Here is a 56,833-nt window from a genome sequence, read left to right as displayed (position 1 = left end):
CCGCGCTCCGCGACACCGAGGACCGCCGTGAAGAACCCGTTGCCGTCGCCGTCCGGTTCGTGCAGGTCGTAGACCCAGTTGCGGCCGTCGGGGTCGGTGGCGGTCAGGGTGCGGTGGTCCTGGCCCGCGTCGAAGCGGCGCAGGGACGGGTCGGGAGTGCCGGCCGTCTCCCACGGCGGGCGGCTGAACGCGGGGCGCAGGTCGGCGTTGCCCGCCGCGTCGTCCTGCTCCCCGCCGCCCTTCTTGTCGCCGTCCTTGTCGGTGGTCTTCTTCCCCGCGTCCTTCTTTTCGGCGTCCTTCTTCTCCGCGTCCTTGTCGTCGGCCTTCTTCTCCGTCGCCGGTGCCGCCGGGGCCCGGAAGACGACCTCGTCCGGTTCCGGAGTGGTGCCGAGCTGCGCGCGTCCCGCCGGTGTCGCCGCGAGCTGATGCCAGCGGGTCAGGCGATCGGCGGCTTCCCGGACGCGTGCGTATTCGTCGGCGAGCGCCTCGGCGAAGGCGCGTCGTTCGCCCAACTTGGCTGTGAAGGCGTTCAGTTGGTCGCGTGCGGTGTCGCGGGCCGCGCGGGCCGCGGTGACCTCGGCGTCGGCCGCCCGCAGCAGGGCGATCACGCGGTCATGCGCGGCGTCGCGTTCGGCGTCGTAGAGTTCCGCCCAGCCGTCGTGGGCGGGTTCCGCACCCTCGTTCTCCTGTTCCAGGCGGGCGAGTTCGCCGCGTGCGGCGATCACCTGGGGCAGGGTCTCGACATCGCGGGCGGTGAGGGCGCTCAGTAGGTTCTCCGCGTCCGTGAGGGCGGTCTCGCGGCGCGGGCCCTCCTCCCGGCGCAGCTCCCAGTACTTCTTGTCGGCGGCCGTCCACTCCTTGTCGGCCCGGGTGACCGCGTCCCACGCCCGCGCCGCCACCGGCGGGAATCCGTCGTCCTCGATGAGGCCCAGTTCCCGGGCGACGTCCTCGCGGACCCAGGCGAGGACGGTGGTATCGGTCTCGCGTGCCTGCGGGGCGCGCTGCGGGTTGCCGAACGGGCTGCGCATCGCCCGCACCGGCGCGGAGTCCTTGACGTGGTGGTGGACCGCGGCGACGCTCAGCCAGGTCGTGGGGATGGCGAACAGGAACGTACGGGTGGTGTTCGGCTTGACGTTCACCGACGCGAGGCGGTCGCCGCCCGAGGCGAGGGTGTCGGACTCGGTCGCGACGTCGCCCGGTCCCGAGGCGCCCATCTGGTTGGTGCCGGTGGCGGCGGTCGACGTGGCGGGACCGCCGCCGAGCGCCGACTCGGCCTGCCCCACGCGCCCGGCGCTCGCGCCACCGCCCTGCACATGGCGCTTGGGAGCCTCGTGCTTCATGCCGTCGGTGACGGCGAGCAGCCGGGCCTGCCGGAACTGCGGCCTCGAGTACAGCCGCAGGTCGGCGTCCGCGCCGCCGAAGAAGCCGCGTTCGCTCAGGCCGGCCACCTCGTAGCCGCCGGGCTCCAGGGTGCGGTCGTAGAAGGCGCTGAGGGCGTTGTTGCCGGTGCCGTCCTCCAGGTTCTGGGCGGGCCCGGTGCCGGCGCGGGTGAGCGGGGTGTCCTGGGCGCGGGCGATCAGGTCGTCGTCGACCGCGCCGGTGAGCGGGAAGGACGTGTCGTAGGCGGAGGCCAGGACAAGGGAGTTGGCGGTGTGGAGCTGGTCGACGCCGACGATCCGGCGGACCTTGAAGCCGTCCGGGGGCATCGTGAACGGCTTCATGCTGTCGTCGGGGTGGAGTGTGTCGAGCCAGCCGCCGGGGCCCGTCGTGGCGGGCGGCGCGACGCGGCGGGAGGGTCCGGGGGCGTCGAGCGCGGGCGGGGCCAGCGGGTCGTCCCGTTCAGCGGCGGGGTCGGCGGGGTCGGGGCGCATGAGGCTGAGCGGGTAGTGCTCGACGAGTTCCCCGACGTCGCCCTCGGAGCGGATACTCAGCAAGCGCCGGCCGGAGACACCGCGCCAGGTGCGGTGCGCGGCCCGCTTCACCCAGGCGGGGGCGCCGGTGCCGGTCTTCGGTTCACGAGTGTCGGTGACCTCCAGCGTGAGCCGCATCCGGTAGCGGGTGACGTACTCGGCGTGGGCCTGGGTCGTCGTCGCGGTGGCGATCCGCACGCTGCCCTCGGACCGGTTCTGGGCGGCGGTCTGCTGGGTGGAGCCGACCTCCGCGTATGTCGGTCCGGCCATCCGTACGGTGTCGTTGCCGGTGTGTGCGCCCTGGGAGACGGTGGTGCCGACGCTGGCGCCGGAGGCGCGGCCGCGGCCCTCCTGCGTGGTCTCCGCGGCGCTGCGGTGCTCCTCGAACTCCACGCTGTGCCCGAGGCCGCCGAAGCCGCTGCCGTCCGGAGCGGGTCTGCCTACGGGCACTTTCACGGGGATCAGCTCGGCGCGCGCCCTCACCTTGCGGCTGCCGACCCACAGGTTGGCGGTGGACGAGCCCCAACGGCCCACCCGGGCGGGCACGGAGGAACTGCCGCCGGTCATCTCCTTGCCCAGCGCCCGCACGACGCGTTCCGACATCAGCCGGTGCACCGTGTCCCGGTCGCTTCCCGTCAGTCCCAGCGGCCTCAACTGCCGGTCGAAGTCGTCGAGTACGGTCGCGGTGTCGAGCGCGGTGAGCGGGAAACTGCCGAACGGGTTGTCCAGGAGCCAGGGTTGGGGCGACCATCGGCGCCGGGTGTAGAGCGGTACGTCGCCCCAGCGGTCCCGCAGCAGTCCCATCCGGTAGGCGCTCTTCTCCGGGAGGTGCCCCACCCAGCCATCGTTGATGAGGACCCGCCGCCCGGACGCGCCGGCCAGCCAGCGGGGCAACCGCCGTATGCCCGTGGCGCGTTGACCGACGAGGGTGGAGGTGGCGGCGATCTCGTGGTCGACATCGGCGGTGACGAGGACCTGGCGGCCCTGGTCCTTGCGGTTGATCTCGGCGAGCGCGGTCCGGGAGACGGCCCGGAAGCGGGACGTGTCGAGGCGGTAGGGGCTGGCGACGAGGCCGTAGTTGCCGGTGGTCCCGGTTCCGGTGTCGTGCGAGTGGAGGTAGACGAGCTGGCCGCCGAAGAACAGCGTGCTGGTGCTGGTGTGGCGTCCCGAGGCCTGGGTGGCGCCGCCGATGGTCGTCTCGGCCTCGATCGGGATGGCGCCCGTCACGGCGGTGAGGCTCCCGGGGCGCAGCCGGCTGCGGTGGGCGAGTACCGAGGAGCGGTCCAGGTAGGGGGCCTTCGCCCACAGCCCGGAGGCGCGCCAGCCGGTCGGGGCGGACGACTGGTCGAAGTTCGCGGTCAGGAACTGGCTCTGGAACACGCGCAGCGCCGCGTCGTGGACGGGGGCACCCTGATGGGTCAGCATCCAGGAGTTGCCCGACGACTCCCTCAGGACGTCCTCGGCAGCCCGGCCCAGCGCGGGGTCCGCGACGACCGCGAGGGTCAGGTACGGGTGGCGCCGGTACTCCTCACGGCCACGGCGGCCGGCCCGCTCGAACAGGCCGCGCCTGGCGAGCGCCAGGTCCCGCGCGGCCTGCCCGGTGGTCGCGAGGGGCACGCCGTGCAGGGGGTGGTGCGGGCGTGACATGTCGCGGGCGGGCGTGTGCTCGACGGGCACGCCGAGCAGCACACGCCCCACGGAGGGCCGCTTGATGTCCGGCCCGGAGCCGGCCGGGCCGATGAGGTTCTTCTCGCGCTCGCTGAAGACGAACGGCCGTGTGCCGAGCAGGTTGAGGAAGAGGACACCGCGCAGCAGCCCGCGGAACCGGCGGAAGCCGCCGCGCCGCGCGGTGAGGGTGACCTCGTAGCTGTACAGGTGGGTGCCCTTGGTGCCGATCGACATGGCCTCGTGCGTGGCGGCGGCCCCGTAACCGCTCTCCGCATCGCTACGGCCACCCCAGCGCACGCCGAGGGAACCGGTGCCCGCGTGCAGCGGGCCACCAGCCTCGTCGGTCGCCGCGTCCCGCAGCGACAGCAGCCCCTCCGCGCCGACGTGCGCGCCGCGCGCGCTGTTCTGCCGCCCGCCGAGGTTCTCGCTGCCGGGTGCGCTGAACCGCAGCCGCAGGTCCTTCTGCGTCCCCTCGAAACGCCGGTCGTTCAGAGCGGCGTCGATCCACACGTAACGCTGGGCACGGGTGGCGCGGCGGGAGTCGACCAGGGAGATCCGCAGCCCCGAGGTCATCATCGTCTCCAGGTTGCCCGCCATGCTGTGGAAGGCGAGGGTGTTGAGCACCTCCAGGGTGTTGGAGACCACCATCTGGAAGTGGTCGGCGCCCCGCCAGCGGGGATTGGCGGGATCGAGTTCGGACAGCGGCGCGACGAGGTCGGGGTAGGCGCGCGCGACCTCTTCGAGGACCTGGTCGCTGAAGTGGTCGAGGAACGTGCGGTCCTCGCCGTCGATGTCCCGTACGTAGGAGCCGTCGGCGAACGTGAACTCCTCGACCCTGCTCATGCCGAGGGTGGGCGGCGCGTCCTGGGTGAGGTACGGCGGCACCCTGGGCGGGGTGCCGGGCGCGGGGCTCGCCTCCCCGGCGAGGCGGCGGGCCTCGGTGCGGGTGAGCCGTTCCACGGCCCAGGTCTGGAACGTCTGGGTGCGCGGTGCCTCGCTCCAGGTCCGCGGCGGGTTCTTGCGCAGCTTGCCGGGTGTCGAACTCGCCTCGTCGCGCCGGCGGTTCGGCAGCGGTGCCTTGGTGTCGGGCGGTGCGGTGACCGTGACGGTCTTCTGGACCAGGTAGAGGCCCGTGGGGTCGCCCTTCGCCTGCCCGGCCGACTTGACGGCGCCGGTTCCGCCGGTGACGGAGGCGCGGTTGCGGGAGGAGCCGTAGCGGAAGTTGAGACCGGCGAGCAGGCGCAGGTCGAACGTGCCCCGGTCGATGCCGAGAAGCTGGAAGGCGGGCCCGAGGGCACCGCCGACGTCGACGCCCGAGGACCTGCCCGTGGTCCGCTCGTTGCGGACCGTCGTCTGGGAGATGTCCCGGAGTTCGGCGGCGGTGGTCTCGCTGATGAGGACGGCCTCGCCGGGCTCCACCCGGACCGAGAAGACACCGAGCGGTTCGCGCCCCGCGTCGTCCTTGAACAGCGGCGGCGACGTGACCGTCCCGGCCGCCATGACCCGGCTCATGCGGTGGAACCCGTCGGTGGAGAAGAACGAGTTGATCTGCTTGCCGGCCATGCTGTCCGTGTCGGTGTCGATCTGCTGGAGCGCCCAGTCCCGGATGTGGGTGACGGGACCGAAGCTCTCCGTGTTCATCATGCGGTAGTTCGAACCGCGGTCGAGGCGCATCCGCGGCGGCAGCCGGTCGGCGGGCGGCTTGGGGTGGGTGAGGCTGTCGGCGATGCGCACGAACAGCCCGTCCCTGACGGCGAATCCGAAGGCGACCTGAGCACGCGTGCCGGACCTGGGCCCGATCGCTTTGCCGGTCCGGTCCACGGGGCGTCCGGCCGGATCGGTGACCTTGAACTCGTACCAGACGTCGTCGAGATGGGCGTGCGAGCCATCGGTCGTACGGGTCTCGTTCTGGTTCACGACGAGGTTCTGCATGTTGTACTCGACCCGCTTGGTCCACGAGAACTGCGCGAACACCCGTCCCCAGGGCGCGAACAGCGTCTTCACCGGTCCGAGCGGCGCGGTGGGCGCGAGGGAGGTCGACGTGCTGTTGACGGCGACCCGGCCGGTGAGGGCGGTGTTGCGCTGCATCGTGTCGATCTTCACGGGGTTGGCGTAGCCGAAGGTGAACCTCTCCCACTGCCCGTACGGCCGGGCCGTGACCGTGAGAACCCGCGACTTGCCGTCCACCGTGCGGTAGTTGAACTGCTGCCCGTCGCCGAAGAAGCCGCTCGGGTTGTGGACGAGGGCGTGTCGTACGTCGTCCAGGAGCCCGTCACCGGCGCGGTTGCCGCCGGGGCGCGCGGGACGGGGGCGGACGCCGGGCGGCTGCCGGAGGTTGAGATCGAGCTGCTCGACGACGCGGTCGGCGCCGCGCAGGACGCGGTCCCCCTGGCCGAGGGTGTAGGAGCGGCGCAGCAGGTTGCGTGGCAGCCCGCGCAGCAACTCGCCGATGCCGCCCATGTAGACGGGCAGTTTGGCACCGTCGGTGAACGACGCGGGGCCGCCGCCGCTGTACGGCGCGGGCGGCAGATCGAGATCGACGCGCGGCGGCCGACGGGAGTCCAGGTCGTGCACCACCCAAGTCGGCCCCGGCGTGGCGGGCTTCTTGACCGGCGGTGCGGTGAACTCGGCCTCGGCGTCCTCGTCGATGGGTTCGAGCGGAGGGGTGCGGCGGTTCGGCGGGGCGCCCTTGCGGGGCGGGCGCTGCCGGCGGGGCTTCTCCGGCGGTTCGTCCGAGTCGCGCGGAGGCACCGAAGTCGACTTGTCGTCAGCGGACTTGACCACTTTGTCGACCGGCGCCTCAGTGACCGCGGTCGTCGCGTCGGTCGTCGAGTCGGTTGTGGTGGACGTCGTCGCGACGAGAGGTGTTCCGCCGCTCACGGTGACCACGGGCTGCGGAACGTCGGCGGACTCCTCGGGCTTGGGGGCACCGCCGCGCAGCCGCTGCGGCAGCCCGAGGCCCTTGCGGAGACGGTCGGCGAGCGCGGTCGCTTCCGCACGTGTCCCGCCCGCGGCCAGTACGTCGGCGACCTGACGTACCGCGCCTCGGTACGACTCGACCGCATGCCGCGAGTCCGCGAGCACGGGGTGCAGTTCCAGGGGCAGCACGAGCGCGGTGGCGGTGTCCCACCACTGGCGTGCGGTGTCCGGAGTCGGCCCGGGCGAGCTCAGCGCGAAGTCCGAGAACGCGTCGTCCCACAGCCGTCTGGTCGCCGTGGCGGCGGCGGTGTCGAGGTGCCCGGACCACGGACCGGGTTGCAGCATCAGTGCCTTGGCCTGCTGCAAGGGCGTGAGTCCAGACTCCAGCAGCGACAGTCTGCCGCTTCCCAGGGCTGCCTGGGTCTGCTGCTCGACGGTGAGGGCGGCTCCGGTGGAGGACAGGGCGGCGACGTCCACGTCGACATCGCCGGCCGGGAGACCGCCGGCGGAGAAATCGTGGGGCAGGTCGTCCTCGGTCAACTGCGAGGCGATCCAGTGCCGTTGGGCGTCGGAGCGGTCCACCACGGGGACGATGGCGGAGGACGGTGCCGACGAGTCGGAGCCGAGGTCCAGGGCGGCGTCGGCGTGGGACTGCGGCACCTCGCCCAGTTCGCCCAGCCGCGTCTCCGTCCGTACGAGGTCCGCCCGGGCCTGCCGCACCCTGTCGTCCGCGTTGTGCCACGCGGTGCCGTCGTGGCTCGCTCCCTCGCCGGTCTCGACTCGCACGCGGAGCCGTTCGGCGGTGTCGACCGCGTGCTGCAACGACCGCACGGCGTCGGCATGGGCGTCGTGGGCAGCACCGACGACCGGGGCGGGGTGGATAACGGTGCCGGGCTCTGGGTCTGTGGCGTCCGTTGCTGGCGGAGCCACGGCCTTTCCCTTGCCGGTGCCCGTGTCGTTGCTCGAACTCCCCTGCTCAGGAACGCCGTTGTGAGTGACCGCGGGAGGAACGGTGGTCCCGACAGTGGGCGTCACGGGCGTCGATGTCACCACGGGCGGCGGCAACCCCGTGGCGGGCGGGGCGACAACAGGGTCCTGGTGCAGGGTCGGGGGCGGGTCGACCCGAGTTGTTCCGACCGGCTCCACCTCGGCGGTGTTCAAGTCGTGGGTCTGCGGCGGGACTTCGGTGCGGTGGTCGTTGCCGTTGCCGCCGTGCGTGACGACGGGTGGCACTGAAGTGACACTGCCTCCGCTGATGGTCGGGACGGCCGGCGGGAGGGGTTGCACGGAGGTCCCAACCACTGGCGGAACAACCGGCGTTGAGGCCTTCGTCGACGTGTCGGCGTCCGTGTCGATGTGGATACCGGTGTCCGTGTCCGTGCCCTGGCCCGATTCCGGATCCGCGTCCACGGGCGTGTGCGGGCCGCTTCCCGCACCGGACTTGATACCGCCGTTCTTGCCCGAGCCCGGGTTCTGACCGCCGCCGGTACCGGCGTCTCCGGTGCCGATGTCGGAGACCGATGTGGAGATCGCCGGCGGGTTCCCCAAGTTCTTCAGCCAGTCGGCGCTGTTGGTGACCGCGTGCTCGGCTCCCGCCTCGAACCGCTCGCTCAGGCCCGACCCGACGAACGTCTGCCAACTCGGCGTGAAGTCACCGAAGAACGCGCCCATCACGAGGGACTCGGCCAGCGTCTCCGACGCGCCGTCCGCGACGAACTCACCGCTCTGGTCGAGCACCTTGGCGGAGAGGCTCTCGTCGCCGTGGGGTGTCGGCGTCACATGCGGGGTGACCGTGGGGGGCGTTTTGGGGACGTGGGTGCCGGGGCCCGGCGTGGGACCGGGCTTCGGCTTGTTCGTCAGGTTCAGGTCGGTGTCGTTCAGCTTCGGTGGCTTCGCTCCGCCCACGTTGATGTCGTCGAACTTCTTGCCCAGGTCACCGATGTTCTTGACGTTGTTGGTGAGGTTCTTCATCGTCTTGGTGAGGATCGGCGCGAGGAACCCCGCGACGGCGCCGAACGCGGCGCTGAGACCGATGTCGCCCCAGTCGATCGACTTCGGCCGTTGCCCCTTGGGAGCGCCCACCATCATGGCCAGCCGGACCGCGAGCGTCATGAAGGCCTCCTCGGCGGCCTCCAGGAAACTGGGCAACAGATGCGTGCGGCGCGAGAGTTCGAGCAGGACCTCCAGGATGAAGACGCGGCTGCGGGCACGTGCCACCGCCGCCTCGCCGGCGCTGGCGCCGCCGGTGAAGAAGGACATCACCGCGAGGATCGCGAGCTCGATGAACAGGCGGATCAGTTCGGCGATGATGTTCCACTTCGCCTCGCGGATCTGCATGGCGATGTTGACCTGGTTCTTGGTCACGTTGTCCAGGTCGGCCTCGAACTTGTCGAGATAGGGCAGGACTTGGTTGATCGCCCCGATGAACTGGTCGGCGGTTCCCTTGGGGAGGCCCTCCCCCACGGTCAATACGGCTTGTTGCGCCCGTGCCTTGAGCGCGCCGACGTGCTGGTGGAGCTGGTCGAAGGACCGGCTGGTGTCGTAGGCGTGGTCCTCGTTGGCCTCCAGGAACTTTTCCCCGATGAGGATGAAGAACAGCCAGTTGAGCTTGGGCGATACGACGATGGCCACGTTACGGTCGGCTCCCGGTCCGCCCTTGTTGCTCGTGGATGGCGTCGATGATCCCGCCCTGGTTGCTGCGGATCGCGCGGAGGTTGTCGAGCGTGCCGTCCCCCACGGCCGAGATGCCGGCGGCGATGGCGTCGATGGTGGCGAGGACGGAGTCGCGGGTCTGGACGAACTCCTTCCGCAGCTGTTTCCCGTAACTGTCGTCGCCGGTCCAGCTGACGTCGGCCAAGGCGGCGTGGGCCGACGCACCGACGTCGTTGGCGTAGCTGCCGAGGTCCTTGATCACGCGGGTGCCGCCCAGGATGGCCTCGGGGCTCGATGTGTAGGACGGGCCGGTCATCGGGTGCCTCCGCCCTCTTCGTCGTCGGCGATCTCGTCGTGCAGCCGGCTGCGTGCGGCGGACCTGGTGGAGTTGCTCCGGGCAGGGGCGGACGGGCCCACGAAACGCGCCCAGTCGATGTCGAGTCCGGCGAGTTCGGGCACCTGCGGGCCGGGGGTGTCGAGCGGCCGGAAGCGGCGGGCCGCCTCGCGCCGTGCCTGCGCGCGGCCCGCCTCGACCGCCTCGATGATCGCCGCGCCAAGTTCCGCGCTCGACATCTCGCGGAACTTGGACCCCAGGAACCGCAGGTCGCTCAGTTCGCCCCGGGGTCCGACGGTGACCTCGACGGAGCCGTCCTTGGAGACCGTGGCCGACGAGAAGTCACCCATGTCGGCTTCCGCGCGGGCCGCGTCCTGCTCGGCTGCCGCCAGTTCGGTTCTGGCCCGGGCTAAGCGTCGCTCCAGCTGTTCCGCGTAACCGTCCGGGCCGGACTCGGGCTCCTGGGTCATGCGGCCTCCATCTTCCTCGTACTCAACTCACCGGAGGTGAGCACGGCGGGGACCGACGCGAACGCCGGGCCGCCCGTACCGGCCGGGGGCCCGCGTCGGTGGCACGGACATGTACCGGCGGCAGTCACGTCGGCGCGCACCGGAGGTCCCGTCCGTACGCACCCGGGGGCCCGCTTCACCCGCCCTGGGACAGGACGCGCGCGGCTCGGGCCCGCAGACGTCCGATCATGGCCGGGCTGGTTGACGTCCGTCCCAACGGCACATGACGTGCAATGGATGAAGACCGCATCCGGATTAACTTCCCCTGCACCAGGGCGACTTGAAGCAGCGGCGCACCCGCGGCGGAAGGTCCGGCGACGGCCCGACCGCCGGAAGGCGATGGCCCGCTGTTCCTTGAGCGGGGTCCCCGTCCCTCACAGGTCCACGCGTACTCCCCAGCCCTGTTCGAGCGCCACGTCGTAGGCGACCCGGACCGCCGCGACGTCGAGGGCGGCGTGGCCGGTGGACTTGAAGACGGTGAGGGCGTCGGTGTCACCGCCGCGGCCCGGATGGCCGCCGTCGAGGACGGACCCGAGGAGGGTCACCGGCCGGCCGGGGGCGAGGTCCTGGAGTTCGTGGGCGCCTGCCGGTGGGGGCGCCGTGGCCGCGCCGGTCCACTCGGCGAACAGGGCCGCGTCCCGGACGGTGCCGGGGTCCAGTTCGGGTCCGTGGGAGCCGCCGACCGAGGAGACATGGACGCCGGGAGCGAGCCACTCGCGTCGGACGACGGGTGCGGTGGCGCCGGTGCAGCAGAACACGACATCGGCCTCGCGTACGGCCTCCTCGACTCCGGCGGCGACCCGCGCGCCGGGATGCAGCGCGGCCGCCGCGCCGGCCCGTTCCGGATCGCGGCCGGCCACCGTCACCTCGGCCTCCGGCAACACCGTCGCGATCAGCGCGAGTTGGGCGCGGGCCTGGGCGCCTGTTCCCACCACCGCCACCCGGCCGAGACCGGGGCGGACGGCCAGGGCCAGCGCGCTCCGCGTGGCGACCGCCGCCGTGCGGACCTCGGTCAGCGACTCACCGTCCACGAGCGCCAGCGCCCGCCCGTCGTGTTCGTCGAACAGGGCCACCAGCCCCCGATGGAATCCGCGTCCGGGGTGTCGTGGATCGGCGGTCACGGTCACCAGCTTCGCGGCCAGCCCGAGCCCGGGAACGTAACCGGGCATCGCGCCCAGCAGACCCATCGGGGTCAGGGCGGCGATCCGCGGCGGGACGGAGACCTCGTCGCGGGCGATGGAGACCAGGGCCCGGCCCACCGCGTCGAGGACGGCGTCGGGCCGCAGCGCGGCGGCCGTCTGCCGGCGGTCCAGCACGAGCAGGCCGCTCACCGGCCGGCCTCCGCCGTGCCGGCGGTCAGGGCCGTCCCCAACTCGTCCGTCGCCGCGCGCAACTCCCGCTCCACCAAGGCCAGTTCCGGCCCGTCGAACTCGGTGTCCGGTCCTACGACCGTCAGTGCGCACACCGGGGCGCCGGGGTCGGGCACCACCGCCCGGCTGACGGAGGCCACCAGCTTGTCGTTACGTCCGCGCTCTACGGCGACTCCGGTCCGTTCCGCCTCGGCCAACTCCCGTGCCACGTGCACGGCTTCATCGCCGAGTCCGTCCAACCACCTTGCCCTGGCGTCCGGTTCAAGGGCGGCGACCAGGGCAAGTGGCCCGGCGAACCGCCCCACCGGCAGCAGTTCGCCCCGCAAGTGGCTGATCATGGCGAGCCGTTCGGGCCTGACCACGTCGATGACCCTGGCGCCGCCCTCCTCCAGCACTTGGAGGTTGACCATCATCGAGGTCGCGGCGGACAGCCGTTCCAGCACCGGACGGGCCAGCGCGGTCAGCGAGTTGCCCGCCGCCGAGGCGGACATCCGGAGCACGGCGGCGCCGGGCAGATAGCGGTCACCGGCCCGCAGCACCCAGCCGCGCCGGACCAGGTCCAGCAGGATCCGGTAGGCGGTGGCGCGGTGCAGGCCCACCTCGGCGGCCAGATCGGTCAGCCGCACCGGGTGCGGTGCGCGCGAGACGGCCTCGACCAGGTCGAGCGCCTTGTCCACGGCCGACCTGGGCGGCGCCGGGGTACGGGGTGCGACGGGCATGGCGGCGGTTCATCCCTCTCGTCCGCGGTGCGACCACGGGGTACAGTATCCGCGTTTCATCAAACGATACAGTTGTTACAGAGAGCGTAACAACATGACGGCTTACGACCTCTCGTCCTGAAGGTGACCATGAGCGATCTGCCCCCGGGTGCCCCGACCCCCTGGGCCGCACCGCCCGCCGGAACCGTGACGGTCTACCGCGGCGCCACCCTCTTCGACGGCACCGGCGACCAACTCCGTACGGACACCACGATCGTCACGGACGGCGCCCGGATCCATGCCGTCGTCGGCGACGGCGACCCGTTGCCCCCGCTCGCGGCCGACGCGCCCCGCGTCGACCTCGACGGCAGGTTCGTGGTCCCCGGCCTGATCGACACCCACCAGCACCTGGCCACCCCGCCCGACCGGCCCGTCGCCGAAGGAGTGCTACGGCGCCTGGTGCACAGCGGGGTCACCGCCGTCCGTGACATGGCCGACGACCTGCGGCAGATCGGCGACCTGGCCCGGGCCACCCTGGTCGGCGAAATCCCCGGCCCCGACATCCGCTACGCGGCGCTCATGGCCGGCCCCTCCTTCTTCGACGACCCGCGCACCCACGAGGTCTCCCGGGGCGCCACGCCCGGCGCCGTCCCCTGGATGCAGGCCGTCACCCCCGACACCGACCTGACCATCGCCGTCGCCCTGGCCCGTGGCACCCACGCCGCCGCGATCAAGATCTACGCCGATCTGGACGTCGCGACCGTCGCCGCCATCACCGCCGAGGCGCACCGCCAGGGCATCGCCGTCTGGGCACACGCCACCGTCTTCCCTGCCGCGCCCGGCGAGGTCGTCGCCGCGGGCGTGGACAGCGTCTCCCACGTCACCCTGCTCGCCTTCGAGAACCCCGCCGAGCCGCTGAGCAGCTACAAGACCAAACCCCCGGTGGATTACGACCGTTTCGCCACGGGCGACGACCCTCAACTGGCCGCGCTCTTCGCCGAGATGAGCCGCCGCGGCACCGTCCTCGACGCGACCGCGTCCATGTGGACCAGCGACGAACTCCGCGGCGACACCACCGAGTCGGTCGAACGGGCCCGCCGCAACACCGAGTTGGCCGCCGCGGTCACCGCCCAGGCACACCGCGCCGGAGTCGGCGTCTGCACCGGCACGGATTTCGAGACCGGCCCCGACGACCCGTTCCCCGCCCTCTACGGCGAACTCGCCTTTCTCGTCGACCGTTGCGGCATCCCCGCCGCGGACGTCCTGCGCTCGGCGACCCTGGTCGGCGCCAGGGCCGCAGGCACCGAGGCGGACATGGGCAGTGTCGAAGCCGGAAAGCTCGCGAACTTCGCGGTCCTGGAGGAGGACCCGCTGCGGGACATCGCCAACCTGCGCACCATCACCCTCACCGTGAAGCGGGGCCGCCGCTTCGACCGCGCCGACTTCGAGAAGGACGCCAAGTGACCGCCGTCGCCCGCCCGATGATCGTCAACGCGCTGGGGCAGCTCGACAACCCCAACACCCCCGCCGCCAAGGCCGCCGCCACGCAGCTCAACCCCGCCAGCGCCCAACTCGCCGTCGACGCCCGCGCGATCGCCGAGGCCGGCGCCTCCGGCCTGACCGCCGTCAACATCACCCTCGGCTACACCATGGGCGACCTGCCGCCGTACGAGCACACGCTGGACGAGATCGCGGTCTGGGACGGAATCCTCGACGCACACCCGGCCGACCTGCTCAAGGTGCGTACGGCCGGCGACATTCGGCGCGCCCACCGCGAGCGGCGGATCGGTGTCATCTACGGCTTCCAGAACGCCGTCGCCGTCGGCGAGGACCTCGACCTCGTCGACAGCCGCGTCGCCGCGTTCGCGGAGGCCGGTGTGCGGGTCGTCCAGCTCACGTACAACCAGGCCAACCACCTCGGCGACGGCTCCATGGCCACCGCCAACCGGGGCCTGACCCCGTTCGGCCGCCGGGTCGTCGAGGCCCTCAACGACCACCACCTGATGGTCGACCTCTCCCACAGCGGGGAGAACACCTGCCTGGACGCGGCCCGGCACTCCCGGCAGCCCGTGTCGATCAACCACACCGGCTGCCGTGCCCTGACCGACCTCCCGCGCAACAAGACGGACGAGGAACTCCGCCTGGTCGCCGACCGGGGTGGCTTCGTCGGCATCTACTTCATGCCCTTCCTCAACCCGACCGGCCACGCCACCGCCGCCGACGTCGTCGACCACATCGTGCACGCGGTCGACGTCTGCGGCGAGGACCACGTCGGTATCGGCACCGACGGCAGCGTCACCGCCGTGGACGACCTCGACGCCTACCGTGCGGCTCTCGCCGACCACGTCGCCGCCCGCCGGGCGGCCGGGGTCGGCGCGGCGGGCGAACGGGCCGACACCTACCCCTTCGTCGTGGACCTGCGCGGCGTCGACCAGTTCCGCGACCTGATCCGCCTCCTGGAGAAGCGCGGCTACCGCTCCGGACGCATCGAGAAGATCCTCGGCCGCAACTTCCTCGACTACGCGGATCGCGTCTGGTCGTCCTGAGGGTCCGCTCGCCACCGGCGACCGTATGACATCGGCGAATTCCGGCGGGCCCACCACACCCCGCGCTCCCCTGCGGGGGAGTTCCGGCCCGACCGGCGGCGGCCTCCGCCTCGGCGGGGCACCCCGCTCGATCCTGATCGAGGCGTGAGCCGGAGCGCCTCCCCAACCTGGCGGCAATCGCCGTCGATACCCGCTGACATAGTGTCCGCATGCTTGAACGGATACGGACCGTCAGACGCCCGGCCCTCCTGGCGGCAGGTCTCGTCGCCGTCCTCGCCACCGTCTCGGTGCCCGCGGCGGCCGACGACTCCCACGAGGTCGCGCTTCAGCTCCACGCCCCGTCAACCTTCCACATGTACAACGCGGACGAAGGCGCCGAGGCCACGAACGACGACTTCGCCGTGCCCGTCGCCGTCACGGCCGGCGACGGCGGCCCGGCCCGCAACGTCAAGGTCGTCGTGGACACGTCGGGGCTGGCGGGCATCGCCCGGGCGGGGAAGGGCGGCTACGGGAACTGCACCGGCGACGGCCCGGTGTTCACCTGCGAGTACGGCGACGTGCAGAACGGCGACGGGGAGGCCAACGCCCCCTTCACCCTCCACGGCGAGAACGGCGTCGAGCCCGGCGACAGCGGGACAGTGACGTACACCGCCACGGCCGACAACGCGGCCCCGGTGACCGGCATCACCCGCATGACCGTGGGCGGTCCCACGCTGCACTCCCCCAAGGAGGAACAAGCGGTGAAGGGGCTGACGCCGGGGAAGTCCGTGCCGCTGACCCCCAGGTTCGCCAACCACAGCCGGTTCACCACTGAGCGGGGCGTCGCCCTGCACATCACCGCGCAGGACGGTCTGCTGGTGACCTCGCACCCCGACAACTGCTACTTCAATATCGCGTTCACCTCGGCATGGTGCACGTTCCCCACGAAGGCCGCACCGGGTACCGCGTACCGCACCAGTTCCCCGATCGGCTACACCGCCGCTCCGGGGAGGCTGACGGGCTCGCTGTCCTACAACTGGTCGTCCGAGCCCGAGAAGCCCGACGGTCTCTCCGTACGCGGCACGGGTGCCACCTTGACCCTGACCACGACAGCCGATCGCGGCCTCACCGGCGTGAGCAGCGGCGTCAGCGCCGAGACCACCGTGCAGGCCGACTACGAGCCGGTGACGGCAACCGTCCGCGGCCGGGTCGGCAGCACCGTGACGGTACGGCTCGGGCTGCGCGACCACGGCCCCGGCCGGTTGACCGGCTCCGAGGCACCGGGGGGCTTCGAGGTGGTCCCACCGGAGGGAACCACCGTCACCTCCATCCCGTTCGTCTTCGAGGACTCGGGCGGCAAGTGGGCGTGCGAGCGGCCGGAGAAGCCCGGCGGGGCATTCGTCTGCGACATCGGTACCGAGGACTTCAGCTATGTGCGGCACGAAGGGGGTACGACCGCCGTCGAGTTCCACATCCGCATCGACCGGCAGGTGCCCGGCGCGCGGGGCACCGTCCGGACGTACAACCCCTACGACCGCACCCCAGGGAACGACACCGCCGACATCCCGCTCGAAGCGTCGCCCGCCCTGCCTTTCAGCGGCCCTGCCCTGCCTTTCCAGAACCCCGGCCTCTGGGCCGCGGGAGCCGTGGTCGTCGCGGTTCTGGTGGCCCTGTTCCGGCGTCGGCGGCGCGCGTCCCAGGCGTCGTGAAGGTGCCGACAGTCCTTGATCCTCGCGGCACTGCGTGTCTCCGCCACCAGTAGGCGGTCCCTCAACGGATCACCACACCCTGTGCTGATCGCCCGCCTACGCCACCGCTCGCTTCGGGGCTCTTGGACCCAGGACCAGCCGTCGGAGCCTGGTCGTGTTCTCGGACGTAGACGGTGACTCGCGCTCCGCCGACCCGAGTTGTTCCGTCCTCGCGGAAGTGGCGCCGCAAGGTGCTTGCCTTCGCTTCGTCCCGCAGGTCGGCCGGCGAGTGCGCACCCGCCGGGTTGCGGACCGCGACGATCCGGTCGAATTCCAGGATGCGTGCCGCGATCTCGCGGGCGGGAAGCTCGACACCTGACAGCGTGTTCGACGAGACGGGGTCCTGTGCCAGGGCCAGATCTGTCAGGAAGCGGGTGTCCGCGGGGTCGGTCGCGGTCCAGGCCCGGTACTGGCCGGAGAAGTAGAGGAGCCCGTCGCCGGGACGGCCTTCCTTGCGTACGGCGGCGCCGACGGCGGTGGCGTCATTGCTCCGGCTCTGGGGCGTCCTCAGCGACAGGCTCGTCGGGACGAGCGCGGCCAGTACGGCGATTGCCGCGATCCACGCGTTGCGGGGAGACCGCTGCCGGCGGTGGAAGTAGTCCATCCAGGCGCCCAGCAGCAGAGCGATCCCGATATTGCTGTAGAGGACATACCGGTCGACGAAAAGGGGCTTGACCAGTGAGGCGATCAGCAGCAGAAGGCCCGGAAGCACAAGTATCGGCACAGCCAGCGCGGAAAGCCGCACGGGCCCCCTCACGCCCAGGGTCGCCCGGGCACACGCCACGCCCACGACCGCCACGATCAGGAAATAACGAAGCCGCACGGGTCCGCCGATCCAGGCCACCTGCCCCGACTGCCCCGCACTCCTGACCGCGAGCGGCAACAGCCCGGCCACAACGCCCGCGGCGGCCGTACTCCATGCCCTCAGCACCGGTCGCGGGACACGGGAGGCGACCAGGGTGACGCCGTGTGCGACCAGGGCGAGGACCGCGAACTCGTGGAGCAGACAAGCCAACAGCATCGTGGTGCCGTAGACCGCCCACCGCCACCGGGCGCGATGCGAGACGCCGGCCACGAGCATGTAGGTGGCCCAGGTGACGAGGGCACAGACCATGGCGTACGAGCGGCCTTCCTGCGCGTACTTCTGCACCTGGGGAAGGAGTGGAAACACCAGCCCGGCCAGCAGCCCGGCCCGGGGCCCCGCCAGGCGTAGCGCCAGAAGCCCGACTCCACTCGCCGCCACGGACATTGCCAGTACGGACGGCAGCCGCAACGTCAGCAGCCCGCCGCCGAAGAGACCGAAGATCTCATGCATCACGGCGTAGTAGAGGGCGTGGACCAGATCGACGTGCTGGGCGGTGAGCCATATCTGCGAAAGATCGCGGTGCGCGAGCTGATAGGTGACGGACTCGTCGCCCCACATGGTGTTCTCCCGGCGGATACCCCAGAGCCCCAGAGCGATCGTCAGCGACAAGGGCACGATCACGACAACGGCTTTGGCCGGGCCCGCTGTTTGTCGACGGGCGGTTACGGGGGAAACCGTCCTGGCCTCGGCGGGGGCACGTTCATCAAGGGACATCGGCGACAGGGCCTTTCAGCAGTGGCGAAGACGTTCCGCCAGCGTGCCGGGACCTCGTTGACCGGATGCTGACCCAACCTGACCGGCCGATCAGGAAGTCGGTCCGGCGCTGTGCGAGGCTGCACCGCATGCGCATCCTGGTGGTCGAAGACGAGGTGGACCTTGCCCACACCCTGCACACCGGTCTGACCGCCGAGGGCTACAGCGTCGACCTCGCCCATGACGGCCGCCAGGGTCTGTGGATGGCCAGGACCGGCGAATACGCCCTGGTCGTCCTGGACTTGATGCTGCCCGGACTCAACGGCTACAAGGTCTGCGCCCAGTTGCGCCGCGAGGGCAACGCGACCCCCATCCTGGTACTCACCGCCAAGGACGGGGACTGGGACCAGGCGGAGGCCCTGGACACCGGGGCCGACGACTACCTGGCCAAACCCTTCTCCTATCTGGTGCTCGTCGCACGACTGCGGGCCCTGGTCAGACGAGCCGCCGCGGTCGCCCCGCCCGTCCTCGCCGTGGGCGACCTCTCGTTGGATGTCGCCGGCCGGGTCTGCCGCCGGGCCGGGGCGCGGGTCGAACTCACGCCCAGGGAGTTCGCCGTGCTGGAGCTGCTGGCCCGCCGGGCGGGCCAGGCGGTCTCCAAATCGGATCTGCTCTATCACGCGTGGCCCGACGAGGCGCTGGATCCCAACCTGGTGGAGGCGCGCGTCAGCGCACTGCGCAAGAAGGTGGACGCCGCGTTCGGCCGGCAGTCCCTGCAGACCGTACGGGGTACCGGATACCGGCTGGTGGACGACCGTGAACGCGACTGAGCCACGGCGCCGCTGGTGGCCGCGTTCGGTACGAGCCCGCACGGCCCTGGCCGCCGCCTCGACCGCCGCCGTCATCCTGGTCGGCATCGGCTGGTGGATGCACCACGACGTCTACGGCCAGGGCAGGAGGATCGCCGAAGGACAGGCCGAGCAGCAGGTGTGGGCCCTCGTCGACCAGCTGAACGGGGGTGTGGTTCCCGCTAGCAGAGGCACCCTGCTGCCGTACGAGGTCGTCGCGACCGGCCGACGTACCGCTGTCACCTACGGCGGAGGCATGGAAGCCCTCGATCCCGGCACCCGCCATGTGCTGCCCACCCCAACGCAGACCAGGGCGCCCGGAAGCCTGACGATCCTCCCCCTCCGCATACCAGTGCGCGACTCCAACATCAGGGACAGATTCGACCTGGCGGGCAAGACCTACACGGTCATGTTCGCCGATGTCGGCGCTGATGGACTCGGCAGGGACAAGGCCGCCGCTCTGGGCGTCACCGCTGATGCCCACCTGCGGGTCTATGTGGTGGTGCTCCCGAGAACGGCCGAGGCGATCGCCAGGACCACCGACCTCCTGCTGCTGCGGGCCGGGCTCGTCGGCCTCGTCCTCATCGCCGCCACCACCTACTTCGCCGTCCGCATCGCGCTGCGGCCGGTCGAGGCCATCCGCGTCCTCACCGCCTCGGTCACCGCGAGCGACCCCCGTGAACGTGTCACCGTCCCCGCCACGGGACACGAGATCACCGCCCTGGCCACCACCATCAACGCCACCCTCCAACGCCTCGACGACGCCGCCGCCCGGCAACGCCGCTTCGTCGCGGACGCCGCCCACGAACTGCGCAGCCCCCTCACCACACTGCTGGCCAGCCTGGAAGTCGCGCTCGCCTACCCGGAGCGCACCGACTGGCCCGCCGCGGCCACCACCGCCGCACGACAGACCCGCCGCCTCCAAGCCCTCGCCGAAGACCTGCTCCTCCTCGCCCGCCTCGACACCCACACCCCCACGACCAGTCCCGAAACCGTCGACCTGACAGCCCTCGCCTCTCAGCTGACCGAGCAATACCCCCTCACCGAACGACCGTTGACCCTCACCTGCGACAGCACCGCCCCCGCACACGCACACGGAAACCCCGACGCATACGAACGGCTGCTGCGCAACCTCATCGACAACGCCGCCCGCCACGCCGTGCACCGCATCCAGATCACCATCCGAAACGAGGACGACTGGATCGTCCTCACCGTGCACGACGACGGACCGGGCGTGCCCACCGAGGACGCCGAGCGCATCTTCGAACGCTTCGTACGGCTCGACGACGCCCGCTCCCGCGACCACGGCGGAACCGGCCTGGGCCTCGCCATCGCCCGCGACCTGGCCCACCGCCACCGAGGCACCCTCACCCTCACCCCGCGGACGCTCGGCGCGTGCTTCCAGCTGCGCCTCCCCCGAGTCTCCACCCCGGCCGAGAAATGACGCGCTACACCGCGGCAGCCCTTCGAAGCCACAGCGGTCAGCAGGGGCGGCTCGGTGTGGGGATCACACCGGTCGAACCGCCGTCACAGCTGACGGGTTTCCCTTCAGGCGTCCCTGCTGGTCCCCGTTCGGGACGTCGTCGGCAACGGCTCCGACGGGGTTCTGGTCCGTGACGAAGTGATCAGTGCGGAGCTGCCGGTGTCACGGTCCGTGAAGCCTGCGAAGAGGGCGAGGCCGAGCCCGGCTGCGGCGAGCGTCGCCCCGACCAGTGCCGGTGAGGCCCAGCCCCAGCCGGCGGAAATGGCCAGACCGCCGAGCCAGGCTCCGCCCGCGTTGGCCAGGTTGAAGGCGGAGTGGTTGGAGGCCGCGGCCATCGTCGGGGCGTTCTTCGCCTTGGCCATGAGCAGCATCTGCACGGGGGTGGTGACCAGGGCGCCCATCGCGCCCATGAACACGAGGGTCACCAGGGCGGGGACGGTGCTGTGCACGGTGAAGTAGAACGCCAGGAGCGTCGAGCCGAGCAGGAAGAGGCCCCCGTACAACGTCGGGCGCAGGGCACGGTCGCTGAGCGGACCCGCGATCAGTGTGCCCAGCGTCATGCCGATGCCGTAGAGCGCGAGGACCCAGGTGGTGGAGGAGTCGGCGAGGCCGGTCACGTGGGTCAGGATCGGCACCAGGTAGCTGTAGACGGCGAAGAAGCCGCCGAATCCCACGACGGCGGTGGCCAGGCCGAGGGCGACCTGCCGGTTGCCCATCGCCCGCAGTTCGTGCCGGATGCCAGCCTGGTTGCCGCGCGGCTGATGGGGAACGAAGGCGGCCAGCGCCGCGAGCGCGACAAGGCCGATGACGGCGACGCCGCAGTAGGCGTACCGCCAGCCGAGGTGCTGCCCGAGGGCGGTGCCGGCCGGGACGCCGACGATGTTGGCGACGGTGAGCCCGAGGAACATCCTCGACACGGCCCGCCCGGCTCGTTCGGGGGCGACCAGCCGGGAAGCCACGACGGCCCCTACGCCGAACAGTGCTCCGTGGGGCAGGCCCGCCAGGAACCGTGCGGCGAACAGCAGGCCGAAGTTCGGAGCAAGAGCGGAGGCGACGTTGCCGATCACGAACATCGCGGAGAGCAGGAGCAGGAGCCGTTTGTGGGCGATGCGCGCGCCGATGCCGGTCAGGACGGGCGCCCCGACGACGACACCGAGCGCGTAGGCGGAGACGAGGTTGCCGGCGTGCGGCACGGACACGCCGACGCCGTCGGCGATCTGGGGCAGCAGTCCCATGGTGGCGAACTCGGTCGTACCGATACCGAACGCGACGAGGGCAAGGGCCAGCAGGGCCAGTGGCATGGGGCGCGAGTACCTTTCACGGGCTGCGGTGTGCGTGCGGATGCGGGGGGGAAGAGGGCAGGACCGTGATGCGTCCGGTTCGCCCTGTTTCTGTGACCTGTCGCCTCGGTCGCCGTTGCCCGATGCGCCCCTGGGGGCATGAAGAGTCTACGAGCGCTCAGGGCGCCGCTCGCCCAGCCGTGAGGTCAAGCCGAGCCGGAGCATCCCCGCCCGTCGTCAAACCAGTGTTCACGCACCGGCGTTGCCGCTGCTCCGCTCGATCGGGATCCACAGCTGGGAGTGGGTCTCTTCGCCGATCTCCACCGGCCGCGTCCGCATGAGTTCCGGACCTGGCCTGCTCGTGTACGGGTTGGAGGGGAACCACTGTGTGAACACGTCGCGCCACAGTGCCTGGAGCGCGCTCGGATAGGGCCCGTCGTTGTCGAAGACCGCCCAGGTCCCGGCCGGCACGTCGAGGGCCTCGAGTTCCTCGACGGCGGTTTCCGGGCCGGTGACCGCGCCGATCCAGTAGTCGGCCTCGGCCCCCTCCTCCCGACTGTCGGTCAGATACACCGCTGCCGACACGATCCCCTCGGGTTCCCGGTCGGACAGCTCCTTCATCCGTACGACCGCCCGCTCGTCCAGGCTCTTCAGGTGCGCCGCGGCGACCTCGTTGAGCCCCTCGTGCACCAGCGGGACCCGCGCCTTCCTGCCGACGATCCGGAACGCCTCCTTCTCCACGATCCGGTAGCGCATCGTCGTACTTCCTTCGACGACGACGCGGAAGGACATGCGCGGCTGTGCCGTGAGCAGTGCGCCCGTGCGCCGGGCCTCGCCCGGACCGATGCCGTGCACCGACCGGAACGCCCGGGCGAACGCCTCACCCGAGCCGTAGCCGTACCGCACCGCGACATCGAGCAGCGTGCGTTGCCCGTCCAGCACCTCGGCGGCGGCGAGCGTCATCCGCCGGCGCCGCACATAGACCGGGAGCGGCATCCCGGCGAGGGCGGAGAACAACCGGCGGAAGTGGTACTCCGACACCGCGGCGATCCTGGCCGCCTCTGCCACGTCGACCTCCCGGTCGAGGCGGGCCTCCAGGTGGTCCAGCGCCTGGTTCAGCCGCTCCAGCACGTGTGTCCGTACCTCTCTCTGCCGATACGACCGGGCTGTCTTCAGGTGTAGGTGAGTTCTTCGCGTCCGGCCCGACAGAAGCCGTGCGGGAATTGTCGGGCGGGTGGCCTCGGCGTTGCCTGAGGCTGGCGCACATGACTGATGTTAAGGGGATGTGCGAACCGCGGTTCGCCGCGGTCGAGGCGGCCCTCGCGGCCTCGCTCGGCAAGAACGATGTGGGCGCCTCGGTCGCCGTCTACCTCGACGGCGAACCGGTGGTCGACCTGTGGGGCGGGTACGCCGACGCGGACCGCACCGTCGGCTGGGAGCGCGACACCCTCACGGGCGTGAACTCGACGACCAAGAACATGACCGCCCTGTGCGCGCTCGTCCTGGCCGACCAGGGCCGGCTCGATCTGTCCGCGCCGGTCGCCGTCTACTGGCCCGAGTTCGCCGCGGCGGGCAAGGAGCGTCTGCTGGTACGCCATGTGCTGTCCCATACCGCGGGGCTGCCGGACCTGTCCGGGCCGACGACGGTCGAGGACCTCTACGACTGGCAGAGCGTGACGGCAGGGCTGGCCGCGCAGGCCCCCGAGTGGGAACCGGGAACCGCCGCCGGGTACCACGCGCTCACCTTCGGGTATCTGATCGGTGAGATCGTCCGCCGCATCACCGGCCGTTCCCTCGGCGATTTTTTCGCGGAGGACGTGGCCAAGCCGCTGGGCGCGGACTTCCACATCGGGCTCTCCGCCGACGACGACCGCCGCGTCGCACCGCTCATCCCGCCGCCGTCGCTGACCGACGAGTACGTCGCCGGCGCACCGTCCGGACCGGACGGCACACGTCGGGAGTACGACGGTGTCGCGGTCCGGGTCAGGGACGCCAACTCCGTGGCCTGGCGCCGTGCACAGATCCCCGCGGTCAACGGCTTCGGCAACGCGCGGTCCGTCGCCCTCGTCCAGTCGGTACTGGCGAACCGGGGTTCCGTCGGTGGCGTACGGCTGCTGTCGCCCCAGGGCTGCGAGCCCGCATGGCAGGAGATGTTCCGCGGCGAGGACAGGGTGCTGCGGACCCCGATGGCCTGGACCGTGGGTTTCGGCAAGTTCGGCGACATGTTCGGTTGGGGCGGATGGGGCGGCTCGCTGGTCGCGAGTGACCCTGATGCACGTATGACGGTGGCCTACGTGATGAACCAGATGATCGACCGGGAGCAGCAGGAGGACAACCGCGGCATGGAGATGATCATGGCTGCCTACAGCGGGGTGCGGTGACAGCCCGCGGCAACTCCCGCCCCCGGGGCCGAAATTGGTCTAGACGAATCTTTCCCAGATCTCTTGACGCAGGCCGACGCGGGCAGCCACGCTTCGTACCGCAGGCAGATGTAAGGAAAGTTTCCGATTAACTTCACGACTCGCCGTTCGACGGATTTCCGCTGCCTCACCCCGCCCTGATCGCGTCGCACGGCTCCTCCCCACCCGCACCTGTCCACCGTGCGACGGGCGTGCAGGGCACCGCACTCCGCGTACCGGCGCGACGCCGTGCGCGGCCTCGCCCCACGGAGGAGCATCCGCATGAGACGTGCGTCGCTGCGCGCCGCATTGACCGCCGCCCTGATGGTCGGCGGCCTGGCCACGACCGCCGCCCCGGCCGCCCACGCGGCCGACAACACCGGTCTGATCGCCTCCTTCGGCATCACCTCCACCTGGGGTGCCGGCTTCGAGGGCGGCTACACGGTCACCAACAAGTCCACCCACACGGTCAGTTCATGGACCATCACCTTCACGCTGCCCGCCACCGAGGCCGTCACCAGCTCGTGGAACGGCACGGTCACCCACAGCGGTACGCAGTACACGATCACCTCCCCCTCCTGGGAGGCCCCGCTCGCCCCCGGTGACTCCGCGCCCGTCGTCGGCATGGACTTCAGCTACACCGGCTCGGTCGTCCCGCCGAGCGCCTGTCTGATCAACAACGGCCCCTGCGCCGGCGTCCCCGCCGACACCGTCGCGCCCTCGACTCCCACCGGCCTCGCCGTCCGGGCCACCGGCCCCGGCAGCGTGACGCTGGGCTGGAGCGCCTCGACCGACAACGTCGGCGTCGTCGGCTACCGCGTCTACGAGGGCAGCGACGTCATCGCCACCACCTCCGGCACCGGCACCACGTTCACGGTGATCGGCCTGCTCCCCGGCAGCAGTCACAGCTTCTCGGTGACCGCGCTCGACGACTCCAACAACCAGTCGGCGCACTCCGCGACACTCACCGCGACCGCGGGCAGCGGCACAACTCCCGGCGTGGCGGCCCCCTTTGTCGACCTCGGCGCCTACCCGACGCCGAACCTCACGCAGATCGCCACGAACACCGGGCTGCGGCAGTTCTCGCTCGGCTTCATCACCGCGGGGTCGACCGGCTGCAGCGCCAGCTGGTTCAACTCCTTCGACCCGGGAGCGGCCTGGGACCGGGCGGACTTCGACGCGCTGCGCGCGATGGGCGGTGACGTACGGCCGTCCTTCGGTGGCGCGTCGGGCACCGAACTGGCCCTCGCCTGCACCAGCACGACCGCGCTCCAGGCGCAGTACCAGAAGGTCGTGGACGCCTACGCCCTGGACCGTGTGGACTTCGACATCGAGGGCGCCGCGGCGGTCGACCACGCCTCGATCGACCGGCGCTCGACAGCCGTGGCCGCCGTCCAGGCCGCACAGCGCGCCAAGGGCCGCGACCTCAAGGTCACCCTCACCCTCCCGGTCCTGCCCAGCGGTCTCACCGCCGACGGCGTCTACATCCTCAACTCCGCCAAGTCGCACAACCTGAACGTCGACACCGTCAACCTGATGGCCATGGACTACGGCGACAGCGCCGCGCCCAGCCCGTCCGGGAAGATGGGCACGTACGCGATCCAGGCCGCGACCTCGACCCGCGCCCAGATCGCCTCGGTGTGGCCGAACCTCACCACCGCCCAGACCTGGGCGACGGTCGGCCTCACCCCGATGCTCGGCCAGAACGACACCGCCAGTGAGGTCTTCACGGCCGCCGACGCACAGCAGGTCCTCACCTTCGCCAAGCAGAACCACCTCGGCGAGCTGGGCTTCTGGGACGTCACCCGCGACGGGAACGCCTGCACCGGTGCCCTGAGCCAGTGCACGAACATCCCGCAGACCCCGTACCAGTTCTCCAAACTGTTCGCGACCTACGCGGGCTGAGCCCTCGAGGTCTCCTGCGCCCCCGCGGGCGCTTTGCGTGACCGAGCACCCACAATCCCTGGGGCCGCTGTGCGCCGCACTCCGCCGGCCCCAGGGATCGCCCGGGCCGGGTCAGCGGAGCGTGCGGGTGAACTGGTACGCGCTCTGCGACGTGCCGCTGCAGGTGTCGGACAGCTGACCATTGGTGGCGCAGGCCTTGTCCCGGCCCAGCGACCAGAAGGAGAGCTCCTGAATGCCCTTGCTGGCTGCGAAGTTGGCGAGCGTGGTGGCGTTGGCGGTGCTGAACACCTCGGCCGTGGTGTCGTTCACGCCGATCATGGGGGTGTTCCCCTCCATGGCCCACAGCTGCGCGGAACTCTTGGTCGTCCAGATCCGGCCCAGTTGGTCGTGCAGGGCGGTCGCCGCGTCGGTGGCCGCCTTGCCCATGTCCATGGCCGGGCCGTAGTCCATGGTCATGATGTTGACCAGATTGACCGTCAGGGCGTTGCTCTTGGCGTTGTTCAGCAGGTTGATCGAGTTCTGCTCCAGGCCGGTCGGGTTGACCGGGAGGGTGTACTGGACGTCGAGCCGGCGCCCCGCGGTCGCGTACTCGCTCTGCAACTGTGCCAGGGCCTTGTTGCGCCGGTCGTTGGCAGCCGTGTTGTTGAGGGTCGAGCCCTCGATGTCGAGGTCGACACGGGTGAGGTTGAGGCTGTCGATGACCCGCTTGTACTGGGCCTTGAGGGTCGACACCGAGGTACAGGCGACGCCCAGTTCGGTGCCGGAGGCGCCGCCGAAGGAGGCGATGACGTCGCCGCCGGCCGCCCTCGTGGAATTGATGGCGGCGGTCCAGGAGGAGTCGGTGATGGACGTGTCGCCGTTGAAGGTCGCGTTGCAGCCACTTCCGGCGATGACGAAGGCGAGGGTGAAGTACTTCTGGCCGGTGGCATTGCGTGCGTTGGCGAGGGCGGACGGGGAGTTCCAGGTCTCGGCGTACGGTGCCGAGTACCGGGCGGGGAAGCCGGGTCCGGGGTTCGCCGCTGTCGGGGCCGCGGATGCCGAGGGGGCTACGACGGCTGCCACCGCCGCGCCGGCGGTCACGGCAACGGCCAGTGTGTAGCTGCTCTTTCGACGCATGAGTCCTCCAAGACGCGGCGCACCCGGTGCGCCGGTGGGGGGTAGAGGAAATCACACCTGTTCATGTTCATGAACATTCTCCGTTCATGTGAACAGGCTGAAGCCATTAAGGCCTAGACCAATACGCCCGTCAACCCCTGCGGCAACAACGGGCGAGGGGCTACGCCCTTGTGCCGATGGCCAGTTGGAGAAGTCAGTTCGTCGCGGAAGCGGAAGAGGAGAGGACATACCGCGGCCCCGAGGCGATCGAAGCACTCGGGGCCGCGTCTGTTCGTTGCGGGAATGGAGGGCGGTCGCCTACGCGGCGATGTGCTCTGCGGGGCTTCAGCCGGACGATCGTCCCCGCAGGCAATAGGTGAGGCCCGGGGACACTGTCCCCTCCACTCCCACGGTCCTTCCAACCACACCGCCCCACCGTGCATTCCCGGGCGACAGGACGGGAGTCGGGGTCGCGGTCGGGCACCCTTGTGGTCAGCTACCGGTCCTGTTCTTCGGGTCCGGCTTCCATTCCTCGGCCAGGAGCCCGAGGAGCACCTCGTCGACGAACTCCCCCATCACCCAGGCCGCCGAACGCAGCACCCCCTCGCGGACGAAGCCGTTGCGCTCGGCGGAGCGCAGCATCGCGTCGTTGTCCGGCAGCGTCTCGATCTGCAGCCGGTGCAGGCCGCGGACGACGAAGCCGTAGTGGCACAGCACCGCGACCACGTCGGTGCTGTAGCCCTTGCCACGGGCAGAGGGCAGCAGGCCCAGGCCGATGTGCGCGGTCCGGTTGTGGTCGTCGATGCCCCACAGCACCGCGCTGCCGATCAGGGTGCCGGAGTCCAACTCCACCACGGAGAAGGGTTCATGCACCCGCTCCTCGTCGTCGACCGCGAACTGCGAGTTCTTCGAGCCCGGCGAGACCGGCCGCCACGGCCGACCATTGGCCCGTGCCTGGGTGGCCACGTCGTCGTAGAGCTCCGAGTGCAGGATCGGGATGTCGTCCTCGTGCCGGGCCCTGAGCCCGACCTTGTCACCCTTCAGCATGCGAGATTCCTATCCGAGCGGGACGACCTGCGGCAAACGGTTATACGGCCTCGTCCACGCACAACGCCCCGCCGCCGACGCGGGCGAACTCGACCAGTGCATCGCAGATCTCGCCCGGCACGTATCGTCCGAACATGGACACCACTGCTGCACCGCGCGTCCTCGTCATCGGGCTTGATCCGTATCGGGTGCCCGGGCCGTGGGACCCTGAGCCGGTGGCCAGGGCGATCGAGGCGGGGCTGACCAAGTTCGCCGAACACGGTGTGGGTGTGGAGACCTGCCTGTTCGGCCTTGATGGAAGTGACGACGTCGAGGTGGTCGTCGGGAGTGCGCTGCGAGCTCGTCCGTGGGAGTGCGTCACCGTCGGCGGTGGCCTGCGGCACTCGGACGATCAGGTCGAACTCCTTGAGCTCATCGTCAACCTGATTCGGCGGCACGCGCCCGCTGCGGCCATCGCGTTCAACAGCTCCCCGGACTCCACCTACGAGGCCGCTGCCCGTTGGATCGAGTGACGACAGCACACATCAGCCGCCCGAACCGTCCCAGTGCGCAGCAGCTGCCAGGACAGCGGCGGCCGCGCCCGTTCCGAGTACGGCGCCGGCGACGACGTCGCCCGGGTAGTGCACCCCGGTATGGACGCGCGAGTAGCCCACCGCACAGGCCAGCAGTCCGAGAGGGACCGTCACCACCGGGAACGCGGGCCCGACCGCCGCCGCGAAGGCGACGGCCGAGGCGGTGTGGCCGGAGGGGAACGAGGCGGACGCCGGCATGGGGACGTGCCGGCCGGGGAACGGCGAGTCCTCGGCACGGTGCGGGCGTGGCCGCCGTACAAGACGCTTGCCGAGCAGGTTGGCCGTGGTGGAGGCGACGCCGATCGCCGCTACGCCGAGCACCGCGGCGCGGCGGGAGCGGCCTGGGCGCAGGGCAAGGGTGGCGGCGATCAGGAGAGAGATCTTGGAGTGGTCGGCCGCCGCGGACAGTCGGCGCAGCGCCGAGTCCAGTGCCGGCGTGCTGGTGACCGTCACGGCTTCGTAGAGCGCCTGGTCGAGGCTGGCGAGGTCGCGCAACAGGCCCTGCGGTACTCGTTGTTGCCGAGTCCGACGGTCAATCATCGCTCTGCTCCTGGTTGTTGTCGCGGGAGGAGGTCGCTCGGTCGTGGCTCTCGCGTGCGTGCGGCGACAGGTCGAAGGCGAGGCGCACGACGCGGTACCAGTCGACGGTCGGTGCGACGTACGGTGCCCCGGGGCGTTCCCGTGGCACGCGGACGCGCAGCACGCCGGGCCGTATCGAGCACACGACGGGCGGAGGCAGGACGAGTGCCTCGCCGTCCACGGCCACCGGGATGGTCTCCTCGTCGGACTCCACGACGACGCTGCGGGACGTCAGGACCGTGATGCCGCTGGCCCGCTCCCCCAGCAGCGCCAGTTCGGCGGCCTGTACGGCGCCCCCGACCCGGACCGCGATCACGCCGAGCTCGCCCGTGTCGAGCCGTTCCCTGCGGCCGCCGGTCAGGGGGTCGGCCCGCGCGTAGGGGTTGTTGCTGACCAGCACCGCCTGTGGGGCCTCCAGCCGCTCCTCGTCGGTCCGGGCGCTGAGTTCGGCAGCCGCCTCACCTGCCAGCAGGTCCGGCAACTGGTCGAGCGCGGTGACCGCTTTGGCGTCGCGGTAGTCGGGGTTCTGCACGATGTGGGCGTACGTGCCGAACGAGGCGGTGTTGACGAACGGCCGGCCGGAGATGTCTCCGAGGTCGACGCGGAGTTCGACACCGTCCGAGAGCGCCTCCAGGCTGCTCACCGGGTCGTCCCGGTCGAGACCGAGGTCCATGGCGAAGTGGTTGCGGGTGCCGGCCGTCACGACCATGAACGGCAGACCGTGTTCGGCGGCCACTCCCGCCACCAGGGCCTGGGTGCCGTCGCCGCCGGCCACACCGAGCAGGTCCGCTCCCCCGGCGACAGCCTGCCGGGCCAGTTCCACCGGATCCGGATCCGTGTCGAGGTCGAGCAGGATCACCCGCGCGCCCAGTGCCTCGGCCCGCTCCACTAGTCCGTACCGCCCGACCTTCCCGCCACCCGACTTCGGATTCATGATCAACACGGCCCGGCGGGGCGGGCGGACCGTGCGGGTGTGCATGCCGTGCGGCTTGCGCAGCCGGCGCAGGGCACTGCGCGCGCAGCCGAGCGCGGCCGTCCACGCCGCGAGGGCGACCACCGCGACCACCCACAGGCCCGACACGGCGTACAGCACCAGGACGCCGACGGGTGCGGTGATCGCCAGCAGGGCGCCGAGGAGCCGGGCGAATCCGCGGTGCGCCAACGCCCACCAAAGGCCCGCGCCGGCCAGTCCGAGGCCCGCCAGACCCAGCAGCAGGATGATCCAATGGTCGGTGCCGGCCACCACTGCCGCCACCGCTCCCGCGATGCACAGCAGGGCGAGGCGGGCCAGGGCTCGCGCCGAGCCGAGACCCGTGTCGGGTCCGTGGCGCTGCGTCCCGCGCGTCGTTCCGGTCTCGTTCAATGTCGCTTCCCGGTCATGGCCCCGTCGGTGATCGACCGAGCCTCGACGACATGCATCGCAGAGTGGATCAAGACTACAGGCCGGGTCCCGCCGACCCCGGGCACTCAAAGGTGGTCGTCCAGGAACTTCCGTACTTCGGCGACGGTCATGGGCCCCGTACCCTGCGCCACCGCCTCTCTCTCCTTCAGCAGGACGTAGGACGGGGCTCCGGTGATCCCGTATCGCTCGGTCGCAGCTGGGCAACGTGTGATGTCGGCGCGGACGGCCGTCAGGCGGCCCGTGTAGTCGTCGGCGATGCCATCCACGACGAGGTCCATCACCCGGCAGGGCTCGATCGCCTTGGGCCAGGTCCCGGTGAAGTACGCGAGGACGGGAACTGCGCTCATCTTGAGGATGAAATCGAACTCCGCGTCCTCACGGGGTCGGTGAACCCTCTTCGCCATGAAAGCTCCTGACCTCACGTTCCGTCATTCCGTCCTCATCATCCCTTGCACGTTGCGACGGGCCTGCCCGGTCCGCTTCTCAGTTGACCCGCAGACCGACAGCCAGCGTCAGTTCAAGGACCCGCTGTGGCGATGCGAGATCCGGGAACAGCTCCCGCAGTTGCGACATCCGGTACCGGACCGTCTGGGGATGGACGAACAACTCCGCCGCCACCTCGTCCCGTCTGCCCTGGTGCAGCAGCCACGCCCGCAACGTCTCCTCAAGCCTCCGTGCGGTCGCGGCGGGCAAGGTCCGCAGCGGTGCGAGGGCTCGGGCCCGCAGGTCCGCGTACGCGTCCGCGTCGGCGCTCAGCACCAGTTCGGGCAGGTGGTCCTCGGTGTCGCGGATGTCGGAGGAGAGGGAGCGGGCGCGTACGGCTCGTGCGTACGAGGCGGACGCCCGCGTCCATGGCCGGGCCGGGCCGGCCACGGCGGTGCGGTCGGTCAGTTGCCGCAGGAGATGGGGTCGGTCGGCGTCGGGGACGAGCAACACCCCCGTGGCGTCCGGCAGATCGTCGAGGACGAGGGTGCTCGGGTCGAGCGTGCGGTAGGCGGGCCGGGCCTGGGCGGCGGGCAGCAGGACGGCGGTCAGCGAAACCGGAGGCTGCCACCCGGCCCGCTGAGCGGAGACCAGCAGTACGTCCGGGCTCGCGCCGGCGACGAGGTCGCGGGCCAGGTGTTCCAGGTGGCGCTCGTGGGCCCGGCCCCGGGCGGCCAGTTCGTCGGCGTGGCCCGCGGCGCTCGCGGCGGAGAGCTCGTCGATGTAGGCGAAGGTCAGCTCGGCGAACTTGGCGACCTCGGCGGCGGGCAGGCCCGCGGGGACGGCGCCCGCCGCCAGGCATCGCCAGGCCACGCGGGCGCCGACGCGGTAGGCGCTGAGCAGGGCGTCCATCGAACGGCCGTCGCGGACCTCGCCACGGCCCAGGTCGTAGGCCGCGTCACCGCCGTCGACGCCCGTGGCGTTGCCGCTCGCGAGGTCCAGGTAGTGCCCCAGGGCGGTGCGGACGGCCCGGCGGATGGTGCCGCCCATGGGGCCCGCAAGGGCGTTGGCGTAGGGAGGGACCTCGTCGATGATCGCCTGGACGACCTCGTCGGCGGTGCTCGTCAGCGCGGCCCGGAGTACTGTGACCGTCGTCTCGTCCAGGGCCAGTTCGCCGGCCCTCTGGATTGCATGGCTCACGTTTTTGTTCCCTGCGAACAATTCAGCGGATCAGATTCACGCCCTACGGACAGGACTTTACGCCTTCGGGCGCAGCAGGCTGGAGTCATGACGAGTACAGCCCTTCGCAGCAGGGCGTGGAAACTGCTGGAGATGGTCACGACGCCGCTGCTGCCGTCGGACTACCTCGACCTGGTCAGCCCGCTGCGTGCGGGCGCCGACCTGCGGGGGCGCATCGAGGCCGTGCATCCCGAGACGGATGACGCCGCGACCGTCGTGATCAGACCGGGACGGGGCTGGCGCGGCCATACGGCCGGTCAGTACGTGCGGATCGGGGTCGACGTCGACGGGGTGCGCCTGTGGCGTGCCTACTCCCTCACCTCGCCGACCGACCGTCAGGACGGCCGCTTCACGATCACCGTGAAGGCGATCCCGGACGGCAAGGTCAGCAACCACCTGGTCCGCAGGGCGAAACCGGGCACGCTGATCCACCTCGACCAGGCGACCGGTGACTTCGTACTGCCGCGGGCCAAGCCCGCCAAAGTGCTCTATCTGACGGCCGGCAGCGGCATCACGCCCGTGATGGGCATGCTGCGCGATACCGAGTTCGACGACGTCGTCATGGTCCACTCCGCACCGCGGCCGCACGACGTGATCTTCCGCGACGAACTGCACGGCCTCGTCGGGGACATGAAGCTGCGGCTCACCGAGGTGCACACCGACACGGACGGCGTGCTCGACATCGCCCGTCTCGGCGAACTCGTGCCCGACTGGGCCGAGCGCGAGACCTGGGCCTGCGGGCCCGCGGGCCTGCTCGACGCCGCCGAGGAGCACTGGACCGAGCACGGCGTACAGGAACGTCTGCACACCGAACGCTTCCGCCCCGGCATCGTCGTCACCGGCGACGGCGGCGAGGTCACCTTCAGCGCCACCGGCAGGACCGTCGACGCGGACGGCGCCACGCCGTTGCTGGACGTCGGCGAGGAAGCCGGCGTGCTCATGCCCTCCGGGTGCCGCATGGGCATCTGCTTCGGCTGCGTCTCACCGCTCAAGGCGGGCGCCGTCCGCGACCTGCGCACCGGCGAGATCACCGAGGCCGAGCCCGGCGTCCTCATCCAGACCTGTGTGTCCGCCGCGGCGGGCCCCTGCGACATCGAACGGTAGGAGCACCTTGACCGCCATCGACCCCACCGCCCACCTGACCGCGGAGCAGATCGAGGAGCTCGGCCGCGAGCTGGACGCGATCCGCGACGAGGTGATCGCCGACCGCGGTGAGAAGGACGCCGCGTACATCCGCAAGGTCATCTCGGCGCAGCGCAAGCTCGAACTGGCCAGCCGGGGCGTGCTGTTGTTCTCGTTCTTCCCTCCCGCGTGGCTGCTCGGCACCGCCGGTCTGTCCGTGGCGAAGATCATGGACAACATGGAGATCGGCCACAACATCCTGCACGGCCAGTGGGACTGGATGCGCGACCCGAAGATCCACTCCACCACCTGGGAGTGGGATCACGTCTCGCCGTCCGAGCAGTGGAAGCACTCGCACAACGAGCTCCACCACACGTACACCAACGTGATCGGCAAGGACAACGACCTCGGCTACGGCATCATGCGCGTCGACGAGGACCAGAAGTGGCACCCCTTCCACCTCGGCCAGCCGCTGTGGAACTTCCTCAACGCCTGCTTCTTCGAGTACGGCATCGCCGCGTACGACCTGGAGCTCGGCAAGAACCTGCAGAAGCGCCGCCGCAAGAACCCGGAGTTCCGCGAGCGGGCCAGGGCCGTGGGCCGCAAGATCCGCAAGCAGGTGCTCAAGGACTACGTGATCCATCCGCTGCTGTCGGGCCCGTCGTTCCTCACCACGCTCGGCGCCACGTTCACCGCGAACCTGGTCCGCAACCTCTGGACCCACTCGGTGATCATGTGCGGGCACTTCCCCGAGGGCGTGCAGGTCTTCGAGCGCCGGTCGATCCAGGGCGAGACGCGCGGCCAGTGGTACCTGCGCCAGATGATGGGCTCGGCGAACATCAGCGGCAGCAAGGCCATGCACTTCATGACCGGCAACCTCTCCCACCAGATCGAGCACCACCTCTTCCCGGACCTGCCGAGCAACCGGTACGCCGAGGTCGCGGTGAAGGTGCGCGCGCTGTTCGAGAAGTACGAGCTGGAGTACGTCACCGGGCCGCTGCCCAAGCAGGTGTTCTCCGCGTGGCACAAGGTCTTCCGGCTCTCGCTGCCGAACAAGAAGCCCGTGGTGGAGGCCAAGACGCCGGACCGCGAGCGCGAGCAGGAGCTCGTCGCGGCCTGATCTCTGGCGGAGTCCGCAGGTGGTGACGGGGCGAACTTGCCTTCCGACTTCGGGTGATCGTCCGGGACTCACGCATCGACGGTGGACAGCCCTGCCGACCGGCGGAGGGCTGCCGCGTCGGTCTGCTACGAGCCGGTCTTCGTCCCGATGCCGTGGGCGAGGAGGCTCTCGGCGGTCTCCTCGATGGTGTCCTCGATGGGACGCGCCCGCCAGCCGAGGACCTTCTCCGCCTTGGTGCTCGTGGCGTCGAGGTCCCGGCCGAGCTGGTGCCGGAGCAGTCGCAGTTCCGGGTTCACGATGCCCAAGGCGCGTGCGAGCCACACGGGCAGTTCACGGGTCGGGGCCTTCGCGGCCCGGTCGCCCAGGCGGTCGTGCAGGATGCGCGCGATGTCGACGACACGCAGGCTGTGCCCGGCGACTGCCAGGAAGCGTTCGCCGGCGGCTGCCGGATCGGTCATCGCGCGCAGGTGCAGGTCCGCGACGTCGCGCACGTCGACGAAGCCCATCCCGAAGGGAGGGCACGCGGGAACCTGCCCTTCGAGCATTCTGCGGACCAGCCGCAGGGACGGCGGGTCGTCAGGGCCGAGCAGCGGGCCGAGGACTCCCACGGGATGAACCGCCGCCAGTTCCAGACCGCCGCCTTCGTCCTGGACGAACTGCCAGGCGGCGCGTTCGGCAAGGGTCTTGGAGCGCTGGTAGGGCGGAATGTCGCTGTCGACGTCGGTCCAGTCCTCCTCGGTGAACGGGGTCGAGCGCGGAGGGTGCCCGATCCCGATGGCACCGAAGGCGCTCGTCAGGACGACCCGGCGCACGCGGGCGTCGCGGGCCGCGCGCAGCACCCGCAGAACACCCTCGCGCGCCGGGACCACCATGTCGTCGTCGTTCGCGGGCGTATGACGCAGGGTCGGCGAGGCGACGTGGAGGACGAAGTCGCAGTCGGCGACGGCGGCGTCCCAGCCGTCGGGCTGTTCGAGGTCGGCGCGTACGACCGTGAGACGGTCGTCGTCGAACGGCGTGGCCGTGTGCAGCCAGGACCGCAGTGCCGGTTCGCGCCGCAGGTCACGGACCGTGGTGCGGACGGTGTACCCGGCGTCGAGCAGGGCCTGGATGCACCAGCTCCCGATGAATCCTGTTCCCCCGGTGACCAGTACGCGTGTCATCTGTCTCTCCTCAGTTCTGGACTCGTGCGGCGATGGGTGCCGTTAGGTGTGAGGGGTCGCGAAGGACGGGTTTCACGCAAGGGCCAGGCCGGGGACGCGCTTGCGGATGGCTTCCATCTCGGCTTCGTCCGAGACGCCCTGCCAGTCGTACCTGGGGGTGTACGGGGCCTCCAGCGCGCGCACTTCGTCGTCGGTGAGCTCGACGTCGAGGGACGCCACCGCCTCGTCGATCTGCCGGGTCGAACCGGCGCCGACCAGCGGCGCGGTGACGACCGGCCGGCTTCGCAGCCAGGCGAGCGCGATCTGTGCGCGGCTGACGCCGTGGGCGTCCGCGACCTGTCCGACCGCGTCGATGATCGCGCGGTTGGACTCCTCCTCGGCGGGCGAGTAGAGCGTGTCCGCGTACGCGCCGTCCGTCTCGGAGCGCACCGTCGAGCGGGCGTCGTTCCACGCGCGGGTGAGGCGGCCTCGGGCCAGCGGCGACCAGATGATCGTGCCCACGCCCTCGTCCAGGCACAGCGGGATCATCTCGCGCTCCTCCTCACGGGCGAGGAGGTTGTAGTGGTCCTGCATGGACACGAACCGCGCCCAGCCGTTCTCCTTCTGTAGGCGCAGCGCCTTGGCGAACTCCCACGCGTGCATGGACGAGGCGCCGAGGTAGCGGACCTTGCCGGCCCGCACGAGGTCGCTGAGCGCCTCCAGGGTCTCCTCCCAGGGGGTGGAGTGGTCGTTGCGGTGGATCTGGTAGAGGTCGATGTAGTCGGTGCCGAGGCGGCGCAGCGAGTGGTCGACCTCGGTCATGACCGCCTTGCGTGACAGTCCCCGTCCGTTGGGTCCCAGCCGCATGGGATGGCGCAGTTTGGTGGCGATCACCACGGCGTCACGGTCGGCGAAGTCCTTGAGCGCCCGGCCGAGGATCTCCTCGCTGGAGCCGTTGGAGTACATGTTCGCGGTGTCGAAGAAGTTGATCCCCGCCTCCAGCGCGTGCTGGATGAGCGGTCGTGCGTCCTGTTCGCCCTTCGACCAGACGGGGTGCCCGCGGTCGGGCTCGCCGTAGGTCATCGCGCCGATCGCGATCGGGGACACGTCGAGGCCGGTCGTGCCGAGCTTGATGTAATGCATGACGCTCCTTAAAGTATGCGGAGAGGTCTCCACATAACGTAGTGGAGAACTCTCCACTTATCAAGGTGAGGTCTCGTGGTCCGTTCGGACGCCCGTGAGAACAGGGCACGCATCCTCGCCGTCGCACGCGAAGCGCTCGCGGAGGACGGCAGTACGTCGATGAACCAGATCTCCCAGCGCGCGGGAGTCGGCGCGGGCACCCTGTACCGCAACTTCCCGACCCGCGAGTCGCTGGTCCTGGCCGTGTACCAGGACGAGGTGGCACGCATCGTCGACACCGTGCCCGACCTGCTGGCCCGCATGACTCCCCTGGAAGCGCTCCGCCACTGGACGATCGACCTCGTCGAGGGCATGCGCAGAAAACACGGCCTCGGCGACGCCCTGGGCCCAGGCGCACACCAGGCGATCAGCGAGCAGAGCTACGGCCCGGTCATCGCCGCGATCACCCAACTACTCGACGCCGGCAAGAAGGACGGGACCATCCGCCCGGACGCCGACCCGGGCGACTTCCTCCAACTCACCGGCGCCTTGTGGCGCGCCGCGTCCACACCCGAGGACCGGGCACCCCACATGCTCGCGCTCATCCTCGACGGACTCCGCAGGCACCGATGAACGAAGCGCGCGTGACAAGGCTCGCCAGATGGACGATTCACAGTTCCGTCCGCGCTGGTGGCCGACGCACCATTCGAGCAGCTGGACTTGAGTGAGTGACGCAGGGCCGACGGAGTCCGTTGCCGATCCGCCAGGAGCTGGCCGCTGGCCGGCACCCCTGAGCGAAGACGATTCCCGGGGCCTTGCGGGGGTATGGCCGAGGTGAGTCCAGAAGAAGCCATGGGGTGATCCCGCAATCGAACAGCCGACGGCCGATCTCGGCGAGCGGACAATCCGGCCGAAGTCCCGCGCCCGGGCGTGGATGTCTGCGCTCCCGGTCAGCGTGATCGTCGTCTGTCCGCCGTACGACTGTCCGCCGTACGACGCGAGCGCTGCCGGTGCCCGAGCTGGTAACGGGAGTCCGCCCGTGATCTGCAAAAGGGGGCGTTCGTGAGGAGCAAGTCCGTCCGACGGCCTGGACGTGTTGCCGTCATCGGCGTAGGCATCGTCGGAGCGAGTGTGGGCTGGAACCTGTCCCGGCACGGCGCCGACGTGGTCTTCATCGACGCGGGCCAGCCGGGCGAAGGCGTCACCAACTGGTCCTTCTCATGGGTCAACGCCAGCAACAAGACCGCGCGCAGGTCCTATTTCGACCTGAACGTCGCGGGCATGGCAGCCCACCGTGAACTTGCCGGGATCATCGGGCCGGACTCGTGGTGGTATCCCAGCGGCCACCTGCGCTGGGCGGACACCCCCGCAGCGGAGGCGAAGTTCCTGGAAACAGCCGAGCTGTTGGCCGCCTGGGGCTACCGGGTCGAGAGGTACACGGGAGCGGAGGTCCGCAGCCGACTCGAACCCTCCCTCACGATGCCCGACGAGACTCCGGTCGTGTTCTACGCCGACGAAGCCTGGGTGCACGGACGTCACCTCGTGGGCCGGCTCGTCGACCAGGCCCTTGCGGCGGGCGCCGTGATCCGGTCCGGCAACGCGGTGTGCGGCATCGACACCGGTGCCGACGGCGGCATCCGGGCAGTTGCCCTGGCCGATGGGAGCCGTCTCGACGTCGACATCGTCGTGAACGCGGCGGGTCCCAGCGCCTCGCAGGTCGCGGGACTCGTCGCACGGCACCTGCCGATGCGCCGGGAACCCGGCGTCGTCACCCGCATCGACTGTGCCCAGGTCCCCATTCACCGGGTCATGCACGCGCCTCACGTCGAGATCCGACCTGACGGAGGCGCGTCGGTGGTTCTCCACAGCCGCGAGATCGACGCACTCATAGACACCGGCGAAGATCCGGGTCAACTGGCCCGGCTGCTCCACGAATTGGCGCACCACGCCGTCCCCGAGCTCGGCAACTCCCGCATCACACAGACATCGGTGGTCAACCGGCCCATCCCTGCTGATGGATTCCCTTCGGTGGGAGCAGTGCCGTCCGTGCCGGGCTACTACGAGGCCGTTTCTCACAGCGGGATCACGCTCGGGCCGGTGATCGGCCGACTCCTGGCTTCAGAGATCCTCAGCGGGCAGAGGGACGAGCTGCTTGCAGACTTCCGCCCCGAGAGGTTCTCCTCGTAACAGCCCGGCGGCCGACGTATCCCGTATGCGCGTCAGGGAGGCGACACCGAATAGCCCCGGGCCGGATCATCCGGCCCGGAACTCGCCAAGCAGGCCTTCAACCGTGTTGCCCTGCCGCTCGCATCGATCAGATCCGTGTAGATGAACGGGTCTCGCCTGCCCAGATCGGCGACGGTGACGCCCTGGGTGGAGTGGCCGGGCGTCGCCAGCGTGAGCCTGTCGCCGTCGGCGGCGTTCCACACCCCGGCCCAGGCGGCGCAGCACAGCGGGTTGTAACGGATCTCCAGACCCACCCCGGTCGGGGTCTGGATATGTAAAGGCAGCGCCTTCCAGCGCCCCATGCCCTGCCCCGTTCTTCCTCCCAGCACGCCCCCCAAGTGCGGTGCCTCAGCGCGATGCCAGTGGCTCGCCCGTCCCCGCTTCCAAGCGGCACGACTGTGTTGCAAGGTGCCGAATAACGGCAGGTGGGGGCTATGACAACTCTTCCCGTGGACGCACTGCGTGCGTCCGTCGCCACCGCCGGCAGCTGGGGTCCCGACACCACCGGCGGTGTTTGTGCCGGCGCAACTCCAACCCGCTCTCGCCGTACGGCAGATCGCGGTGCCGGGCACCACACCGCCCTGTTCGGCGGCCGGCCACGCCGAAACCGTCCCGCTCAACCGTCACCCTGTCACGGATCCCTGCAGGTCAGTGCCGGTGCCGTCCCACGATCCCACCACATCCCGGCTCGCTGTGGACGCGGGCCCGGCCCGGGCCCAAAGATCACCTCCAGCGCTGCTTCCGACTGACACCGCCCAAGCGCTGGACAGTTGGCGCCGACAGGTCTCGAATGCCGCGTCGCCCAGCGGCTCCCGCGTTGCTCACCGCAACCAGACGTCAAGGATTGGAACGTGTCATGAACCTGTTTGACCCCGGCCGTGTTTTGTCCCGCCGCAGACTGCTGACCCTCGCCGGCGGCGCCGCGGTGGCCACCGCGACCGGCATCGGATTCGCCCAGTCCGCGTCCGCGGCGACCGGCTACGGGATCGACTACTCCGACGCGTCGCTCACCGCCGGTTCGGTCGCCGCGGCGGGCTACGGCTTCGTGTGCCGTTACCTCAGCTGGCTGCCGAACCCGAAGGTCCTCACCCTGTCCGAGGCTCAGGCCCTGACCGCCGCGGATCTGGGCATCGTCTCCAACTGGGAGTCCGACGGGCTGCAGGACTGGCAGAGCGGCGTGCCCGCCGACCCGTACTCCCAGGGGGCGGGGCATGCCACGGAGGCGCAGCGGCAGGCGTCCGCCAACGGGATGCCGTCGTCGCGGCCGATCTACTTCAGCGTCGACTTCGACCTCCAGTCCTCGATGTACTCCGCGCTCAACTCCTACTTCGACGGCGTAGCGTCGGTGATCGGCCGGTCCCGGACCGGTGCGTACGGCGGCTACCACGTGATCAAGGAACTCTTCGACAACGGGAAAATAGCCTGGGGCTGGCAGACGTACGCGTGGTCCAGCGGGAACTGGGACAGCCGGGCACAGTTGCGTCAGGTCCAGAACGGCATCTCGGTCGCCGGGCACGACGCGGACCTCGACCAGGCGATGGCCGCCGACTACGGGCAGTGGGGCGGCACGGGCGGTGGCGGTACCGGCGTCATCCTGCCGTCCTGGCCGAACATCACCGACGGCATGACGGGGCCCAGCGTGCAGGCGGCGCAGTATCTGCTGCGCTACCACGGTGCATCGATCACCGCCGACGGCCAGTTCGGGGCGGGCACGCTCGCCGCGGCCAAGAGCTTCCAGTCCGCACACGGCCTGAGCGTGGACGGCCAGATCGGCCCGCAGACCTGGTCGGCGCTGATCGTCCAGGTCCAGGACGGCTCCAGCGGCGACGCTGTCCGGGCCGCGCAGGTGGAGCTGAACCGGTTCGGGTACGGCCTCACTGTGGACGGCAGTTTCGGCTCCGGCACCGTCAGCGCCGCCCGGGCGTTCCAGTCCGCGCACGGTCTGGGCGTGGACGGCCAAGTGGGGCCGCAGACCTGGCAGATGCTCGTGGGTACCGGAACCGGCGCCACGGGCGGCGGCACCGTCGTGCCGCCCTGGCCGAATGTCATCGACGGCGACACCGGGAACAATGTGCTGGCCGCGCAGTACCTGCTGCGCTACCACGGTGCCTCGATCAACGCCGACGGCCAGTTCGGGCCCGCCACGCTCGCCGCGGCCAAGAGTTTCCAGTCCGCACACGGCCTCAGCGTGGACGGCCAGATCGGCCCGCACACCTGGTCCGCACTGATCGTCCAGGTCCAGAACGGCTCCACCGGCGACGCCGTCCGCGCCGCGCAGGTGGAGCTGAACAAGTTCGGCTACGGCCTCACGGTCGACGGCAGTTTCGGCTCCGGCACCGTCAGCGCCGCCCGGGCCTTCCAGTCCGCGCACGGCCTCGGCGTGGACGGCCAAGTCGGCCCGCAGACCTGGCAGATGCTCGTCGGAAGCTGACCGCCGAGCACTCCGGCGGCGAGTGTGCGAGTGCGGGGCGATCGCGACGGTGCGGTCGCCCCGCTTCCCGTGTCGACACGCTCACAAAAGGCGAGGACGGGAAGCCCAGCACGGTTCGGTGGGTCAGTAGCGGTGGCCGGGCCAATGAGGGGCCTCCCAGCGATCGTCGCCGGTGAGGCCGAGCAGCCGTATGCGGTGGAGCAGTTCCTCTGACACGCCGTGGGCGCGGAGCCGGGCAGGGGCATTGCGGACCAGCCAGGCGGTCAGCTCGGTGCGCTTCTCTTCCTCGTTCTCCCAAGAGTCCCAGGGGAGTTGGTCTCCCAGCAGGTCGTACTCCCACTTTGCCGCCGCCTCGGCGAGGTGGGAGTCGGCCGCACGGTCGGTCACCGTTTCCCATGTGGTGAGCCACGGGGTGAGCGTGGCGGATGCCTCGGTGATCAATGCCAGGACCTCGTACGCGGGTACCGCGGGATCCGGATCCGTGAGTGTGTCGGCCCACAAGGCGTGCAGGAATTCCCTGACCGCTTCGGCTTGCACGGTGGGCCACTGCTGCCAAAGACCGCGAGCGAACGAGCGGCCGACTTCCTCGAACCCGTCGTGCGGCTCGACGGAGCCTTCGACGAGGGCCGTGGCCAACTGGGGCAGGATCCGGCGCAGTACGGATGCGTGGTCGCTCCAGTCGGGGGCCTGCCAGGTGCGGCCCAGGAGGTCGAGGTCCAGCTCCGTATCCGGAACCTTGAGCTGCGCGAGTTCGTCGGCGCTTCCCCAATGGCACTCGCAGTTGTGCTCGTCGGGGTGGGCCGTCATCCCGCCGAAGACGGCGGCCAGGCCGTCGAGCGCGGCGGCGAGGCGAAGTCGTGCGGAGGGCTGGTGGGGGTTCGTCATGGCGTTCGCATTCAGGGACTCCGGGAGCTTCCGCCGTCCGAAGATCGTCAACTTACACGGATGGTTCTCAGGCCGCCATCGACATCCCGCCAGCTGCAGGCGGCGAGCGAGGCACCGTACCCGCTCGGCCAGTGCTGGAACCGGGCGAGGCAGCAACGGATATCGGCCAAAGCCGGAGCCTCCGACACTCGACTCGAAGAGCTTTGTGTCAGAGTCCTCGCGCATGCAACCGCCGCGCTGCGTAAGCGGTGTTGACGAACGGGGCTCGTGTGCTCCTGCGGCCTGCGTGCGAGACAGCGGAAGGAATCGAGGTAAAACGGGGTGTGCGCGTTGACCAGCGCTCGTGTGCCTGCCTTGTGCGGAAGAGAAACAACCCGAAAGGCACACTCTGTCGGAATCGGGGGACGATGAGCGGCGTACTGATCCATGTGCCACAGGACCCGCCGCTGACGCTACGGCTCGGCGCGGGTGAGGTCGCCCGCTTCGGCCGGGGCTCGGACACCGTCGGCGTGGAGTTGCGGCTCGACGATCCGGCGGTGTCGCGGCTGGCCGGGGAGATCCGGGTGAACGAGGACCACTGGCTGTTGAGCAACCTCAGCGCCACGCAGAGCTATCTGGTGGAGAACCCGGAGGGCGCGGGCGAGTATCTGCGGGTGCCGCCGCGCCGCCTCGGGGCGCCCATTCCCTTCGAGTTCGCGCGCGTGGTCCTGCCCACACGGGACACCCCGGTGAGCTTTCAGGTCTTCGCCCCCGACCACGTCTACCTTGACCCGCAGGGGGCGGTCGGCGGCCGTCTGGGCACCCAGACCCTGACCGCCTACTCGCTCGACGAGACGGCGACGTACTTCCTGGTTCTGGTCGCCCTGTGCGAGCCGCGGCTGCGCGACGAGTCCGCGCTGGCCGTTCCCACCACTCCCGAGATCGTCGAACGGCTGCGGCAGTTGCCGCAGTGCGCCCGTCTCACCGCTCGCGGGGTGAGTGCTCACATCGACTACCTCGCCGAGGAGAAGCTCCGGATCGTCCTGCCGGAGTCGCGTGACGTGGGCCGGGGCGCCCGCCGCAACGGCAAGCGCGAGGCGCTGGTCGGAATCGCCCTGCGGTTCGGGGTGGTCGGCGAGTCCCATCTGGGACTGCTTCCGTCCCGTTCGGCGGCCTCCGGCAACAGCGTCCAGGCGCAGGCGGTGGGCCGGTGAACGCTGGGGCCGGGGCCGAGCGTGTGCCGGCCGGTTTCCGGGTCGGGGGCTGGGCGGTGGGGGAACCCATCGCGGACGGGGGCTGGGGATGGGTCTACGAGGGCCAAAGCGTGCGCGGTTCGGACGACGACCACCCGGCTGCCGTCGCGTTGAAGTTCCTGCCGACATCCGGACTCGCCCCTAAGCAGGCGCGCGGGCTGCTGGAATGTGCCCACCGCGAGCGCGAGTTCGGGCGCCGGGCGCGGCATCCCCGGCTGATCCGGGTGCTCGACTCGCTCGTACTGAACGAACCGGACCATCCCGAACTCGACGGCGCGATCGTGCTGGTGATGGAGCGTGCCGAGCACAGTCTGCGTCAACTCCTCGCGGGTGAGGCGGGGTTGGCGGACGGACAGGCCGAGCGGATCCTGACCGAGATCTGCGAGGGGCTGGCCCATCTGCACGAGCTGGGCTGGGTGCACGGCGACCTCAAGCCCGACAACGTTCTCCTGATGGCGGACGGTTCGGTCCGTCTGTCGGATTTCGGGCTGGCCTCGGAGCTCGACGGGACTCACGGCACGCATGCGTGGATGCCGCCCCTGGGCACTCCCGACTTTCTGCCGCCGGAGCGCTGGAAGGCTCCGCTGGGCGAACGCGGTGTGCAGGCGCGGCCGAGCGCCGACATCTGGGCGCTCGGCATCATGGTCCACCAGATGTTCACCGGCGGCATCTCGCCCTTCCCCGGCGCGACCCCGGCCGCGCGGGGAGCCGCGGCGCAGGAGTACGCCGGTGGACGGGCGCCCCTGCGGCTGGATGCCGCCGTACCGCCGTTCTGGCGCGAGCTGGCGACCGACTGTCTCGCCCCCACCCATGAGGCGCGCGCCGCCTGCACCGCGGGAGTCCTGCTGGCTCGCATCGGTGCGGAAACCCATGGCAGCGGTACAGGTGCGGCACGTACCGACGGGGATCGGCGCCGACGACGGGTCGTTCTCGGCGCGGCGGCGGCCACCGCCCTGTGCGCGGCGACGGTCGCCGGATGGGTCTACGTCGCGGACGACAGCGGTGCGAAGCAGGACGGCTCGGTCCATGTCACGAACGTCTCCGACACCGCCGGCCCCGCCGCCATCACGGTGTACAACGTGGAGCCGACCTGCCGGGCCCACGCGGCCGACCGTGATCAGCAGTGCAGTCTCGGTCTGGCGATCGACCCGCTGGCGCCGTACACCGTCGCCAATGTGGTGGCCACTCGCGTGTGGCACGGGGACGTTCTCACGGCGCAGTGCCGGTTGCCTCAAGGGCTGCCGGTGACCGACGAGTTCGGTACCCGTTCCACCGAGTGGTACCGCGTCCGGTTGCCGGGCGGCGCGGCCGATGCCACCGCGTGGTTCCCCGCCGTGCGCACGAAGGACCGGCCCGCCCTGCCCGCCTGCCGATGAGGCCGTGTGCTCCTGGTCCGGCCGGATCAGGTGCACACGGGGATGTCCCGGCCGTCGTTGTCCTTCGCCTCGTCGTTGCCCCATCGGTCGAGGTAGTAGGCGGAGACGTACGCCCGTCCCCGGCCGCCCGGTGTCACGTCGTCGAGGTCGGTCAGCAGCCACCAGTGGTTGTAGGCCGCGCCGACCCGCACCTCGTCGCCCCACTTCCTGCACAGGACGTAGTTGGTGCCCTTGCGCAGGGTGCCCTGGGCGGCGCACCGCGGTGTGCCGTCGTGCGTGCAGTCGGCGTCGGGATAGCCGGTGGCGTCGGCCATGGTGTCGACCCAGTACCGGGGCGGCTGCCCTCCCCCGCCGTCGCAGGCGTTGGTGCTGGTGACCCGGGGGAACGGGCCGTCGGGGGTGAGCCGGTACTCGGTGCCCTGGAGCACCGGGTTGACCATCTCGTCCGTCTCGCCGTCGTTGTCGCCGTTGGTGTCGTAGAGCTGCTCGTAGTGCAGATGCGCCTCCTCCGTGCCGACCAGTCCCAGCCGCCCGACCGGGTGCCCCGACGCGACCTGCTGGCCGAGGTGGACGTCGATGCGGTCCATGTGGAGGTAGACGGTCGACTTGACCCGGCCCTAAAGGACCGGGCTTGGAGGTAGCGCCCAACTGGCTGCTGGGTTGACTCCTCCGTCCAGACACCCCTATCGGGTGGCAGGGACGCGTGACTCACGCCCCGCGTTCCACACGATCTCGCCACGGGTGGCGATGTTGTGGGAAGCATTCCGGTCGGCGTGGGCAACGACCCCGCACCCGCGGCAGATGAAAAGTCCCTGGTCGATACGGTTGCGTTTGTCGACGTGGCCGCACTCGGCGCATGTCTGGGACGTGTACGCGGGATCGACGAAGACCAAGGGCACGCCTGCCCTCTTGGCCTTGTAGACGATGAAGCCTCCGAGCTGGGCGAAGGACCAGGAGTGGAGCGCGACCCGTTGGGGCTTGCGGAGCCGTACCCTCTGCCGGATTCCCTTGAGTTCTTCCAGGGAGATCCCGGCCGAGGTGCGTTCAGCCTCGGTCACGATCGTCTTGGCGATGATGTGGTTGGTGTTCTTGACGTGTCGTGCCTCGCGTCGGGAGCGCTCCTTGAGCCGACGCTTGGCGGACTTGGTGCGCTTCTTCTGGAGCTTGGCCCGCAGGGCAAGCTGCCTCTTGCGATACCGGTTCAGGGCGCGTCCGGCGGCCTGGTAGCCGGTGGATGTGGTGGCGATGTTGACGATGCCGAGGTCCACGCCGATGAAGCCGTCCGGCTCGTACGTCTCGGCCTCGGGAACCTCGCACGTGGCGACCAGATAGAAGACACCGTCACGCTCGATCAGGTCGGACTCACCCTTGCGGTACTGCTGGAGCACCTTGAGCGCGTCCGCCGAGCACACGAACCGTACTGCCTTCAACCGGCCTTCGGTGGTCCAGATCGAGACCGTCCGCTGGTCGTACTGCCAGCTCATACAGCGGTCGTCATACGGCTGCGCGGCATCGGGACGGAACGTGATCGGCTTCGACTCCGCCTTGCGGCGGCGCTTCGACTTCGGCTTGCCGAGGTTCCCGGCCCGGATGTTCGCCCTCAAGGTGGTGTAGGCGTCGCGCACCTTCTTGATGGTGTGCTGGGCGGACTGCGCCCCGAGACCTTCGGCCTTGAGGCGCGGGTAGGTGTGCTTGCGCAGCTCGTACTCACGCGGGACCCCGTGGGCGAACGCCACTGCCGAGACCCAGCACGCCAGATCGTTGACCGTGCGCAGGGTCGCGGACAGCGCGGCGGCCTGCTGGGCCTCTGGCATCAGCTTCACCTGCGTCACGATCTTCACGACGATCATCGTACTACCGTTGATCTATGTCACCACGCTGGGAGCCAAACCCCAACATTCGCAGGGGCCGTACGGTCGTCTACACCCTCCACGCCCACTTGGTCTTCACACCCAAGTACCGGCGCGGACCGTTTACCGACGAGATCCTTACGCACTGCGAAGAGATCATGCGGGCCGTGTGCGCCGACTTCGAAACCGAGCTGGTGGAGTTCAACGGCGAGCGTGATCACGTCCACCTGCTCGTGCACTACCCGCCCAAGGTCGCCATCTCGCGGTTGGTCGGCTCCCTCAAGGGGGTGTCCGCCCGCAGGCTCCGCCAGGAGTTCCCCAGCCACATCCGCAAGTACCTGTGGGGCAACCACTTCTGGTCCCCGTCCTACTTCGCCGCATCCTGCGGCGACGCACCGCTAGAGATCATCAAGGAGTACATCGAGAACCAGAAGCGACCCGGCTGAGGGCAGCAGTGCAGACCCGTGCGCCCGTGCAGGTCACCCCTGTCTTGGGAAGCGCTTCCTCCCGGGCGTGAACGCCCAGGGTTCCGCGCTAGATCACGCTGAAGCGCCGGCGCCGTGGTTGATCTCGATGCCGCCGGGCTCGAAGAACTCCGTGACCGTGCCGGCGGCGGACGCGGTGACGGTGGCGCCCAGGGTCGGGCCGTCGACGTGGTACATGTCGAGTTTCTTGTCGTCGGGATCGTGGCCCAGATACGTCTGCAGCTGCCAGGTCTGCCCGCAGGGGAACGGCAGCCGGAAGTCGGGGCGGGCGGTGGGCGCCGCCGACGCGGCCGGTGTGCTCGCGCACAGTCCCGCCGTCATCAGCAGCGCCGTCAGTGTCGCCGCCCAGCCCGCTCTTCCCGTCGGCCTCAACCTCATTGCCCTCGCCCTCTCTTCGCCTCGGTGTGCGGCAACGACGGTGCCGTACCGGGGCTTTGAAGGGACTCCGGCACGTTACGGAGTGACCGCCGGGGTGGGGCGGCTCAGGTGCCGCACTGGCGGGTCACTCCGCCGGTCGCGTCGCCCTTGAGGTAGATGCCGCTGACGTAGCCGACACCGCCCGCGTTCAGGGGGAGTTCGATCCACTTGTCGCTGGTGTAGCCCTCGTCGGTGATGACCTGGCCGGTCTTCCAGCAGTTCGCCGGGTAGCTCTGGTTCGGGTACACCGTGCTGACCACGTCGCATGAAGTGGAGGCGCAGGAGCGGACGTTGGCCTGCATCCACGCCGTGACGTTCGTCTGGCCGCCGGTGTCGCCGGACGGCTGGAAGGTCACGTCCACCCAGTCGTTGTCCGTCATGCCCAGGCCGTCCCAGAAGGTGCCGTCGGCGACGTCGATGCCGGCCGGGTTGGCGACCCTGCGCCCGAACTCGTCGAGGCCGCCGTTGTAGCCGGACTGGTAGGCCGCCTGTGCCTCGGGGGTGCCCTGCGGCAGATCACGCCACATCTGCCGCTGCGCGGACGGGTTCCAGTAGTCGTCCTGGGTGTTCCAGGGGCCGACGTCCCAGACCGGTGCGGTCTCGCAGCGTCCCGTGCGCTGGTAGCAGAGCCGCACCTGGTACTCGTGGCCGCCGTTGGAGGCGAGCATCCGCCGGGACGGCAGCGCGACGAAGTGGTCGCGCTGCTGGATGACATGGCCGTTGGCGGTGGTCTGTCCGGCGAGGCCCTCGCGGGTGGCGAAGATCCGGTACGTCGGGGAGGCCGCGGTCAGCGCGCGGGGTGCCCGGGGAGCGGGCTGGGCGAGGTCGGCGTGTACGGAGACGGCCGAGACCGCGGGGGCGGCGGTACGGGTGCCGAGCAGGGTCAGCCGTACCTGGACGACGGAGACGGCCTGCGCCAGCCGCAGCCGACCGGCGCGGTCGGGGGTGGTCCACTGCGTCCACCGTCCGGGGTGGTCGCTTCCCCGCACCTCGGTCACCACCTGCGTTCCGGCCGGTACTTGGGCCCGTGGGCGGATCGTGAACGCGTCGGCCTGCCGTCCGAGGCTGCGGGCCGGCGCGGTGTACACGGCGAACGCCCTGCCGGGAGCGGACGCGGTGCGGGCGCGGCGGTCGGCGATGGTCAGCGCGCCGTTGTTGCGGTGGCCGGTGTTGTGCTGGTCGGCCGACGCGGCGCCGAGATCGATGCGCCAGTCGGTCGCCGGCCGGGCGGCGGGGCGTTCGTGGCCGGGGCCGTCGGCGGCAGCGGCGGCGACCGGTGGCAGCCCGCCCAGAACCAGCAGGGCGCACAGGCCCTGTATCAGTCGTCTGGTGGTGGATCGCATGACGCATCTCTCCAACTGGTCGGGAAAATGGTGCTGTTGACGGTCCACAGCCCTATCCGCCCGTGCGCCGCCGCGTCATTCCGGAACGTTCCGGATGCCGCCGGCCGACGGGGCGCGGATAGCTTCCGTGCCGTCCACCAGAAGTCACCGGAGAGGAAGCCCCGTGCGTCTGTTCCCGTACGCCGGACTCGTCACGGCCGCCGCCGTCCTGCTGCCGCTGACGGCGGCCCTGCCCGCCGCCGCGGCACCGGCCGCCCCGGCCGCGTTCGCCGCCTCGTGCCCGACCGCCGGGGTCATCACCCAGGGGTACAGCGACAGCCACGACGGCGTCGACATCGCCGACGCCCAGGGCACGCCCATCTACGCCGTGGGCGCCGGCGAGGTCATCGACTCTGGTCCCGCCAGCGGTTACGGGCAGTGGATCCGCATCCTGCACGACGACGGCACGGTGACCGAGTACGGGCACATGTACCAGCGGGACGTCGTCGTCGGTCAGCATGTCCAGGCCGGTCAGCGCATCGCCCTGATGGGCAGCGAGGGCGAGGCGACGGGGCCGCACCTGCACCTGCGGGTCAGGATCGGCACGTCCACCACGGTGCGCGGGATCGACCCGATGCCGTATCTGCGGGACCGCGGGGTGAACCTGCCCTGCACGCCCGGCGGTGGTGGTGGGCAGGGCACCACCGTGACCGCCTGGGCGCAGGCCAACGTCCGCTCCTGCGCGGCCACTTCGTGCGCCGTCGTCAGCACGGTGTACCCCAACGAGAGCTACCCGGCGAACTGCTGGAAGACGGGCCAGCTCGTCACGGCCGAGGGCTACAGCAACGACAAGTGGATCGAACTGCCCCTGAACGCGGGCGGTGTCGGCTACGTCAGCGCGATCTACCTCAAGGGCGACGACAAGGGCAACGTCAGCCGCCAGTGCGGTTGACCGTTCCCCGGTCCGAGCTCCCGCACCAGACTCCCCGCCGCACTCGGCTGCGGGGCACGCACCACCACCCCACCGAAGGGAACACCCATGTCCGTCTCCGTCCTGACCCGCGTCGCGGCGCTCGGCGTCTCCGCCGCCGCCATCGCACTGGTGCCCGCCGCGACGGCCTCGGCGGCCGACGCCGTGAACACGTTCAGGAACCAGGCGACCAGCCGCTGCATCGACGACACCAACGCAGGCTTCCGCACCTGGGACTGCAACGGCTCCACCCCGCAGAACTGGATCGTCCACAAGTGGGCCGACGGCACCGTGCAGTTGAAGAACGCCTTCACCAACCGCTGCATGTACGACAGCGACCAGGGGTTCAAGACCGCGAACTGTGACTCCAGCACCAACCAGAGCTGGCTCGTGCACAAGTGGGGCGACAACACCATCGAGCTCAGGAACCAGGCGACCAACCGCTGTATCGACGACAGCAGCGCCGGCTTCCGCACCTGGTCGTGCAACTCCGGTCAGAACCAGAGCTGGTTCTGACACCTGCCCCACCCATCCCAGTCCAGCGCGCTCCGGTGCCACCATCGTGGGACGGTGGCGCCGGAGCGCGCTGATGAGGTGATTGCGACAAAGCCAAGCCGGTTCTGGAACTGGACAACGCGCCGGCCCCATCCGTGTGTCCGGGGCCGGCTGCCGGCATCGGTGCGGTGTCCCTTTGCCTGCTGGTCGATCACTTCGCCTGGGCGAGCCAGACCGCGTCGGGGCCGGCCGGGAAGCGCAACTGGCCGGTCGTGTCGTGCACGGCGCGCCACACCGTCTGGGCGACGTCGCTCTCCTTGGTGAACAGGTCCTGACCCGTGAAGGCGTCCATGGTCTTCTTCGCCCACGGTGCGTAGGGCGCCGGGACCAGCTCGTCCACCGGGGCGCCGTTCGTCGCGTTGGCGGCGAAGTTCGTCGTCAGGCAGGCACCCGGCTCGACCGTCTTCGCCTGCACGCCGAAGGGCGCGAGTTCGAGCGAGAGGGACGCGGTGAATCCCTCGATGGCCATCTTGCTCGCCTTGTAGACGGCCGAGAGGGGCATGTGGCCCAGCACCACACTGGAGGTCACGTTGACCACCACGCCGGAGCCGCGCTCACGGAACTCGGGGAGCACGGCCTGCGTTGTTGCCATCACGCCGAACGTGTTGGTCTCGAAGACGTCCCGCACCCTGGTCATGGGGGTGCCCTCGAACACGCCGATCGACGGGACGCCCGCGTTGTTGACCAGGACGTCGATGGGCCCGGCTGCCTCGAACGCGGCAGTGATGCTCTCGGGCCTGGTCACATCGAGCTCGACGACGCGCAACCGGTCCGAGTCGGGCAGAAGGCCCGCACGCGGTGTGCGCATCGTGGCGATGACGTTCCACCCCTGCGAGTGGAAGTAGAGGGCGGTCGCCCGCCCGTATCCGGATGAGGCACCAGTGATCAGAACTGTCTTCATGCTGTGATCCTCGCGACGTGATGGGATCCGCGGCGAGCAGGCATTTTCCTACCCAGCGGAAGAACTACTGATCCCAGTTAATCGCTCTGACCTGGAAAGATAGTAGAAGTATCCTCTTCCGAACTTGCACGATCCTCCTCCGATCTTCCGGCTGCACTCAGGGAAGGATGCCCACGGGGGTGCGCGCGACGTTCCGCAGGCGGACCGCGTCCCGGCTCGGGGGCTCACCGAACTGACGGCGGTACTCGCGGCTGAACTGCGACGGGTTGTCGTAACCGACGCGTTGCCCGACCCCTGTGACGTCTCCGGGGTGGGTGGCCAGCAGCAACCGGGCCTCCTGGAGGCGGATCTGTTTCTGGAACTGGATGGGACTCATCGCGGTCACCGCATGGAAGTTGCGGTAGAAGGCGGAGACGCTCATGCCGGACAGCCGGGCCACGTCCTCGACCCGGAAGGGCTGCGCGTAGTGCTCGCGGATCCAGCGCACGGCCCGGGAGACATGGCTGAGGCCGCTGTCGGCCAGGCCGAGTTGGCGAACCGTCGCCCCCTGCTCGCCGGTGATCAGCCGCCACAGGATCTCGCGCTTGGCCAGCGGGGCCAGTACCGCCCGGTCGCGGGGCTGGTCGAGCAGGCGCAGCAGCCGGACAACCGTGTCGAGCAGGGCGGGCGGGGCGTCACTGACGGCGATCCCCGACGGCGCGCCTCCGCCGGTGCGGGGAAGGTCGCCGGGACCTGCCTGCAGCAGGAGTTCGGCGACGGCGGACGGTTCCAGGGTGAGGCCGAAGCCAAGGGCCGGCTGTTCGGGATCGGCCTGGGTGAACTGCCCGGTGACGGGCAGGTCGACGGATGCGACGAGGTACTGCCCGGGCCCGTACTCGTAGACCCTGTCGCCCAGTGCGAGGCGTTTGGCGCCCTGGGCGATGACGGCGAGCACCGTGCCGGACGTGGAGGGCGCCGGCGGATCCGGCCGGTCGACCTTCGAGATCAGGACGCCGTCGATGGCGGTGGTCCAGTCGGGCCGGGCATGCCGGTCCAGCAGGGTGCGCAACTCTTCCAGGGACATGTGCCCATTGCAGCACTTCGCCGCCACCCCGCTCCCGAAATCGCGAGGATCGTGCAAGTGCCCGCGAGCATCGTTCTAACGTTTCAGCAGGTCAGAGGCATTGAATGGAATCACCTCACTCCACCACGCAAGGAGAAACTCATGCTTGCCAACTACGGCTTCAACGCTACCCTGACCGCCAGGCCCGGGATGGGCAGCCGACTGGTCGACCTGCTGCTGACCGGCCTGGACGCGGGCAGCCCCGGCGCGAGCGAACACTGCGTCGTCTACCTCGTCTCCCGATCCGCGTCCGACCCCGACGTCATCCATGTCACGGAGGGCTGGACCAGCGAGGAGGACCACCACCGGATCTTCGCCGGTGAGGCCGCCCAGGCAATCGTGGCGCAGATCACCGGGCTGCTGGCCAAGGAGTCCGAGTACACCGACTACGTCCCGGTCCTCGGCAAGACCGCCTTCTGAACACCGGACCGACCTGTCCACCCATCACCCCCTCACCTGCCCGGACGCCCACGCTGTCGTCCGCCCGGCACCACACCGCGAAAGGCCCACGCCATGACCCCTGCGCGTCCCGCTCTGGACCCCGAACTGCGCGAGCTGTTGACCGGCATGCCCCTCATGTCCCAGCTCACCCCGGAAGTTCTCGCGCACCTGCGACAGCTCCCCTCCACGCCCGTCGACCCGCTCCTGGCACACCGGAACGTCCACCGACGCGAGGTCAGCGTGGCCGCCAAGGACGGTGCCCCGATCCGCCTGTCGGTCTTCAGCCCCGCGAACACCGATACCACCACGGCCGCCCCCTGCGTCTACTGGATCCACGGGGGTGGGATGGTCATGGGCGACCGCTTCTCGCAGATCGACATCCCGCTGGAATGGCTCGACGAGTTCGGCGCGGTCGTGGTCTCCGTGGACTACCGGCTCGCACCGGAGGCCACCGGCACCACCCTCGTCGACGACTGCTACCAAGGTCTGCTCTGGACCGCCGAACACTCCGAAGAACTGGGCATCGACCCCACCCGGATCATCGTCGCCGGCGCCAGCGCCGGCGGCGGTCTCGCTGCCGGCCTCACGCTGATGGCCCGCGACCTCGGCGCCCCGTCGATCGCCGCACAGGTGCTGATCTGCCCCATGCTCGACCACCGCAACACCACCACATCCAGGCGCCAGTTCACCGGCGTGCCCGGTGTCTGGACCGGCGAGATGAACGAGTTCGGCTGGCAGGCCGTTCTCGGCGATCTCCCCGTCGACGAGGTGTCCGCCTACGTCTCGCCCGCCCGGGCCGAAGACCTCTCGGGCCTGCCGACCACCTACATCGACGCCGGTTCCGCCGAAGTCTTTCGTGACGAGGACACCGACTACGCCACCCGCATCTGGGCGGCCGGCGGCCAGGCCGAACTCCACGTCTGGGCAGGCGGCTTCCACGGTTTCGACGCTCTGTACCCGCAGGCGGACCTCTCGGTCGCAGCCCGCCGAACCCGCACCGACTGGCTCGCCCGACTCCTGCACCCGAACGGTTCCGCGGAACGCACTCGACCCACTCACGCCGATGGCCGCAGAGGAGAAACGCAGTCGGTGTGACCTACCGAACTCACACTCCAACCGTCCCTCCTCGGCCTGCGACAACGCGCCATGCGCCAGGCCCTGGCCCGGAAGGACGGGCCAGATCTCTGACCTGCGGTCGGGCGCCAGCCCGTCAGAGGCGACGCCGCTGTCCCGCACGACGCGAACAGACAGGCCGGCGTCACGTGCCACGTCGGCCCTGTCCCGTCAGCCGCCGTTCTGTGTGGCCGTCTTGGAGTAGTTGTCCTGCCAGGCTGCCTTGGCGCCCGAGTCGCCGATCCGGTAGACGTCCACCACGGCGCCGACCGCGACAGCGAGGGAAACAACCACGACCACGCCCCGAACCAGTGCCGAGGGCGACCAGGAGGCCCCCGCCGCGCCAGCCCAGCGGGGGCGGACCGGCGGGTCGTCCACCAGACGACGGCCGAGAAAACGAAGAGACCGAGAGCCCACGGGAGCAGGCCGTCGCCGGGTTCGGCGTGCTTGCGCACCAACGGGTCACTGCCGACGTGCTGCTCCAGCCACTCCCCCGCGTGGGTGGCCACCGGAACGCTCGCCAGCGTCACGAGCGCGAGGATCGGCAACAGCAGGCCGAGCCGCCGGGCGCCCGCAGGCCAGGCCGGGGATCGCCAACACTTGAGCATCCGGAACGTCCATGTTCGACACTGTGACGAACCGCAGCGCTGGTAGATATTCGGCTTCAGTGGGCGGTATGAGACCTGATGCCCGATTCTTGGTTTCGTGCGGGGCGAGTGGGCAGGTTGCAGCGACGTCGGTCGGCTATGGCCGGGGCTGGGTGAACAGGCCCTGCTCGGTCTCGGCCAGAATTCCACGGTCGGTCAGCCTCTTGAGCTTGAGGCGGATGTTGTTGATGTTGTTGGGTGCGACCGTCAGGTCCATCGCCTCGCAGACCTGCCGGGCCCGCAGCGGATGGCTGGCCGCGGTGAACACGGCCATGATCTGCTGGTAGGCCGGGTGGTCCGGCAGTTTCGGTGCCGGGGGTGCGGGCGGTCGCGGGTCGGGCAGCTCCAGCAGTGTCTTGCGGGTGATCCGGACTTCCTCGGCGGCCCGGTCGAGTTCGTCGAGGTGTGCGGTCAGCTGTGTGATCTGTTCCCGCGTCGTCTCGGCCTGCGCAGTGATCTCGCGTTCCCGCTCCTCCAGCCGCGCCAGCACTGCGCCGAGCGTCAACTCCCCGCCGGTCATGCGGTGCGCCAGGCCGGCGTGGTCGCCCCGGACAGCCGGCGCAGTATCACCGCGGTCATCGCCCAGTACACTCGCGACTCCGAACTGCGGGGCCGGTGTTCGTAGTCGCGCACCAGTCTGCGGGACAACACCAAGATCCCAAAAGCGCGCTCCACGACCCACCGCTTGCCTGGGTAACGAACCCGGTCTGCGCGGGGTTGCGCTCCACGACCTCCACCGCGATGCCCACCTTCTGCCCGTGCGCGACGACCGCGTTCTTGAAGCCCTGGTCGACCAGGACCGTCTCCACGGCGTCGGTGTCAGCGGCGACCTTGTCCAGCAACGCAATCCTGACGGCGTTCTCGTGCGCCGAGGCGGCCGCCACGACCACCGCGATCACCAGCCCCAACACGTCAACGGCCAGGCCGCGTTTGCGGCCCGGTACTTTTTTTGCCGCATCACGTCCCGTCGACTGTGCGGGCACTCCGACTGCGGCGTGCACGCTCTGGGTGTCTAGCACCACCAGGCTCGGGTCCGCCTTCCGGCCCATCTTCTCCCGCACCTGCCAGCGCAGCAGGTCGTGGATGGTCTGGTCGATGCCGCCGTCGCGCCAGGTGTAGAAGTAGTACTTCACCGCGCCGGGCGGAGGGAAGTCGTGCGGGAGTAGGTCCCACTGACAACCTGAACGGCCCTGGTGGAGCAGCGCGTTGACGATCTCCCGCATCTCGTACCGACCCTGATGGCCGCTGACCGAGGGATGCGCGGCCTTCCACGCGGTGATCACCGGCTCGACCAGCGCCCACTGCTCATCGCTCAGGTCGGTCTCGTAGGGCTTGCGCTCGCTCACGGCGACCAGCCCAGCATGCCCATGGCCGCCGACCGGCCGGGATGCCGCACTGCCACACGTTCAGGTGACGACAAAAAACCTATACACTCACATACCGCCCTCTGATGTCACCTGTTCCAGGGAGGCCTGGCTGCGTCAGTTAGTATGCCTTGCAGCATACATAGTATTTGGAGACAGGATCATGCCACGGAGAAGCGATGCTCGGCAGAAGATGATCGAGGCGGCTCGCGGCCTCATTCGTGAGCGCGGCCTAAACGCGACGGCGATCTCAGACGTTCTTGAGCGCAGTGGTGCGCCGAGAGGGTCGGTGTACTTCCACTTTCCTGGTGGCAAGCCGCAGTTGGCCGTCGAGGCGGCCGCGTCTCATGCTCATCAACAAGTGAGCCTGATCGACGAGTTTGCTGCCGAGTCGACCTCGGTCGAGGACCTGATCAAGCGGTACGTCGACGCCGGCCGTGACGGGATGCTGGCCAGTGATTACTCGCGTGGGTGCGGTCTTGCGCCCCTTGTCACCGAGGGGTCACTCGGCGGCGAGGAGATCGCCGAAACGAGCATGCGTGGCTTCACGGAGATGGTCGACCGTATCGCGTTCCACTTCGTCGCCTTCGGCCTCGACCGCGCCTCCGGTCGCGATCTTGCCAACGCGGTGATCGCCAGCATGGAAGGCGCCATGATCACCTCCCGCGCGTTCCGCAGCGCTGCTCCCTGGGACTCGGTCAAGGCCTCGCTTCTGGCCTACGCGGAAACCAGTCGCTGACCAAGGCGCTTTCAAGTACCGTCAAGGCCTTGAGTCGAAGTATGTATAGTGAAAGACATAGAACCAATCGTCTGCCCTTGAGCAAAGGAAGACGTCATGGCACGTGTACTC

The 56,833-nt window shown here is 70.1% G+C and carries 48 protein-coding genes and 2 pseudogenes (2 of these 50 only partly in view); 23 read left to right on the top strand and 27 right to left on the bottom strand.

What is annotated here, in order from left to right; all coding sequences use genetic code 11:
- The 5 genes from SSP08S_RS33165 to SSP08S_RS33145 form a co-directional block, all read right to left on the bottom strand.
- Window positions 1-9,128, bottom strand: the 5' portion of a protein-coding gene (locus tag SSP08S_RS33165) for an OTU domain-containing protein (RefSeq protein WP_026179042.1). It extends 2,602 nt beyond the left edge of the window; only the first 9,128 of its 11,730 coding nucleotides appear in the window; its start codon is at window positions 9,126-9,128; the stop codon falls past the left edge of the window.
- Between the two features lies 1 nt (window position 9,129).
- Window positions 9,130-9,465 carry a hypothetical protein gene (locus tag SSP08S_RS33160; protein ID WP_019071969.1) on the bottom strand — a complete coding sequence of 112 codons (336 nt, stop codon included), beginning with the start codon at window positions 9,463-9,465 and terminating at the stop codon, window positions 9,130-9,132.
- Window positions 9,462-9,953 (bottom strand): YbaB/EbfC family nucleoid-associated protein, encoded by a 492-nt coding sequence (locus tag SSP08S_RS33155; RefSeq protein ID WP_019071968.1) that lies wholly within the window; start codon window positions 9,951-9,953, stop codon window positions 9,462-9,464. The genes SSP08S_RS33160 and SSP08S_RS33155 overlap by 4 nt, the downstream gene beginning before the upstream one ends.
- A 413-nt stretch (window positions 9,954-10,366) precedes the next feature.
- A complete protein-coding gene (locus SSP08S_RS33150; protein WP_019071967.1) occupies window positions 10,367-11,323 on the bottom strand; it encodes an ornithine cyclodeaminase family protein in 957 nt (318 codons plus the stop codon).
- On the bottom strand, window positions 11,320-12,081 hold the full coding sequence (locus SSP08S_RS33145; protein WP_019071966.1) for an IclR family transcriptional regulator: 762 nt from the start codon (window positions 12,079-12,081) through the stop codon (window positions 11,320-11,322). The genes SSP08S_RS33150 and SSP08S_RS33145 overlap by 4 nt, the downstream gene beginning before the upstream one ends.
- Window positions 12,082-12,210: 129 nt before the next feature.
- Here SSP08S_RS33145 and SSP08S_RS33140 point away from each other — a divergent pair, with 129 nt between their 5' ends.
- From SSP08S_RS33140 to SSP08S_RS33130, 4 genes are all read left to right on the top strand, one after another.
- Window positions 12,211-13,524 (top strand): amidohydrolase family protein, encoded by a 1,314-nt coding sequence (locus tag SSP08S_RS33140; RefSeq protein WP_019071965.1) that lies wholly within the window; start codon window positions 12,211-12,213, stop codon window positions 13,522-13,524.
- Entirely contained in the window at window positions 13,521-14,606 is a 1,086-nt protein-coding gene (locus tag SSP08S_RS33135; protein ID WP_019071964.1) for a dipeptidase, read from the top strand. Before SSP08S_RS33140 ends, SSP08S_RS33135 begins: the two co-directional genes overlap by 4 nt.
- Before the next feature lie 25 nt (window positions 14,607-14,631).
- On the top strand, window positions 14,632-14,754 hold the full coding sequence (locus tag SSP08S_RS64275; protein ID WP_281176161.1) for a hypothetical protein: 123 nt from the start codon (window positions 14,632-14,634) through the stop codon (window positions 14,752-14,754).
- 61 nt (window positions 14,755-14,815) lie between these two features.
- Complete coding sequence (locus SSP08S_RS33130) at window positions 14,816-16,294, top strand: hypothetical protein (protein ID WP_026179040.1); 1,479 nt, start codon at window positions 14,816-14,818, stop codon at window positions 16,292-16,294.
- Between the two features lie 61 nt (window positions 16,295-16,355).
- Here the strand turns inward: SSP08S_RS33130 and SSP08S_RS56385 are convergent, their stop codons facing one another.
- A complete protein-coding gene (locus tag SSP08S_RS56385; RefSeq protein ID WP_051106032.1) occupies window positions 16,356-17,912 on the bottom strand; it encodes a glycosyltransferase family 39 protein in 1,557 nt (518 codons plus the stop codon).
- A 128-nt stretch (window positions 17,913-18,040) separates the two neighbouring features.
- On the opposite strand from SSP08S_RS56385, the gene SSP08S_RS33120 reads away from it, so the two are divergent.
- Both SSP08S_RS33120 and SSP08S_RS33115 read left to right on the top strand, forming a co-directional pair.
- The gene (locus tag SSP08S_RS33120) at window positions 18,041-18,721 is read left to right on the top strand and encodes a response regulator transcription factor (protein WP_019071962.1); all 681 of its coding nucleotides are present in this window, start codon (window positions 18,041-18,043) and stop codon (window positions 18,719-18,721) included.
- Window positions 18,708-20,183, top strand: coding sequence for a sensor histidine kinase (locus tag SSP08S_RS33115; protein ID WP_019071961.1), 1,476 nt, complete (start codon window positions 18,708-18,710; stop codon window positions 20,181-20,183). The genes SSP08S_RS33120 and SSP08S_RS33115 overlap by 14 nt, the downstream gene beginning before the upstream one ends.
- A 104-nt stretch (window positions 20,184-20,287) precedes the next feature.
- Here SSP08S_RS33115 and SSP08S_RS33110 read toward each other — a convergent pair whose 3' ends face one another.
- Together SSP08S_RS33110 and SSP08S_RS33105 are read right to left on the bottom strand one after the other, a co-directional pair.
- Complete coding sequence (locus SSP08S_RS33110; protein WP_019071960.1) at window positions 20,288-21,523, bottom strand: MFS transporter; 1,236 nt, start codon at window positions 21,521-21,523, stop codon at window positions 20,288-20,290.
- A gap of 228 nt (window positions 21,524-21,751) precedes the next feature.
- The gene (locus tag SSP08S_RS33105) at window positions 21,752-22,633 is read right to left on the bottom strand and encodes an AraC family transcriptional regulator (protein WP_019071959.1); all 882 of its coding nucleotides are present in this window, start codon (window positions 22,631-22,633) and stop codon (window positions 21,752-21,754) included.
- A 134-nt stretch (window positions 22,634-22,767) separates the two neighbouring features.
- On the opposite strand from SSP08S_RS33105, the gene SSP08S_RS33100 reads away from it, so the two are divergent.
- The gene (locus SSP08S_RS33100; RefSeq protein WP_026179039.1) at window positions 22,768-23,883 is read left to right on the top strand and encodes an EstA family serine hydrolase; all 1,116 of its coding nucleotides are present in this window, start codon (window positions 22,768-22,770) and stop codon (window positions 23,881-23,883) included.
- Window positions 23,884-24,183: 300 nt separating this feature from the next.
- Window positions 24,184-25,806: a cellulose binding domain-containing protein gene (locus tag SSP08S_RS33095; RefSeq protein ID WP_026179038.1), complete on the top strand. Its 1,623-nt coding sequence runs from the start codon at window positions 24,184-24,186 to the stop codon at window positions 25,804-25,806.
- Window positions 25,807-25,917: 111 nt separating this feature from the next.
- On the opposite strand, the gene SSP08S_RS56380 is transcribed toward SSP08S_RS33095, so the two are convergent.
- Together SSP08S_RS56380 and SSP08S_RS33085 are read right to left on the bottom strand one after the other, a co-directional pair.
- Window positions 25,918-26,922 (bottom strand): chitinase, encoded by a 1,005-nt coding sequence (locus tag SSP08S_RS56380; RefSeq protein WP_019071957.1) that lies wholly within the window; start codon window positions 26,920-26,922, stop codon window positions 25,918-25,920.
- A 471-nt stretch (window positions 26,923-27,393) separates the two neighbouring features.
- Entirely contained in the window at window positions 27,394-27,948 is a 555-nt protein-coding gene (locus SSP08S_RS33085) for a GNAT family N-acetyltransferase (RefSeq protein WP_019071956.1), read from the bottom strand.
- Window positions 27,949-28,082: 134 nt separating this feature from the next.
- Here SSP08S_RS33085 and SSP08S_RS33075 point away from each other — a divergent pair, with 134 nt between their 5' ends.
- On the top strand, window positions 28,083-28,460 hold the full coding sequence (locus tag SSP08S_RS33075) for a hypothetical protein (RefSeq protein WP_026179037.1): 378 nt from the start codon (window positions 28,083-28,085) through the stop codon (window positions 28,458-28,460).
- A 12-nt stretch (window positions 28,461-28,472) separates the two neighbouring features.
- Here the strand turns inward: SSP08S_RS33075 and SSP08S_RS56375 are convergent, their stop codons facing one another.
- The 4 genes from SSP08S_RS56375 to SSP08S_RS33055 all read right to left on the bottom strand — a co-directional run bounded on the left by SSP08S_RS56375 (window position 28,473) and on the right by SSP08S_RS33055 (window position 32,124).
- On the bottom strand, window positions 28,473-29,060 hold the full coding sequence (locus SSP08S_RS56375; protein WP_043259852.1) for a phosphatase PAP2 family protein: 588 nt from the start codon (window positions 29,058-29,060) through the stop codon (window positions 28,473-28,475).
- On the bottom strand, window positions 29,053-30,462 hold the full coding sequence (locus SSP08S_RS56370; RefSeq protein WP_019071952.1) for a diacylglycerol/lipid kinase family protein: 1,410 nt from the start codon (window positions 30,460-30,462) through the stop codon (window positions 29,053-29,055). The genes SSP08S_RS56375 and SSP08S_RS56370 overlap by 8 nt, the downstream gene beginning before the upstream one ends.
- A 104-nt stretch (window positions 30,463-30,566) precedes the next feature.
- The gene (locus tag SSP08S_RS33060; RefSeq protein WP_019071951.1) at window positions 30,567-30,905 is read right to left on the bottom strand and encodes a thioredoxin family protein; all 339 of its coding nucleotides are present in this window, start codon (window positions 30,903-30,905) and stop codon (window positions 30,567-30,569) included.
- A gap of 79 nt (window positions 30,906-30,984) precedes the next feature.
- Entirely contained in the window at window positions 30,985-32,124 is a 1,140-nt protein-coding gene (locus SSP08S_RS33055) for a PucR family transcriptional regulator (RefSeq protein WP_019071950.1), read from the bottom strand.
- 87 nt (window positions 32,125-32,211) lie between these two features.
- On the opposite strand from SSP08S_RS33055, the gene SSP08S_RS33050 reads away from it, so the two are divergent.
- Together SSP08S_RS33050 and SSP08S_RS33045 are read left to right on the top strand one after the other, a co-directional pair.
- Complete coding sequence (locus tag SSP08S_RS33050) at window positions 32,212-33,267, top strand: ferredoxin reductase (protein WP_026179036.1); 1,056 nt, start codon at window positions 32,212-32,214, stop codon at window positions 33,265-33,267.
- A 7-nt stretch (window positions 33,268-33,274) separates the two neighbouring features.
- Window positions 33,275-34,405, top strand: coding sequence for a fatty acid desaturase family protein (locus SSP08S_RS33045; RefSeq protein WP_019071948.1), 1,131 nt, complete (start codon window positions 33,275-33,277; stop codon window positions 34,403-34,405).
- 125 nt (window positions 34,406-34,530) lie between these two features.
- Here the strand turns inward: SSP08S_RS33045 and SSP08S_RS33040 are convergent, their stop codons facing one another.
- Together SSP08S_RS33040 and SSP08S_RS33035 are read right to left on the bottom strand one after the other, a co-directional pair.
- Window positions 34,531-35,565 carry an NAD-dependent epimerase/dehydratase family protein gene (locus SSP08S_RS33040; RefSeq protein ID WP_019071947.1) on the bottom strand — a complete coding sequence of 345 codons (1,035 nt, stop codon included), beginning with the start codon at window positions 35,563-35,565 and terminating at the stop codon, window positions 34,531-34,533.
- A gap of 72 nt (window positions 35,566-35,637) precedes the next feature.
- Window positions 35,638-36,687, bottom strand: coding sequence for an aldo/keto reductase (locus tag SSP08S_RS33035; RefSeq protein ID WP_019071946.1), 1,050 nt, complete (start codon window positions 36,685-36,687; stop codon window positions 35,638-35,640).
- Window positions 36,688-36,762: 75 nt separating this feature from the next.
- Between SSP08S_RS33035 and SSP08S_RS33030 the strand changes: the two genes are divergently transcribed.
- Both SSP08S_RS33030 and SSP08S_RS33025 read left to right on the top strand, forming a co-directional pair.
- Window positions 36,763-37,299: a TetR/AcrR family transcriptional regulator gene (locus tag SSP08S_RS33030; protein WP_019071945.1), complete on the top strand. Its 537-nt coding sequence runs from the start codon at window positions 36,763-36,765 to the stop codon at window positions 37,297-37,299.
- Between the two features lie 429 nt (window positions 37,300-37,728).
- Window positions 37,729-38,853 (top strand): NAD(P)/FAD-dependent oxidoreductase, encoded by a 1,125-nt coding sequence (locus SSP08S_RS33025; RefSeq protein ID WP_102133464.1) that lies wholly within the window; start codon window positions 37,729-37,731, stop codon window positions 38,851-38,853.
- A 32-nt stretch (window positions 38,854-38,885) separates the two neighbouring features.
- Here the strand turns inward: SSP08S_RS33025 and SSP08S_RS33020 are convergent, their stop codons facing one another.
- Window positions 38,886-39,194 (bottom strand): DUF2690 domain-containing protein, encoded by a 309-nt coding sequence (locus SSP08S_RS33020; RefSeq protein WP_019071943.1) that lies wholly within the window; start codon window positions 39,192-39,194, stop codon window positions 38,886-38,888.
- A 554-nt stretch (window positions 39,195-39,748) separates the two neighbouring features.
- Here SSP08S_RS33020 and SSP08S_RS58340 point away from each other — a divergent pair.
- Window positions 39,749-41,323, top strand: a complete 1,575-nt coding sequence (locus SSP08S_RS58340; RefSeq protein WP_019071942.1) for a peptidoglycan-binding protein — start codon at window positions 39,749-39,751, stop codon at window positions 41,321-41,323.
- A gap of 123 nt (window positions 41,324-41,446) precedes the next feature.
- Here SSP08S_RS58340 and SSP08S_RS33005 read toward each other — a convergent pair whose 3' ends face one another.
- Window positions 41,447-42,208, bottom strand: coding sequence for a hypothetical protein (locus tag SSP08S_RS33005; RefSeq protein ID WP_026179034.1), 762 nt, complete (start codon window positions 42,206-42,208; stop codon window positions 41,447-41,449).
- Between the two features lie 407 nt (window positions 42,209-42,615).
- Here SSP08S_RS33005 and SSP08S_RS33000 point away from each other — a divergent pair, with 407 nt between their 5' ends.
- Window positions 42,616-43,401: an FHA domain-containing protein gene (locus tag SSP08S_RS33000; protein WP_019071940.1), complete on the top strand. Its 786-nt coding sequence runs from the start codon at window positions 42,616-42,618 to the stop codon at window positions 43,399-43,401.
- A gap of 23 nt (window positions 43,402-43,424) precedes the next feature.
- Window positions 43,425-44,816, top strand: a complete 1,392-nt coding sequence (locus SSP08S_RS32995) for a serine/threonine-protein kinase (protein ID WP_019071939.1) — start codon at window positions 43,425-43,427, stop codon at window positions 44,814-44,816.
- 26 nt (window positions 44,817-44,842) lie between these two features.
- Here the strand turns inward: SSP08S_RS32995 and SSP08S_RS56355 are convergent.
- Window positions 44,843-45,409 (bottom strand): annotated as a pseudogene (locus tag SSP08S_RS56355) (M23 family metallopeptidase); the annotation flags it as partial.
- A 90-nt stretch (window positions 45,410-45,499) separates the two neighbouring features.
- Entirely contained in the window at window positions 45,500-46,666 is a 1,167-nt protein-coding gene (locus SSP08S_RS32985; protein ID WP_019071937.1) for an RNA-guided endonuclease InsQ/TnpB family protein, read from the bottom strand.
- Window positions 46,667-46,683: 17 nt separating this feature from the next.
- On the opposite strand from SSP08S_RS32985, the gene tnpA reads away from it, so the two are divergent.
- Window positions 46,684-47,112, top strand: coding sequence for an IS200/IS605 family transposase (gene tnpA / locus SSP08S_RS32980; protein ID WP_078532580.1), 429 nt, complete (start codon window positions 46,684-46,686; stop codon window positions 47,110-47,112).
- Window positions 47,113-47,205: 93 nt separating this feature from the next.
- On the opposite strand, the gene SSP08S_RS32975 is transcribed toward tnpA, so the two are convergent.
- Both SSP08S_RS32975 and SSP08S_RS32970 read right to left on the bottom strand, forming a co-directional pair.
- Complete coding sequence (locus SSP08S_RS32975) at window positions 47,206-47,529, bottom strand: hypothetical protein (protein ID WP_245608003.1); 324 nt, start codon at window positions 47,527-47,529, stop codon at window positions 47,206-47,208.
- 104 nt (window positions 47,530-47,633) lie between these two features.
- Complete coding sequence (locus SSP08S_RS32970; protein WP_019071934.1) at window positions 47,634-48,911, bottom strand: SH3 domain-containing protein; 1,278 nt, start codon at window positions 48,909-48,911, stop codon at window positions 47,634-47,636.
- A 163-nt stretch (window positions 48,912-49,074) separates the two neighbouring features.
- Here SSP08S_RS32970 and SSP08S_RS58775 point away from each other — a divergent pair, with 163 nt between their 5' ends.
- On the top strand, window positions 49,075-49,842 hold the full coding sequence (locus tag SSP08S_RS58775; protein WP_019071933.1) for a peptidoglycan DD-metalloendopeptidase family protein: 768 nt from the start codon (window positions 49,075-49,077) through the stop codon (window positions 49,840-49,842).
- Window positions 49,843-49,929: 87 nt separating this feature from the next.
- Window positions 49,930-50,376, top strand: coding sequence for an RICIN domain-containing protein (locus SSP08S_RS58335; RefSeq protein ID WP_019071932.1), 447 nt, complete (start codon window positions 49,930-49,932; stop codon window positions 50,374-50,376).
- 190 nt (window positions 50,377-50,566) lie between these two features.
- On the opposite strand, the gene SSP08S_RS32955 is transcribed toward SSP08S_RS58335, so the two are convergent.
- Entirely contained in the window at window positions 50,567-51,316 is a 750-nt protein-coding gene (locus SSP08S_RS32955) for an SDR family oxidoreductase (protein ID WP_019071931.1), read from the bottom strand.
- A gap of 157 nt (window positions 51,317-51,473) precedes the next feature.
- Complete coding sequence (locus tag SSP08S_RS32950) at window positions 51,474-52,379, bottom strand: AraC family transcriptional regulator (protein ID WP_019071930.1); 906 nt, start codon at window positions 52,377-52,379, stop codon at window positions 51,474-51,476.
- 141 nt (window positions 52,380-52,520) lie between these two features.
- On the opposite strand from SSP08S_RS32950, the gene SSP08S_RS32945 reads away from it, so the two are divergent.
- On the top strand, window positions 52,521-52,838 hold the full coding sequence (locus SSP08S_RS32945) for a putative quinol monooxygenase (protein ID WP_019071929.1): 318 nt from the start codon (window positions 52,521-52,523) through the stop codon (window positions 52,836-52,838).
- 93 nt (window positions 52,839-52,931) lie between these two features.
- Window positions 52,932-53,954, top strand: a complete 1,023-nt coding sequence (locus SSP08S_RS32940; RefSeq protein ID WP_019071928.1) for an alpha/beta hydrolase — start codon at window positions 52,932-52,934, stop codon at window positions 53,952-53,954.
- Window positions 53,955-54,143: 189 nt separating this feature from the next.
- On the opposite strand, the gene SSP08S_RS64270 is transcribed toward SSP08S_RS32940, so the two are convergent.
- The 3 genes and pseudogenes from SSP08S_RS64270 to SSP08S_RS64800 all read right to left on the bottom strand — a co-directional run bounded on the left by SSP08S_RS64270 (window position 54,144) and on the right by SSP08S_RS64800 (window position 55,965).
- Window positions 54,144-54,266, bottom strand: coding sequence for a hypothetical protein (locus SSP08S_RS64270; protein ID WP_281176160.1), 123 nt, complete (start codon window positions 54,264-54,266; stop codon window positions 54,144-54,146).
- A gap of 450 nt (window positions 54,267-54,716) precedes the next feature.
- A complete protein-coding gene (locus SSP08S_RS32930) occupies window positions 54,717-55,139 on the bottom strand; it encodes a hypothetical protein (protein WP_019071926.1) in 423 nt (140 codons plus the stop codon).
- Window positions 55,136-55,965 (bottom strand): annotated as a pseudogene (locus SSP08S_RS64800) (IS5 family transposase). The gene SSP08S_RS32930 and the pseudogene SSP08S_RS64800 overlap by 4 nt, the downstream one beginning before the upstream one ends.
- Before the next feature lie 211 nt (window positions 55,966-56,176).
- On the opposite strand from SSP08S_RS64800, the gene SSP08S_RS32920 reads away from it, so the two are divergent.
- Both SSP08S_RS32920 and SSP08S_RS32915 read left to right on the top strand, forming a co-directional pair.
- Window positions 56,177-56,722 (top strand): TetR/AcrR family transcriptional regulator, encoded by a 546-nt coding sequence (locus SSP08S_RS32920; RefSeq protein ID WP_019071925.1) that lies wholly within the window; start codon window positions 56,177-56,179, stop codon window positions 56,720-56,722.
- Window positions 56,723-56,818: 96 nt separating this feature from the next.
- Window positions 56,819-56,833: the 5' end (the start) of an SDR family oxidoreductase gene (locus SSP08S_RS32915; protein ID WP_019071924.1), read on the top strand. Its footprint extends 753 nt past the window's final position; 15 of the gene's 768 nt are visible here — the first part of the coding sequence; the start codon lies at window positions 56,819-56,821; its stop codon lies beyond the right edge, outside the window.

The organism is Streptomyces hokutonensis, from assembly GCF_000376565.1.
Classification (GTDB): Bacteria; Actinomycetota; Actinomycetes; order Streptomycetales; family Streptomycetaceae; genus Streptomyces; species Streptomyces hokutonensis.
The sequence above is the reverse complement of the archived record's forward strand: the minus strand, read 5'-3'. Positions and strand labels throughout refer to the sequence as shown.

What these genes read in the sequence shown, in the direction of transcription:
- SSP08S_RS33050 (WP_026179036.1), top strand. Translation starts at nt 32,212, where the DNA reads ATGACGAGTACAGCCCTTCGCAGCAGGGCGTGGAAACTGCTGGAGATG.
- SSP08S_RS58340 (WP_019071942.1), top strand. Translation starts at nt 39,749, where the DNA reads ATGAACCTGTTTGACCCCGGCCGTGTTTTGTCCCGCCGCAGACTGCTG.
- SSP08S_RS33000 (WP_019071940.1), top strand. Translation starts at nt 42,616, where the DNA reads ATGAGCGGCGTACTGATCCATGTGCCACAGGACCCGCCGCTGACGCTA.
- SSP08S_RS33130 (WP_026179040.1), top strand. Translation starts at nt 14,816, where the DNA reads ATGCTTGAACGGATACGGACCGTCAGACGCCCGGCCCTCCTGGCGGCA.
- SSP08S_RS32955 (WP_019071931.1), bottom strand. Translation starts at nt 51,316, where the DNA reads ATGAAGACAGTTCTGATCACTGGTGCCTCATCCGGATACGGGCGGGCG.
- SSP08S_RS64275 (WP_281176161.1), top strand. Translation starts at nt 14,632, where the DNA reads ATGACATCGGCGAATTCCGGCGGGCCCACCACACCCCGCGCTCCCCTG.
- SSP08S_RS33155 (WP_019071968.1), bottom strand. Translation starts at nt 9,953, where the DNA reads ATGACCCAGGAGCCCGAGTCCGGCCCGGACGGTTACGCGGAACAGCTG.
- SSP08S_RS56375 (WP_043259852.1), bottom strand. Translation starts at nt 29,060, where the DNA reads ATGATTGACCGTCGGACTCGGCAACAACGAGTACCGCAGGGCCTGTTG.
- SSP08S_RS33035 (WP_019071946.1), bottom strand. Translation starts at nt 36,687, where the DNA reads ATGCATTACATCAAGCTCGGCACGACCGGCCTCGACGTGTCCCCGATC.
- SSP08S_RS32970 (WP_019071934.1), bottom strand. Translation starts at nt 48,911, where the DNA reads ATGCGATCCACCACCAGACGACTGATACAGGGCCTGTGCGCCCTGCTG.
- SSP08S_RS33095 (WP_026179038.1), top strand. Translation starts at nt 24,184, where the DNA reads ATGAGACGTGCGTCGCTGCGCGCCGCATTGACCGCCGCCCTGATGGTC.
- SSP08S_RS33120 (WP_019071962.1), top strand. Translation starts at nt 18,041, where the DNA reads ATGCGCATCCTGGTGGTCGAAGACGAGGTGGACCTTGCCCACACCCTG.
- SSP08S_RS33020 (WP_019071943.1), bottom strand. Translation starts at nt 39,194, where the DNA reads ATGGGGCGCTGGAAGGCGCTGCCTTTACATATCCAGACCCCGACCGGG.
- SSP08S_RS58335 (WP_019071932.1), top strand. Translation starts at nt 49,930, where the DNA reads ATGTCCGTCTCCGTCCTGACCCGCGTCGCGGCGCTCGGCGTCTCCGCC.
- SSP08S_RS32940 (WP_019071928.1), top strand. Translation starts at nt 52,932, where the DNA reads ATGACCCCTGCGCGTCCCGCTCTGGACCCCGAACTGCGCGAGCTGTTG.
- SSP08S_RS33060 (WP_019071951.1), bottom strand. Translation starts at nt 30,905, where the DNA reads ATGGCGAAGAGGGTTCACCGACCCCGTGAGGACGCGGAGTTCGATTTC.
- SSP08S_RS33085 (WP_019071956.1), bottom strand. Translation starts at nt 27,948, where the DNA reads ATGCTGAAGGGTGACAAGGTCGGGCTCAGGGCCCGGCACGAGGACGAC.
- SSP08S_RS32930 (WP_019071926.1), bottom strand. Translation starts at nt 55,139, where the DNA reads ATGACCGGCGGGGAGTTGACGCTCGGCGCAGTGCTGGCGCGGCTGGAG.
- SSP08S_RS33075 (WP_026179037.1), top strand. Translation starts at nt 28,083, where the DNA reads ATGGACACCACTGCTGCACCGCGCGTCCTCGTCATCGGGCTTGATCCG.
- SSP08S_RS33145 (WP_019071966.1), bottom strand. Translation starts at nt 12,081, where the DNA reads ATGCCCGTCGCACCCCGTACCCCGGCGCCGCCCAGGTCGGCCGTGGAC.
- SSP08S_RS33100 (WP_026179039.1), top strand. Translation starts at nt 22,768, where the DNA reads ATGACTGATGTTAAGGGGATGTGCGAACCGCGGTTCGCCGCGGTCGAG.
- SSP08S_RS33040 (WP_019071947.1), bottom strand. Translation starts at nt 35,565, where the DNA reads ATGACACGCGTACTGGTCACCGGGGGAACAGGATTCATCGGGAGCTGG.
- SSP08S_RS32985 (WP_019071937.1), bottom strand. Translation starts at nt 46,666, where the DNA reads ATGATCGTCGTGAAGATCGTGACGCAGGTGAAGCTGATGCCAGAGGCC.
- SSP08S_RS32950 (WP_019071930.1), bottom strand. Translation starts at nt 52,379, where the DNA reads ATGTCCCTGGAAGAGTTGCGCACCCTGCTGGACCGGCATGCCCGGCCC.
- SSP08S_RS32975 (WP_245608003.1), bottom strand. Translation starts at nt 47,529, where the DNA reads ATGAGGTTGAGGCCGACGGGAAGAGCGGGCTGGGCGGCGACACTGACG.
- SSP08S_RS33140 (WP_019071965.1), top strand. Translation starts at nt 12,211, where the DNA reads ATGAGCGATCTGCCCCCGGGTGCCCCGACCCCCTGGGCCGCACCGCCC.
- SSP08S_RS56380 (WP_019071957.1), bottom strand. Translation starts at nt 26,922, where the DNA reads ATGCGTCGAAAGAGCAGCTACACACTGGCCGTTGCCGTGACCGCCGGC.
- SSP08S_RS33005 (WP_026179034.1), bottom strand. Translation starts at nt 42,208, where the DNA reads ATGACGAACCCCCACCAGCCCTCCGCACGACTTCGCCTCGCCGCCGCG.
- SSP08S_RS33160 (WP_019071969.1), bottom strand. Translation starts at nt 9,465, where the DNA reads ATGACCGGCCCGTCCTACACATCGAGCCCCGAGGCCATCCTGGGCGGC.
- tnpA (WP_078532580.1), top strand. Translation starts at nt 46,684, where the DNA reads ATGTCACCACGCTGGGAGCCAAACCCCAACATTCGCAGGGGCCGTACG.
- SSP08S_RS32945 (WP_019071929.1), top strand. Translation starts at nt 52,521, where the DNA reads ATGCTTGCCAACTACGGCTTCAACGCTACCCTGACCGCCAGGCCCGGG.
- SSP08S_RS56385 (WP_051106032.1), bottom strand. Translation starts at nt 17,912, where the DNA reads ATGTCCCTTGATGAACGTGCCCCCGCCGAGGCCAGGACGGTTTCCCCC.
- SSP08S_RS33110 (WP_019071960.1), bottom strand. Translation starts at nt 21,523, where the DNA reads ATGCCACTGGCCCTGCTGGCCCTTGCCCTCGTCGCGTTCGGTATCGGT.
- SSP08S_RS32920 (WP_019071925.1), top strand. Translation starts at nt 56,177, where the DNA reads ATGATCGAGGCGGCTCGCGGCCTCATTCGTGAGCGCGGCCTAAACGCG.